Raw genomic sequence first — 57,671 nt, 5'->3', positions numbered from 1 at the left:
TCGCGGAACGCCTCGATGCCGACCGCGGTCGACATGACCGTGTGGTGCGCGGCACCGGCGGTCAGCCAGGCGGCGGCACTGGTGGTGAAGTCCGGTGCCGGCTTCCACACCGCGCGTCCCACCGGGAGGTTCGGCAGGGCGGCGCGCGGCTCGACGTTCTCGACGACGTTCGCGGTGAGACGGAAGCGGTCGCGCATGTCGCTCAGCGCGACGACCACGGCGGGGCCGGGGTCGGCCGTGAAGACCAGGCGCACCGGGTCGTCCTTACCGCCGATCCCGAGCGGGTGGATCTCGAGCGTCGGCTTCGCGGTGGTCAGCGAGGGCGAGACCTCGAGCATGTGCGCGCCGAGGATCAGCTCGTCTCCGGGCGTCATGTCGTAGGTGTAGTCCTCCATGAGGCTGGCACCGCCGGGCAGACCGGCGCCCATCACGTTCGCCACGCGCACGAGGATCGCGGTCTTCCAGTCGCCCTCGGCGCCGAACCCGTAGCCCTCGGCCATCAGGCGCTGCACGGCGAGGCCGGGCAGCTGCTTCAGCTCGCCGAGGTCTTCGAACGAGGTGGTGAAGGCGCCGAAGCCGCCCTCCTCGAGGAACGAGCGCAGCCCGATCTCGATGGCGGCCCCGTCGCGCAGCGACTGGTGACGCTCGCCGCCGCGACGCAGCTCGGGCGCGACTTCGTACAGCTCCTCGTACTCCGCGACCAGGGCGTCGACGTCGCTCGGCGAGGCGGCGGCCACGGCGTCCGCCAGGTCGTTCACGCCCCACGTGTTCACCTGCACACCGAAGCGCAGCTCGGCCTCGGTCTTGTCGCCCTCGGTGACGGCGACGAAGCGCATGTTGTCGCCGAACCGGGCGAGCTTCAGCGAGCGGGCGGCGGCGAGACCGGCGGCCGCACGCTGCCAGGTCGCGAGCTCCTGACGCAGGCGCGGGTCGGAGGCGTGCCCGACGATCGTCTTGCGCGGCACGCCCAGGCGGGTCTGGATGTACCCGAACTCGCGGTCGCCGTGCGCGGCCTGGTTGAGGTTCATGAAGTCGAAGTCGATATCGGCCCACGGCAGCTCGACGTTCGCCTGCGTGTGCAGGTGCGCGAGCGGCTTCTGCAGCGCGTCGAGACCGGCGATCCACATCTTGGCGGGGCTGAACGTGTGCATCCAGGCCACCAGGCCGATCACCCGGTCATCGGCGTTGGCTTCGAGCGCGATGCGGCGGATCGACGCCGAGTCGGTGAGCACCGGCTTCCAGACGAGCTTCACGGGCACCTCGGCGGACTCGTCGAGCGTGCGGGCGATCTGCTGCGACTGCTCGGCGACCTGCGCGAGTGTCTCGGGGCCGTAGAGGTGCTGGCTGCCGGTCAGGAACCAGACCTCGTACTCGTCGAGGGTGGTGGTGAGCGGGGTGCGGGTCATGGGAGTTCCTTGCGTGTCGGCCCGGTCGGGCGGTTCAGGCTGATCGTGGGTTCAGAGGGCGGCGACCGCAGCGGCTTCGACGGCGAGGCCGGCCCGGTAGCGGTCGAGGTACGCGGCGTACCCGGCGACGTCGTCGGGCAGCGGCTCGGCGATGCGGACGCCGGCGTCGGCGAAGACCCGGTCGGCGAGGTGGTCGGCCAGCGATCGGTCGGCTGTGAGGAAGGCCGCGAGCACGGCGATGCCCCAGGCGCCGCCTTCGGAGGCGGTGTCTCCGACGGCGACCGGCGCGTTCAGCGCTCCGGCGAGGAAGCGCTGCGCGACCCCGGCGGTGCGGAAGATGCCGCCGTGCGCGAACATCCGCTCGATCGTCACGCCCTCGTCCGCGAGCACCTGCATGCCGAGGGCGAGCGTGCCGAACACGCCATAGAGCTGGGCGCGCATGACGTTGGCGAGCGTGAACCGGCTGTCGGGCGTGCGCACGAACAGCGGCCGGCCTTCGTCGGTGCCGGCGATCGGCTCGCCGGCGAGATGGTTGTACGCGAGCAGGCCCCCGGCGTCGGGTTCGCCGTCGAGCGCCTCCCGGAACAGCGTCTCGAAGACGGCGTCCGCCGATCGAGGCATGCCGGATGCCTCGGCGAACCGGGCGAACATGCCCACCCAGGCCGCCAGCTCGCTGGCGCCGTTGTTGCAGTGCACCATCGCGACCGCGTCGCCCGCCGGGGTGGTCACCAGGTCGAGTTCGTGGTGCACCTCGGCGAGCGGGCGCTCGAGAACCACCATCGCGAAGATGGAGGTGCCGGCGCTCACATTGCCCGTGCGCGGCGACACGGCGTTCGTCGCGACCATGCCCGTGCCGGCGTCGCCTTCCGGCGGGCAGAACGGGATGCCAGGCTGCAGCACCCCCGTGGGATCGAGCAGAGCCGCGCCCGCGGCCGTCAGCGACCCGGCCTCATGACCGGCCACGAGCGCCTCGGGCAGCATCGCGCGCAGGTCACCGCCGGTGTGCGCGTCGTAGCGCTCGATGAGCGCCTGGTCGTAGTCGCGCGTGGTCGAGTCGATCGGGAACATTCCCGACGCATCGCCCACGCCCAGCACGCGTCGGCCGGTGAGCTGCCAGTGCACGTATCCGGCGAGCGTGGTGAAGAAGCGCACGTCGCCGACGTGCGGCTCGGCGTCGAGCTGCGCCTGGCGAAGGTGGGCGATCGACCAGCGCAGCGGGATGTTCACGCCGAGCAGGTCGGTCAGCTCCTGCGCCGCGACGCCCGTGTTCGTGTTGCGCCACGTGCGGAACGGCACGAGCAGCTCGCCGGAGCGGTCGAACGGCAGATACCCGTGCATCATGGCCGAGACGCCGATCGCGCCGAAGGTGTCCGGCCGGATGCCGTAGCGGTCGTGCGCGTCGGCGACGAGGCCCGCATAGGCCTCCTGCAGCCCCGTCCACACGGCGTCGAGCGAGTAGGTCCACAGCCGGTCCTCGAACCTGTTCTCCCAGTCGTGGAATCCGGTGGCGAGCACCTCGTGGGTGTCGGCGTCGATGAGGCACGCCTTGATGCGCGTCGATCCGAGCTCGATGCCCAGAGCCGTGCGGCCGGAGCGGATGGTCTCTGCCGTGGCGCTCATCGACGTGCGTCCGAGTTCTGGCCGTACACGTTCTGGTATCGGTCGAAGAGGGCGTCGATCGCCTCCTGCGGGATGGGGATCAGCGGTCCCGCCTCGCGTGCGTGGTGCACCGTGCGGGCCACGTCCTCGACCATGACGGCCGCCTTCACGGCATCCTTCGCGTCGACACCGATCGTGAACGGCCCGTGGTTCTGCATCAGCACGGCGCGCGAGCGGTGACCGGTGAGGGTGTCGACGATGCCGCGGCCGATCGAGTCGTCGCCGATGATCGCGAACGGGCCGACCGGGATCGGACCGCCGAACTCGTCGGCCATGGCCGTGATCACGCAGGGGATCTCCTCGCCGCGCGCGGCCCAGGCGACGGCATAGGTCGAGTGCGTGTGCACCACACCGCCCACCTCGGGCATGTTCCGGTACACGTAGGCGTGCGCGGCGGTGTCGCTCGACGGCGACCGGTCGCTGCCCTCGCTGCCGGGGATGACGTTGCCGTCGAGGTCGCAGAGGATCATGTTCTCGGGGGCCAGGTCGTCGTACGAGACGCCGCTCGGCTTGATCACGAACAGGTCGGCACCGGGCACCCGGCCCGAGACGTTGCCGCCGGTCCACACCACGAGACCGTAGCGGACGAGTTCTGCATGCAGTCGCGCGACGTCGGCGCGCACCAGCTGGATGGCGGCTTTCACCTCGGGGGTGAAGGGGGCTTCGTTGCTCACGGGTACCTCGGTGGGTCGACGGGGAGTACCGGCCACTGTGACCGGTCACGGAAAGTCTGTCACGGCCGTGCCGCTTCGGTCAACAGCACCGAAGGCCACCCGACGGTCAGTGCGGACGCCCGGCCCGGACGGGCGCGATCGACGCTCTCGCGCACAGCACGGGCCGCACGGGGTCGCGCGGCGCGGCCGCCTCGCCGATCACCGCGGCCACCGCACGACGAGCGAGTTCGTCGAAGTCCTGCCGCACGGTGGTCAGCGGCGGCCAGTAGTGCTCTGCATCCGGCACGTCGTCGAAGCCCACCACGCTCACGTCGCGCGGCACGTCGAGCCCGGCTTCTCGCAGGCCGGTGATCAGGCCGAGGGCCATCTGGTCGTTCGCGCTGAAGACGGCCGTCACGCCGAGATCGCGCACCGCCGCTGCGGCCGCGCGCCCGGAGGCGGCGGACCAGTCCCCCACGATCACCGGCCCGTCCGGCATTCCGCGGGCGGCGAGCTCCTGCGCGTAGCCCTCGGCCCGCGACTCGGCCTCGAGCCAGTCCGCAGGACCGGCCAGGTGCGCGATGCGCGTGTGGCCCGCATCGGCGAGTGCGGCGACGGCGAGACGCGCGCCGGCCGCCTGGTCGACCGAGAGCCCTCGCATGCCTCGCCCCGAGGCGTGCAGCGTGACGATCGGCACGCCGATCTGCAGGGCATCCAGCGCGTCCAGCGTCCGCGCGTGCGGGGCGACGACGACGATGCCCTCGACGCCCTGCGACACGAGGTGCTGCACCGCGGCGACCACCGCGGCCGCGTCACCGGCATCCGCGAAGGCCGCACTGACCCAGTACCCGGCACCGCGAGCCCTCGCCTCGATCGCCGCAAGGCTGCGTGACGGGCCGTACTGCAGCGCGTCGGATGCCAGCACGCCGAGTGTGCGCGAGCGCCGGGTGCCGAGTGCCCTGGCCGCATTGTTGACGCGATAGCCGAGCTCGGCCATCGCGGCGAGCACGCGCTCGCGGGTGTCTGCGGCGACCTCCGGATGCTCGTTGAGCACCCGCGACACCGTCTGGCGGGAGACACCGGCACGAGCCGCGACCTCGCGGACGCCGACCGGCCGCCTGCCCATCGCATCCACGTCGCTCACCGTCCTGAGTGTACGGCTGGGCCGGCGAACTCCTCCCCCGAACGGATGTCGGCACGGTGGACGGATGCCGGCGCGCATCTCCCGATTCTGCCGACAACCGTCCGTTGCGCCGACATCCGCCCCAGGGGGCGGCCCTCGCGGCTCAGATCTCTCATTCCTTCTTGCGGATCACCGCGCGCTGCAGCAGGACGAAGACGAGCAGGATGCCGCCGGTGATGATCGTGGTCATCTCGGGCGGGATGCCGCCGTCGCGGGTGATCAGCACGGTCATCAGTCCGAGCACGAGCGCACCGACCACCGAGCCGAGCACGTATCCGTACGCGCCGGTGAGCACCGTGCCGCCGATGACGGCTGCGGCGATCGCGTCGAGCTCCCACCCGATGCCGGTGATGTTCTGAGCCGTGCCCAGGCGCGCCGTGTAGAGCACGGCGGCGACGCCGGCGAGCGTGCCGCTGATCACGTACACCAGAACCTTGCTGCGGTGCACGGGCAGGCCCATCAGCAGCGCGGAGCTCTCGGATCCTCCGATCGCGTACACGGTGCGACCGGTCCGGGTGCGGTGCAGCACGAAGAACGCGGCGGCGACCACGACGACGGCGACGATCACCGCGGGCGTGATGGTGAGGTCGTTGACCTTCGGTCCGTCGATGACCTTGATCTTCTCGCCCATCCAGCGGATCGGGGAGTCCTCGGCGAGGCGCTGAGGCTTCGTGCTCAGCAGGGATGCCAGGCCGCGGCCGAGGAACATCATCGCGAGCGTCGCGATGAACGGCTGCACGTTGAAGTACCTGATGAGCAGCCCCGAGCACAGCCCGAAGGCCGCGCCCATGGCGATCATCGCGACCACCACGAGCAGCGGAGGCCATCCCGCACCCGCGAGCATGACGCCGGCGACCGACGAGAACGCGATGATCGACCCGACCGACAGGTCGATGCCGCCGGTGAGGATCACGAAGGTCAGCGCGACGGCCAGCACGATCAGGTGCGCGTTGTTGATGAGCAGGTTCGACAGGGTGCTCGCCTGCACGATGCGCCCGTAGGCGATCTCGCCGTAGACGATCATGGCGACGAAGATGACGACCGAGGCGATGGTCGGCAGGATCGACGGGTTCGCGGTGATCGTGCGTCCCACGCGCGCGGCGAGGCTCGCGCGGGCGGGCGCGGCGGGTGTCGCGGTCATGGTGCTCATGCCGCCACCTCCTTCATCTCGGACGTCTCGGCGCTCGGAGGGGAGGCCGGGGTGCGACGGCGCCGGAACCAGGCGCGCACGCGCTCGGACTGCAGCAGGCAGATGACGATGATCACCGTCGCCTTGAAGGCGGGGGTCGCCGACGACGAGACGCCGAGGAAGAGCACCGTCTTGTCGAGCGTGGCGATGAGCAGGGCGCCCACGAACGCCCCTGACAGCGAGAACTTCCCGCCCATCAGGGAGGCGCCGCCGATGACGACGGCGAGGATGGCGTCGAGCTCGAGCTGGTAGCCGGTCCGCGAGATGTCGACGGTCATCACGCTTCCCACCGACATCACGCCGGCGATGCCGGCGAGGACGCCGCTGAGGATGTACGCGGTCAGCAGCAGGCCCTTCGGCTTGATGCCCGCCATGCGGCTGGCTCGCGGGTTGATGCCGATCGCCTCGATCATCAGTCCCAGGGCGCTGCGGCGCACCACCCAGGCGACGGCGATCACGATCGCGACGGCGAGCAGGAACACGACGGGGATGCCGACGACGTAGCCGTTGGCGATCCAGCGGTAGGTGTCGTTGCTGGCCGCGGTGTTCTGGCCGCCGGTGATGACCTTCGCGATTCCGCGCCCGGCGAGCATCAGCACGAGTGTGGCGATGAACGGCTGCAGCCCGACGTAGGCGACGAGCACGCCGTTCACGGCACCCAGCAGCGCGGTGATCGCCAGCGACAGCCCGACCGCCGCCAGGGCGGAGCCGGCCGAGGTGCCGTCGGTGCTGCGCAGGAACTCCATCGACACGGCCCCGGCGACCGCCATGAGCGAGCCGACCGACAGGTCGATGCCCGCCGTGGCGATCACGAGCGACATGCCGATGGCGATCATCATGATCGGCGCGGCCTGGCGCAGGATGTCGATCACGTTGCCCACGAGGTGGCCGTTGTTCGGGTTGACGGTCAGGGCGAGATAGCCGGGATCCTTCAGCACGTTCAGCAGCAGCAGCGCGACGATCGCGATGATGCCCCAGAAGAACGGCTTGTGGATCAGGTCTCGCCAGACGGTGGTCGCGTTCTTCATCGCGCCCCCTCCTCTGCGGTCGATGCGGGGATGCTGTCGGGCAGGGCGCCCTCGGCCTCGTCGAGTGTGGCAGCCGCGACGTCGGTTCCGTGCGCGGCGATGACGTCCACGATCTGCTGGGCGTTGACCTCGGGGCCGTTCTGGATCTCCCCGATCTTCTCGTGGTCCTTCAGCACGACGATGCGCTCGGAGAGGCGGACGACCTCCTCCAGCTCCGACGAGACGAACACGACCGCCACCCCGTCCTCCGCGAGAGCGGCGACGGCCTCCTGGATCTCGGCTTTCGCGCCCACGTCGATTCCGCGGGTCGGCTCGTCGAGGATCAGCAGCTCTGGCTTGGTGGCGAGCCACCGCCCGAGCAGCACCTTCTGCTGGTTGCCGCCGGAGAGGTTCTTGATCATGCGGTTCGGATCTGCGGGACGCACGTTCAGCTCGGCGATGTACTTCTCGACGATGGCATCCTGCTCCTTCCGCGGCAGCGGTCGAGCCCACCCGCGCTCGGCCTGCACGGCCAGGATGATGTTCTCGCGCACGGTGAGGTCGCCGATGATTCCCTCGTCGCGCCGGTTCTCGGTCGAGAACGCGATGCGCGCGTCGAGTCCGTCCGCGGGCGAGCGGAGCTCGATGTCGCGACCGTGCAGCTGGATGGCGCCCTGGTCGGCCCGGTCGGCGCCGTAGAGCAGGCGGGCGAGTTCGGTGCGACCCGAGCCGAGCAGGCCGGCGAAGCCGACCACCTCACCGGGGCGGATGTCGAGGTCGGTCGGCTCGACGGAGCCGCGGCGGGCGATGCCGGATGCCGACAGCAGCGGCTTCTCGTCGGCATGGCGCGCTTCGGTGCGGCGGTTGCCGCCGAGCGATGTGAGCGCGTCGAGGTCCTTGCCGATCATCTTCGAGATCAGCGCGTGGCGGTTCAGGTCGCGCGTGAGGTACTCGCCCTCGTACCGTCCGTTGCGCAGCACCGTGAGGCGGTCGCTGATGGCGTAGATCTGGTCGAGGAAGTGCGACACGAAGAGGATCGCGACTCCCTGATCGCGCAGCGTGCGCATCACGGTGAACAGGCCCTCGACCTCGGCCGCGTCGAGGCTGGAGGTCGGCTCGTCGAGGATGAGCACCTTGGCCTTGACCGCCATCGCACGACTGATCGCGACGAGCTGCTGCACGGCGATCGAGAGGGTGGAGAGCGGCTTGTGGGTGTCGAGGTGCGACAGTCCCAGCCTGCCGAGCGCCTCGGTGGCCGCGCGATGCGTCGCGCGCCAGTCCACTCCGAACGGCCCGCGGATCTCGTGACCGAGCATGACGTTCTCGCCGATGCTGAGGTTGGGCGCCAGGTTCACCTCCTGGTACACCGTCGAGATCCCCGCGCTCTGCGCGTCGCCGGTGCCGCTGAACTGCCGTTCCTGGCCTGCGACCACGATCGAGCCGGAGTCGATCCGGTAGACGCCGGTGAGCGCCTTGATGAGGGTGGACTTGCCGGCGCCGTTCTCGCCCATCAGGGCGTGCACCTCGCCGGGGAAGAGCCGGAACTCGACGTCGTCCAGGGCTTTCACACCCGGGAACTCGATCGAGATGCCGCGCATCTGCACGATGGGCAGTTCTTCGGTCATCGCTGTCTCTCAGTCTGTGGTGACGGATGCCGGGTGGCGCGCAGCGCGCCACCCGGCTCTCCGATCAGTACTTGCGGTCGGCGAGCACGGCCTTGGCCGCGTCGGCCGAGTCGAAGGCCTCGCTGGGGACGATGATGTACGAGTCCACGTCCTCGCCGTCGAGTGCCTTCTTCACGACGTCCAGAGCGGTCTCGCCGAAGAGCGGGTTGTACTCGTGCACGTAGCTGAGCTTTCCGTCTGCGAGCGCCTGGATGGCGTTCTTGGTGCCGTCGATCGTGGCGATCTTGATGTCCTGGCCGACGACGAGGCCCGCCTCTTCCGCGGCCTGCGCGGCGCCGAGGCCCATCTCGTCGTTCTGCGCGAAGACGAACTGGATGTCGTTGCCGTTGGCCTTGAGCATCGTCTCGAGCACGCTCTTGCCCTCTTCGGTCGACCAGTTCGCGGTCTGCGCGTCGACCTTGTTCAGCGCGGAGTCGCCGAGGCCCGCTTCGAAGCCCTCGTTGCGCTCGTTGACCACACCGACACCGGCCGGACCCTCGAGCACGACGTAGTTGCCGCCGTCGGGGAACGCCGAGGCAGCCCACTCGCCTACCTCCTTGGCGACCTCGATGTTGTCGGGCGCGATGCGCGTGACGTAGAGGCTGTCGTCCTCGGGCTCGATGCCGCGGTCGAGCAGGATGACCGGGATCTCGGCCTCCTGCGCGAGCTTCAGGGAGTCCTCCCAGCCCGTGGCCTCGGTGGCCGAGAGCAGGATGACGTCGACGCCCTGGTCGACGAACGCCGTGAAGCTGTCGATCTGCGACTTCTGGTCGAGGTTGGCGGCGGGCGCGTAGCTGAGCTTGTAGCCCGCATCCTCGGTGAACGTGTCCTTGATGTTCTGCTCGTTCGCCTGACGCCAGCCGCCCTCGGGGCCGACCGCCACGAAGCCGACCTCGACGAGCTCGCCGGAGGCGCCGCCGTCCGACGAGCCCTTGTCGTCGCCGCCGCTGCAGGCGGTCAGGCCGAGCGCGAGCGCACCGACGGCCGCAAAGCCGAGTACCGCGCGGATGTGCTTCTTTGCAGACATAGTTCTCCTCCTTGAGAGACCGGGGCGCTGCCCGGAGGGTGGGCCGTGCGGCCCTCGGGTGATTGCAGGATGCGTTGCGTCCTGCGTCTGATGTTACCGGGAACATCCCGCAGTGTACAAGCGTGTTGCATAACGTTCGCGACTCGGCGACGGATTCTCGACGCCGCGCGCGTGCGCCATCGTGAGGCGCGCGTCTGCGCGAGCCGCGGCGGCTCAGTCGGCGTCGCCGGCGGATTCCGCGGCGATCATCTCCACGATCGTGTCGACGGTGACCCCGGGCCCGTTGCTGAGCTCGCCGATCTTCTCGCGGTCCTTCAGCACGACGATCCTGTCGCTGAGCCGCACGACCTCCTGCAGCTCGGACGAGATGAAGATCACGGCGACGCCCTGCCCGGCCAGAGCGCTGATGCTGCGCTGGATCTGGAGTTTCGCGGCGATGTCGATGCCGCGCGTGGGCTCGTCGAGGATGAGCACGTGCGGACGAACAGCCAGCGCCCTGGCGAGCAGCACCTTCTGCTGCGTCCCGCCGGACAGCTGCTCGACCGGGCAGGCGAGATCGGCGGGGCTGAGATTGAGCGCTTCGACGTAGATGTCCAGCAGCACGCGCTGTTCCAGCCGCGGGATCGGGCGGATCCAACCGCGCAGCGCCTGCAGCGAGAGCAGGATGTTCTCGCGGGCGGTGAGCCCGGCGACGATCCCGTCGACGCGGCGGCTCTCGCTCGATGCGGCGATCCGACGCCGCAGCGCAGTCGACGGGCTGTGCAGCCGCACCCGCTCGCCGTCGACCCACAGCTCACCCGAGTCCGAGCGCAGCGCACCCGACATGAGCGCGCCGAGCTCGGTGCGGCCGGCACCACGCAGACCGGCGAACCCCACGATCTCGCCGCGATGCACCTCGATGTCCGTCGGACGGAGCTCGCCCCTGCGCCCGAGTGCGTCTGCGCGGAAGGTCGGTTCCCCCTCTGACACGTAGTGATGCGCCTTCCGCTCTGACCCCAGTGCGCGCAGCCCCTCGATGTCCTTGCCGAGCATCTGCGAGATGACCTCGGCGCGCTCGAGCTCCCGTGTGGGAGTCTCGGCCACCTTGCGACCGCCTCGCAGCACGGTCATGCGGTCGCTGATCGCGAAGGCCTGCTCGAGGAAATGAGAGACGAAGAGTATGGCGACGCCCCGGTCGCGCAATCCGCGGATCACCCTCATCAGCGCCGCCACCTCGGCGCGGTCGAGGCTGGAGGTCGGCTCGTCGAGCACGAGCACGCGCGGCTCGTCGACCACCGCGCGCGCCAGTGCGACGAGCTGCTTCTGAGCGGGCGAGAGGAACGCGAGCGGTGTGCGGGGGTCGAGGTCATCGAGCCCGAGCCGAGCCAGCGCATGCGCGGCATCCGCTCTGTTGCGCCGCCAGTCGATCCCCCACCGGCCGCGGCGCTCGCGCCCGAGCATGACCGCCTCGGTGACGGTGAGATTGGGACTCAGCTGCATGTCCTGGAACACCGTGGCGATACCGGCCGCTCTGCTGTCGCCGACGCCGCCGAACGTGCGCTCCTCGCCGTCGACGACGACCGCCCCCGACGTCGGCCGGCGGGTTCCGGTGATCACGCCGATGAGCGTCGATTTGCCCGCGCCGTTCTCACCCATCACCGCGTGCACCTCGCCGGGGAAGAGACGGAAGTCCACGGCATCCAGCGCCCGCACGCCCGGCAGCTCGACGGTGATGCCTCGTAACTCGATCACGGGAGCGGGGGCCGGGCCGCTCATCGCGCCCCCCGCGGCTTGGCCGTCGAATCGCGCACCACGAGCTCGGTCGGGATGCGGGTGTACGGCGGCAGCTCGCGCTGCTCGATCGCCGCGCGCAGCATCTCGACCACGGCCCCTCCGAGGGCCTGGAAATCCTGCCGCACGGTCGTGAGCGGGGGAAGGAAGTGCCGCGCGAGCGGCACGTCGTCGAATCCGACGACGCTGATCTCGCCGGGCACGTCGAATCCGCGGTCGTGCAGCCCGTGGATGAGGCCGATCGCGGTGTCGTCGTTGGCGGCGAAGATGGCGGTCGCCTCGGGAAGACGCTGCAGCCCGATCGCGAAGTCGTAGGCGAAGTCGGCGCTCCAGTCGCCGACCACGATCGGCCGCTCCCGGATGCCCCACGATTTCGCTCTGGTGTGGAAGGCCCGCTCTCGCGCCCTGGCGTCGAGCCAGTCGAGCGGACCGGAGATGTGCAGGATGTCGCGGTGACCGAGGGCGACGAGGTGATCGACCACGAGGGTCGCACCGGCGTGCTGGTCGATCGAGACCGTGAGGAAGGTCGGATCGGGGTCGGCCTTCACCACCAGCAGCGGCACGCTCATCGGCACGCGGCGCAGCGCCGCCACCGACGATGACCGGGGCGCGACGACACAGATCGCATCGACGCCCTGCGTGGTGAGACTGTCGACCGCGTCATGAGGGGTCATCGCGTCGCCCTCGTACAGCGCGATCGGCGTGACCGAGTAGTCGGCCTCGCGCGCCGCGAGTTCGACCGCACGCAGGATGCTGGTCGGTCCGTGCGCCACGGGACTCTCGACGATCACCCCGATGCGCCGGCTGCGCTGCGTGGCGAGCGCGCGGGCGACCAGATTCGGCCGGTAGTCGAGCTCTTCGATCGCCTCGAGCACGCGGCGCCGGGTCTCGGGCTTGATGTTCGGATAGTCGTTGAGCACCCGCGAGACGGTCATGTGCGAGACACCGGCGATCGCCGCGACCTGCCTGATGTTCGGTTTGTCGGAGCCGACGTTGGCCATGCGTCTCCTCCGTCGGCTTGCCTGTCGAGATGTTACCGAGCACAGCACGGCCATCGCAACGCACCGGCGCCGGCAGACGCGCGATCAGCCCGGCCGCGCCCTCTTTCGGAGGCACGACCGGGCCGATGGCATCAGCGCGGAGTCCGACGACTCAGGGTCATCCCGCGAGCTCGCTCACGCCGGACCGGCGGCGCCGCAGCATCCACAGACCGGAGCCCGCAGCCAGCAGCAGCGCCGCGATCGCTGCGGCGAGGGCGCTGCCCGAGCCGTCCGCACCGGTCGTGGCGAGTGCGCCGCCGTCCGAGCCGGCCGACGCCGTGCCGCCGGTGGTGGATCCACCGGTGCCGACACCGCCGTCGCTCGAACCGTCACCGCCCGGGTCGCCATCGCCCGGTGCGGCGGCGGCCGTCACCGTGAGAGGCAGCCGCGTCAGTTCTGCACCGTCGGCGCGCAGCACGATCTCATGGGCACCCAGTTCGATGTCGGCCGGGATCACGACGGTGGCCGACAGCGCGCCGCCTGCCACCCGCGCCGTGCCGAGCTTGCGGTAGGTGCTCTCGATGCCGATCTCGACCTCCGCGGCGTCGACGCCGGCTGCGGTGATCGTCACCGAGCCACCGGCCTCGACCTGCGTGCTCGAGAGCTTCGCCGTGAGCTCCTGCTCACCGGGTCCCGAATCCTGCGATCCGGTGAACGCCCAGTTGTCGATCTCCACGAGGTCGACGCCTGCCTCCGCGCCTTCGCCGCCGGCGAACACGAAGAACACGTCGTGCTCCCCGGTCGCGCCGTCGACGTCGGCCTGCACGGTCGTCCATTCGCCGACCGCGCCGTCCACCGGCAGGGTCGCCACGACCGGCCCGTCGGGCTGGTCGAGACGGACCTGGATGCTGCTGCCCTCGGTCAGCGGCTTCACCCGCGCCGACACGGTCTTCGCGCCGGCTCCGAAGTCGACCCCGGAGACGCCGGTGAAGTCACCGTCGTCGACCGATGCCACGACGAGGTTGCCCCCGCCGTTGTGCTCGGGGAACTCGACGGATGCTGCCTCCGTCTTGGCCGTGGTGATGCCCAGCTGCCATGCGAGGGTTTCGGCCTCGAACGTGCGATACGGGTCGAACGCCTCGACCTGCTCGACGCCCGCGCGGGTCCCCTGCACCGGCTTGATGGTGCCGTCGGCGTTGAACTCCAGCTTGTCGATGTGCACCGAGCGGTAGCCCTGCGTGGCGCCCGGGCTGCCGAACGCGGCGGCCCAGGCGGCTCCGCGTGTCTGCGCGTGGTAGGTGAAGTAGGTCCCACCCTTGTAGGTGAACATGTCGGAGTGGTTGTTGCCCCCGTTGCCCGCGCCGAAGAACGTCGCCTGGTTCAGGAAGGCTTCACCCGCGTACTTTGAGGCCGTGAGATCCATCGGATCGTCCGTCATCATGTAGGCGATGGCCCCGGTTTTCGGGTACTTGCCTGCCTCTTCCTTCACCTGGAAGTTGGACGAGTAGGAGTAGTAGTACTTGCCGTCGCGCTTGAACATGCTGGACGCCTCGAACATGCCGGGAGCGTCGATCTCGACCGGGTCGCCGTCGAGGGTCACCAGGTCGTCCTTCAGCTTCACGACTCGGGTCGACTTGGGGTTCTGCGGGCCCTGCACGTTCGGCGCGGTGCCGATCTGCGAGTTGCCGCCGAAGTAGAGGTAGGCCTGACCGTCGTCGTCGATGAAGATCTCGGGGTCGAACAGCCACATGCCCGCGGGGAAACCGCCCGAGGCGATGTAGTCGCGGTCGACGGTGTCGGGGATGATCTTCTTTTCGAGCGGGTCGGTCCACGGCCCGAGCGGCGAGCCTCCGACGACGACGGCAGTCCCGGTGCCGCTGTCGCAGAAGTACAAGTAGACCTTGCCGTCCTTCTCGATCGCCGCGGGAGCCCACGAGTTGCGCGCCCAGGGAGCGGCGCCACCCTCGCGAGCGATCGGGACCGCACCGTGATCGACCCAGTTCACCATGTCGCTGGTCGACATCACGTTGAGACGCGTGATGGCACCGTAGCCGTTCGACTGCGTGGGCAGGCCGTTGGCGTCCTTGCTGTTCGCCTCGTACTGCTGCGTGTCGTCGGTGGAGTAGATGTAGAGCCGACCGTTGTACACGAGGTGGTGCGGGTCGGCGCCGAACTTGTGGCCGACGAGCGGGTTGTGGTCGCCGATCGGCTTGGTCTGCACGTCCTCGAGCCCCTGATAGGCCGGCTGCTCGGGAGCGTCCGCGATCTTGATCAGCGAGATCTCGTCGACGGCGAAGTCCTGCAGGGCGTTCGAGCCCCACGGCGTCTCGATGAAGAACCAGTTCGCGTCGGCGTGCTTCGCCTCAGCAGTGAACTCCTGCGAGAACGATCCCCACTCCCCCTTGGTGAAGGTGTGACCGTAGTCGGCGCAGCCGTTGAAGTTCGACGGGCAGAAGGTGAAGTTGAAGCGCTGCGTCGCCTCACCTTCGGTGTACTTCAGCTTTCCGCTCATGCGATAGGTGGCGCCGGTCTCGAGCTTGCCCGAGACGTCGGCGAAGGGCCCTGACTGCGTGTTCTCCCGCTTCGTCGCGGCGAGTGCGTGCGAGCCGCTGGCGGCGTCGGCGGTGAGCGCCAGTTCGCCGCCGCGGGTGTTCGTCCATCCGGTCGTGCTGCCTGCGAACCGCCCGTCGGGCAGCAGGTTGCCCGGCACGGCCGGCGGCTCGGTCACGGCCGGCGCGCCGTCGTCTGTGCGCAGCGAGACGTCGTCGATCACGAACGACTGGATGTCGGTGTTCCACGGCGTCTCCAGGAACAGAACGTCGTAGTCCGCGGTATTCGGGGTGAAGGTGGTGGTCAGCGTGGCCCATTCGCCCTTCTTCGCCGCGACCGACCCGACGACATCGCACTGACTGCGAGACGTCGTGCAGAGCACCGCGTTGAAGTTCTGCGTCTCACGGTTGTTCTGCGCCTCTGTGAACTTCAGGGAGACGCTGAGGTCGAACGACTTGTTGGTCGCGAGCTTGCCGGTGACGGTGGCAGCGGGGCCCGACTGGAATGCGGAGCGGCCACTGATCGCCAGCGCCTTGCTGCCGCTCTTGGCGTCGTCACTCGAGGCCAGAGTGCCGCCGAAGGGCGCGGTCCAGCCCGAGATCCCGGTCTCGAACGTGCCGTCGGCGACGAGGTCGACCGGAGCCGCGAAGGCGGCCTGGCCGACGGCGGTCGCCGAGGAGGCGACCAGCGCGGTGACTCCGATCACCGCGGCCACGCGCCGGGCTGATCGGCGCCGACGGCGCGGAGGATTGTCGTGTGTTCTCACGTGTACGAACTCCTTCTAGTGCATCGGCCGTCTCAGCGCTCGCCGAAGAGCGGGCGCGCTCGAGCAGCGGCATGAGGGGATGCCGCTCATGCGCGCCCTGAGACGGCAGGTGGGGAAGATCGGCCCGGTCGGGCCGGCGGCCGGAGCCGCGATCAGCTGGGGCCGCGCCACCGGGTTCGGTGGGGTGGGGTGTCTCCTCCTCGAGATACGACAGATGCCACGGCGTTGGGGCCAGCTGATTCGGATGTTACCGGTATCACGAGCGGAACACAAGAGGCTGATCACCGCGTGACGCTGCCGCGTCGCGCCCGTCAGAGTCCGAGCAGCTCCAGGCGCCGGTTCACGAGTCGTCGCTCCGGGTCGTACGACGCGGCGAGCGCCGCGAAGTCGGCCCAGCGCGGGAAGCGCGCGCGCACCTCAGCGGCATCCAGGGTCGAGATCTTGCCCCAGTGCGGTCGCGTCGAATCCGGCAGCGCCGCCTCGATCTCCGGCAGCAGCGCCCGCACCGCGGACTCGTCGGGTCGCCACGTGAAGTGGATGCCGACGGCATCCGTCCCGAACGACGAGCTCAACCACAACTCGTCGGCTCGCACCGTGCGGATCTCGTTCACGAGCAGCAGCGGCGCGATGCGTGAGGCCAGCCCGCGAACCGCCTCGATCGCATCGATCGCATCGCGACGCGGCACGAGGTACTCGCTCTGCAGCTCGACGCCGGCTGACGGGGTGAACGCGAGCCGGAAGTGCGGCAGCCGCTCGAACCACTCCCCCGCAACACCGCCCTGCTCGCTGCACGCCCGCGGATCGGCGCCGAGGATCGGGTGACGCTTGCCCGCGGCAGGCACCGCCCCGAGCGATGCGGCGACGGCCGCGCGCTGGTCGACGCGGTCGTCGGGCTGACGCTGCTTCACCCACAGCTGATCGGCGGCGTCGGTGCGCTGCCAGGTCGAGAAGATGCTCACGCTGGTGCCGGCGCCCGTGACCGCGTCGAGGTCGGCGAGGATCGCGTCCCAGCTCGGTCCCTCGTAGACGTGCTGCGCGACGGCGTACGTGGGCTCCACGTCGAGCGTGAGGTCGATCACGGCGCCGAGCGCACCGAGCGAGACGACTGCGCCGTCGAAGTCGGGGTCGCCGCGGCGCAGTTCGTGCACCTCGCCGTCGGCGCTCACGATCGTGAGCGCCCGCACCGCGGTCGCGAGCGAACCGGAGCGGTCGCCCGATCCGTGCGTGCCCGTGGCCACAGCGCCGGCGATCGAGATGTGCGGCAGCGAGGCGAGGTTGGCGAGCGCGAGACCGGAGGCTTCGAGCTGAGGTGCGACGTCGCCGTAGCGCAGTGCGCCGCTGACGCGCACAGCGTCACGCGCGTCGCTGACCTCGACGACACGCGGCATCCGATCGAGCGCGATGAGCACTCCGTCGGTGTCGGCGATGTCGTTGAACGAGTGCCTGGTGCCCAGCGTCCGCACCCGCTCGCTCGAGGCGAGCGCCGTGCGCACCTCGTCGATCGATCCGGGATGAACGAGCCCAGCCGCCCCGTAGACGACGTTCCCTGCCCAATTGCGCTCGGTGTTCATTCCGTCATGATCCCACGGTGAGGGCATCGGGCCGGCCGAGGCGTGACGCCCGGCCGTCCATCGCGCTCACCAGCTCGCCCTCGGCCAGCCGTCCTGCCACTGCAGGGGCAGCAGGCCGAGCGTGGGGACGCCGTCGGCCGCACCGTCGTAGTAGTGGAACGCCAGCGTGTCGCCGAACACCGACTGTCCGCCCGGCCCGATGCGATCGGCGCCGTCGCCGGAGAGCACGACCGTGCCGCCGTCATCGAGCAGTGAGGTCCCGTCGGCATCCAGGTAGGGGCCGGCGACGTCCTTCGACCGCCCGACGACGATCTCGTACGTGCTGTCCACTCCCCGGCAGCAGAATCCGCGCGAGACGACCAGGTAGAACCAGCCGTCGCGCGCGACGATGTACGGCGCCTCGATCGCGTTCTCGACGAGACCGCGATCGGCGAGGCGAAGCGGCGCGGCGGAGTCCGCGCGCAGGCCGCTGGGCCACTCGAGTTCGACCATCCGGATGCCCGATGAGAACGACCCGAACGACATCCACGGTGTGCCGTCCGCGTCTTCGACGATGCCGGCGTCGATCGCGTTGAAGTCGGTTCCCTCCGACGCGATGACCTCACCGCGGTCGACCCACTCGAAGTCGGGATCGTCGGGGTCGAGGGTCGTGTTCGTCGCCAGGGCGATGACCGAGTCGCCGCTGCCGAACGTCGACACCGAGTAGTAGAGGTACCAGGTGCCGTCGTGCTGGTAGAGCTCGGGCGCCCAGAGGTTGTCGACACCGGGCACCGCGTCGTCGAGCCACGCCGGCTTCTCGTCCCACACCTCGCCCGCATACTCCCAGTCGACGCCGTCGTCGGAACGGCGGATCTGGATGTTCCCGTCGGCGATCTGACCGTTGCCCGTCGAGTAGACGAAGCGATCGTCGCCGACCTGCACGTAGGCCGGGTCGTGCACGAACACGTCGCCGGTCAGCACGGGTGCGACGGCGCTCGCCGGCGCGCACCCGGCGAGCGCCGCCGCTGCGATCAGAGCAGCGGTGGCGCCGACCGGGCGCAGGTTCCGGGTCACGACAGCGACAGCGCCGACCACGAGACCGGCGGCAGGGTGACGGTGAGCACGCCGTCGCGGATCACCGCGCCCTCGAGGGCCTTCAGCCCGACCCGGTCCTGCTCGGCGAGCGTGTTCTTCGCGTACACGTCGTCGTCCCACAGCGTCACGGCCTCGTCGATGGTCGTGATGCCCAGCCCGTCCACGGCGATGCTCACCTCGATCGACTCGGTCTGGCTGCGGTTGACGAGGAACACGGCCGCGGAGCCCTCATCGACGGTGACCACCGAGTCGACCAGGGGCGCCTGACCGTAGACGGCGGTGTCGTAGGTCCCGACCTCGATGCGAGGCGCGATCACCTCGCCCTTCGCCAGACGCGACGTGATCGAGAAGGGGAAGAAGGTGGTCTGCCGCCACGCGTCGCCGCCCGGCTCGGTCATGATCGGGGCGATCACGTTCACGAGCTGCGCGAGCGAGGCCGACGCGACGCGGTCGTGGTTCTTCAGAAGCGTGATCAGCAGGTTGCCGAGCACCACGGCATCCGCCACCGAGTAGACGTCCTCCAGCTGGCGCGGCGCGTAGCGCCACTCGTCGTTCACCTCGTCCGACTCCCGGTGCTCATCGAGGTACCAGATGTTCCACTCGTCGAACGAGAGCTTGATCTTCTTGCTCGACTTCAGCTTGTGCCCCACGTGATCGGCGGTGGCGACGACCGTCTCGATGAAGTACTGCATGTCGATGGACGACGCGAGGTACGAGGCGAGGTCACCGCCGCGCTCCTGGTAGTACGCGTGGCACGAGATGAAGTCGACGTGCTCGTAGGTGTGCTCGAGCACCGTGCGCTCCCAGTCGCCGAAGGTCGGCATGCCGGAACCCGATGACCCGCACACCACCAGCTCGAGCGTGCGGTCGGCCGCCTTCATCGCCTGGGCGGTGCGGGCCGCGATCTTGCCGTAGTCGTCGGCCGTCATGTAACCGGTCTGCCAGGGGCCGTCCATCTCGTTGCCCAGGCACCACATGCGGATGTCGTGCGGTTCGACGGTGCCGTTGGCGATGCGCTGATCGCTGAGCGCCGTGCCCGACGGGTGGTTGCAGTACTCCAGCAGGTCGAGCGCCGCCTCGATGCCGCGCGTGCCCAGGTTGACGGCCATCATCAGCTCGGAGCCGGTGAGCTTGAGCCAGCGCGAGAACTCGTCGACGCCGACCTGGTTGGTCTCGAGCGAGTGCCAGGCGAGATCACGACGCACCGGGCGCTTGTCGCGCGGTCCGACCGAGTCCTCCCACCGGAAGCCGGAGACGAAGTTGCCGCCGGGGTAGCGGATGGTGGTCGAGCCGAGCTCGCGCACCAGGTCGACGACGTCGAGACGGAAGCCGTCCTCGTTCGCGGTGGGGTGGCCGGGCTCGTAGATGCCGTCGTAGACGCAGCGGCCGAGGTGCTCGACGAACGAGCCGAAGATGCGCCGATCGATCGGAGCGACGACCGCGGTCCGGTCGATGGAGATGCGTGCCTTGGTCACAGGATGTCCTTGTCTGGGTTGGGGGTGGCGGAGTCGAGGGTCGGTTGCGCGGGGCCGATCGGAAGCCGGGCGAGACGGCGGTCGATCAGGCGCACGGCGACAGCGAGAGGAAGGGAGATGCCGACCAGCGGGATCGTCACGGGGAACACCCCGGCGATGACGGCCATGGCGAGCAGAGCGATGAGCACGCCCAGGCCCGTCGCGGGGGCGGAGAGCGCGACGGCGACGGCGGCGCGCAGCACCGCGGAGGGCCGGTCGCCGTGCCGGGCGAGCAGGGTCAGCGTGACCGCGAGGGTCACCACGACCACGAGAGCGACGATCGCCGTGAGGCCGGAGAGCACCGCGGCGGCCGGTCCGGCGAGCCGGGCCAGCGCCGCCGCATCCGCAGCCAGCAGCAGACCCGCGATCAGGAACGGGATGCCGGTGAGGTTCGCCCGGCGGAACGCGGCACGGTAGTGCCGCACGAACGCGCGCACGATGCCGTCATCGGCGGGGCGGCCGCCGGGAAGCAGGACGGATGCCGCGGCGACGCCGGCCGGCATGACCCCGGCCACCACGCCGCCCGCGAGCACGCCGCCGATGAACAGCAGGTTGACGAGCACCAGGGTCCACACGGCGTCGAGCATCTGCATGACCCGGCCCGTCCACCCTGCAGCGGCGTACGTCTCGGCGCTCATGAGCGCACCGTCTTCGAGCCGCTCCAGACCACCCCGTCGGCATCGATGCCGCTGAACGAGAGCACCGGGCATCCCGCGACGGGATCCCATGCGCCGAAGACCACGGCATCCAGCCCGGCGGCTTCCGATCCGGCCGAGCCGGACGACGCGTCCGGGATCACCGTCAGATGGGTCGTGGCCGGCTCTCCTGCGCTCATCAGATCCGACTCGATGCGCACGCGCTCGGCGTCGACGACGCCGGCGGTCTCCGGCGCGAAGCGCACGGCATCCCACTCCCCTGCGACGGGCTCGGCAGCGGCGAGGCGCTCGGTGCCGTCGCCCGCATACGGGTGCGGCGACACGACGGGCCAGCCCGTGGCGGTCCAGTGCACGCGACGGATCTGCGCCTCGTGCTCGGTCGGGGCGTCCGCGAAGCGCACGTGGTGCACCATGAAGGTGTCGGTGCCGTCGTGGAAGATCGAGTTGTGCCCCGGAGCGATCAGCCCCGGGCCGCCGGGAAAGCGCAGACCGCCGAGCACCTTGGTGCCGGTCGAGACGGCGTGCTCGTCGGTCGGCGAGGTGAGGTCGCGCCCCTGGTGGTCGAGGTACGGCCCCGTGATCGAGTCCGAGATGCCCACCCGCACGCTGTACGTGTCGACCAGCGAGTCGTACGACACGAAGAGCACGTGGCGACCGTCGCGCTGCACGACGTAGGCGCCCTCGATCGCGCCGTCGACGCCGGCGGGTCGTCGGGCGATCAGCGTGCCCGGTTCGTCACGTCGGCGCCGGCCGGTCTCGAGCGCGAGCTCTACCGCGTGGATGCCGCCGAAGAACGATCCGTACAGCATCCACGGTGTGCCGTCGCGGTCGTACCCGACTGCCGCGTCGATCGCGTTGATCGTGTCGCGCGCGTGGTCCGTCGCGATCACGATGCCCTCGTCGCGCCAGGGACCGGCGGGCTCGGCCGCCGTGGCCAGTCCGATCGCCGAGGTGCGCGAGCCGAACGTCGACGCGGAGTAGTACATGTGCCACCGCGTCTCCCGCAGCCCGTCGCCGTCGGCATCGGCGGCCGGCCAGCGCACCACCTCCGGCGCCCACAGTCCCACCGCCCCCGACCACGAGCCGGCGGGAGTCGGCACCCCCTTCAGCGCGGTGCCGCGGTAGGTCCACGTGACCAGGTCCGGCGAGGTGCGCACGTGCACGCCGGCCGGCACCCGGTCGAGCCCCGATGCGGCGTCGGTCGAGAACATGTACCAGAGTCCGTCGTCGCCGTGCACGACGGTCGGGTCGTGCGCGTTGCGCGCACCCCAGGTCGCGGTGTCTGCGGTGTCGACGGTGTCTGCGGTGTCTGCGGTATCGATCATGCTCAGCCCTTGGCCCCGGTCAGCGCGACGGATTCGATGATCTGCCGCTGGAAGATCACGAACACCACGAGCACGGGGATGAGCGCGATGAACGATGCGGCCATGATCAGCGGGTAGTCCGTCTGGCTCGCGTAGGTGGCGTTGAAGCTCGCGATCACGAGCTGCAGCGTCTGCCTCTCCGGCGAGTTCAGGTAGATGATCGGCGCCAGGTAGTCGTTCCACACCGCCATGAACCACAGGATGAACTGCGCAGCCACCGCGGGGCGGATGGCGGGGAAGATCAGCGTCCAGAAGATGCGCAGATACCCGGCGCCGTCGAGTTTGGCGGCCTCGATGATCGAGTCGGGCACCGAGTCCAGGAACTGACGCAGGAAGAAGATCATCACGATGTTCCCGAACAGGCCGGGCAGGATGAGCGGCCACAGGGTGTCGACCATGCCCAGATCGCCGAACATCTTGAACTGCGGGATCATGATCGTCGGGAACGGGATCATGATCGCCACGAGCAGGGTGAGGAAGACGACGTTCTTGAAGGGCAGCCGCATCTTCGCGAACGCGAAGGCGGCGAGCGCGCTCGTCGCGGTGCCCACCACCGTCACGCTCACCGAGACGACGATGCTGTTCCAGATGCCGCTGGCCAGCGGACCCGCTGACCACACGCGCAGATAGTTCTCCCACTGCACGGGGTCGGGGATCCACTGCGGCGGCAGCGCGAACACCGCCTCACGGGTCTTCAGCGACGTCGTGAAGGTCCACAGCAGCGGCGCGATCATGATGATCCCGCCGACGGCGAGCACGATCGTGACGATGACGTTCATCGAGCGGTAGGAGCGCGAGCGCATGCCGACCGGGGTCGACGAGTCGCCGATCGGGGCGCGTCGACGGCGGCGGCCGCCGGGGTCCTGAGGGAGCACTGCCACGGCGGTCGCGGGGGCGGGCGACGGCGAGGTCGAGGTCGTGAAAGTCATGGCTGCCTCACTCGATCGAGAACTGGGAGCGTCGGTTCATCTGGAACTGGATCGCGGTGATGACGAAGACCAGCAGCCCGAGAACCACGGACATCGAGGTGGCGTAGCCCATCTGGAGGTAGTTGAAGGCTTTCTGCCAGATGTACCAGACGATGGACGCCGTCGAGAACTCGGGCCCCCCGGTGGGGGTCATGATGTTGATCTCGATGAAGATCTGCGCGCCGCCGATGATGCTCGTCACGACGAGGAAGAAGGTGACCGGCCGCAGCATGGGAATCGTGATGTGGCGGAACTGCTGCAGGGCGTTCGCACCGTCGATCGCCGCCGCCTCGTACAGGTGCCTCGGCACCGACTGCAGGGCGGCCAGATACAGCAGCATCGAGAAGCCGACGCCCTTCCACACCGCCATGATGATGATCGCGGGCTTCGCGGTGGACGCGTCCTGCAGCCAGTTCGGGCCGTCGATGCCGAGCATCGCGAGCACCTGGTTGATGAGGCCGAAGTCGCCGTTGTAGGCCCACTGCCACAGGATCGCCACGGCCGCGAGCGACGAGATGACCGGCACGTAGTAGACGGTGCGGAAGAACGTCGTGCCGCGCATGCGCCGGTTCAGCGCGAGGGCCAGCAGGAGCGAGATGATCAGGCCGATGGGGATGCCGATCATCATGAAGACGGTGTTGCCCATCGCCTTCCAGAAGTACGGGTCGCCGATCATCTCGACGTAGTTGTCGAGACCGTTGAACGTCGGCTCGCTCAGGCCGTTCCACTTGGTGAACGAGGCGTACACCGCGTACAGCATGGGATAGCCGATGAAGATGAGGAAGCCGATGACCGGAGCCGCGATGAAGGCGGCTGCGGCGAGGTGCTCTCGGCGGTGGAGTCGGGAACGTCGGATGGTGGTCGGAGAGCCCATCACGGCTCACCTCCTTTCGGGTACCGGATGCGGGTGCCGGGGGCGCGCGTGCGCCCCCGGCGGACGATCAGCCGATGCCGGCGTCGGCGTTGGCCTTGTCGAGCAGCTCCTGCATGCGCGGCTGCACCTCATCGAGGTAGTCCTTCGCGCTCTGCTTGCCGTCGAGCACGGGCTGGATGTTCTTCCACAGCTCGTCGTACCACTCGGCGCTGTAGGTGGTGTTGGCGGGCAGTGCGCGGCCGTAGTCCTGCACGATGTCGAGGAACTCCTGCTTGTTCGCCGGCGGCGTGGTGGAGTCGGCGACCCACGTGTCGGCCATGTCGATGAGGTTCGGGATCTGCACGCCGTCGTCGACGAGCGACTGCTGCGCGGTCTCGTTCGTCGAGAGGTAGATCGCGAGCTTCGTGGCGAGGTCGGCGTTCTTCGTGCTCTCGCTGACGGCGATGCCGAGGGTTCCGGTCCAGGTGGCCGTCTCACCGGTCTTGCCGACCGGGTACGGGATGAGGTCCCACTCGAAGTCGAGCTTCTGGTACGTGGGCACATCCCACGGGCCGACCGGGAAGAACCCGATCTCGCCCTGCATCCAGCGCTGGTAGGTGTCGAGCGTCTGCGAGTCGGAGCTCGAGGGGGTGACGGCGTCCTTCGTGCTCATGTCGGCGAAGAACTGCAGCGCCTCGACGAACTCGGGGCTGTCGACAGTAACCCGGGTGCGGTCGTCGTTGAGCCAGTCCCCGCCGTTCGACCACACGAACGACTGCAGGTTCCACTGCACGTTCAGCCCGGTGCCCCACTGGTCGAGCTTGCCGTCGCCGTCGTTGTCCTTCGTCAGCTTCTTGGCGACATCGATGAACTCCGCCCAGGTGTAGGGCTGATCGACGTCGGGCAGCGGGATGCCGGCCTCTTCGAACATCGTCTTGTTGTAGCCGAACGAGAACGGGCCGACGTCCTTCGGCATGGCGTAGATGTCGCCCTTGCCCATGAGCGCGCCGTCGAAGCGGTAGCTGTCGATCCCGTACGCCCACACGTTGTCGAGGTCGACCTCCTTCTCGACGGCCGCGGTGATGTCCTTGATGATCCCGGAGCGCACGTACGCCTGCACGCTGCCAGGGTCGACGTAGAAGACGTCGGGGACCTTCTTGCCGGCGATGGCCGCCTTGAGCTTGGTGCTGTACTCGTCGGCCGTGGTCATGATGATCTTCACGTCGACGTCGTTGGCCTTCTCGAACTCCTCGATCGCCTTGGTGTAGGCGGCCTTCTCGGCGTCGCTGCCTCGGAACATGAAGGTGAGCGTGCCGTCGTCGCTCGCCGCTCCGGATGCGGAGCAGCCGGTTGCGGTGATGCCGGCGAGCGTGATCACGCCGGCGATGGCCAGGATCCGTGACTTCATTGTGCGGGTCTTCCTCTCAGAGCTGACTTCGATGTCATCGCCCAGCGCCATGCCGCCCAGCGATCCTCACAGAATTTACAACGTTGTAGTAAACGTTGTAGAAACATTGTGACCCCACCGGCCGCCGCTGTCAACTGGAAGCGGACGACTCGCGTTCGAGGATGCGGTAGTCGGCGAAGAGGGTCTGCGGCGCAGCATCCGCCTTGCCGCCGATGCGGGCCAGCAGCGTCGAAACGGCCGTCTTCGCGATCCAGCCGCGGCCGGGATCGACCGTCGTGAGCGACGGGATCGAGTACGCCGCCTCGTCGAGACCGTCGAAGCCGATCACCGACACGTCGTGCGGCACCCGCAGACCCGCCTCCTGCAGTACCCGCATGGCGCCCAGCGCGAGGGTGTCGTTCAACCCGAAGACGGCATCGAACTCCGCTCCCCTGGCGAGGATGTCGCGCATCGAATCGGCGCCGTTCGCCCGATGCCACAGCGTCGTGTACCCGACGATGGAGTCGTCGTACTCGATGCCGGCCGCGTCCAGCGCCTCGCGGTACCCCTGCAGGCGCAGCGCCGCGGATCCGACGATCTCGCCCTCGTGGGCGCCGACGACGGCGATGCGGCGTCGCCCCTGTGCGATCAGGTGCTCGGTGGCCGCGCGCGCCGCGTCGACGTTGCGCATGGTCACGTGGTCGGTCGGGCCGTCGAAGATGCGCTCGCCGAGCAGCACGAGCGGATAGGGCACGTCCAGAGCCGCCACGTCATCGGGCCCCATGCCGAGCGGGCTGAAGATCAGCCCGTCGGTGAGCTTGAGTCGCGAGCTGCGCAGCAGGTCGAGCTCGCGCTCGCGATCCGCGCCGGTCTGCTCGACGAGAACGACGACGCCGGCGGCTTCGGCCTCGTGGATGACCTGCGCGGCCAGCTCGGCGAAGTACGCCAGGCTCAGGTCGGGCAGGGCGAGAGCGATCGCGCCCGTGCGCCCCGACCGCAGGTTCCGTGCGGTGAGATTGGGCGTGTACCCGAGCTCGCCGATCGCCTTCTCCACCTTCGCGCGCGTGGCCGGGCGGATGTGCTCGTAGTCGTTGATGACGTTCGACACGGTCTTGATCGAGACCCCCGCCAGCCTCGCCACGTCGTGCAGCGTCGCCGCCATTCGTTCTCCCTCGTCTGTCGTAGAGCCGCGGTCGACGGCAGATGCGAACCATACAACGTTGTACTGCATCTCCGAACAAGATGCAATCACGTCAACCGCATCACGATGAGACGAGACCCCGGGCGCAGACTCGATCTGCGCCCGGGGCCGTCATCGGGATCGACTCAGCTGCGCGCCGCGATGTCGCGGGCGACAGCCATCAGGGTCGGGTACGAGCCTCCGCCTCCCACGGCCACGTATCCACGGTGCTCGTAGGAGTGCGCGGGCCGTTCCGACTGCCCGACCGCCAGGGGCACGTAGGTCCCCCCGGCCTGCCGCACGATGAGCTCGGCGGCGCTGACATCCCACGGGTTCACGCTGAAGCCCGCCGCGGCATCCGCCCAGCCCGCCGCCACGTGCGCCAGCGTCAGCGCTGCGCTCCCCGGCCGGCGCAGCGCGCGGAACGCGAGCACCAGCTCGGCGAAGTCGGTGAGCGCGACTCCGCCGTGCGCCGAGAGCTGCCGGGCGTTGGGGTACCCGGTGATCAGCGTCGCCTCCGCCTCCGCCTTCGCGGCGTTCGAGCGCATCGCCGAGCCGTTCAGCCAGGCGCCGTCGAGGTCGGCGGCGAACAGGTCGTCCGCCATCGGATCGAGGATGACTGCCGCGACGACCTCGCCGTCCACGGCGGCGGCGATGGAGATGCACCAGAACGCGATCCCGTCGACGAAGTTGCTCGTCCCGTCGATGGGATCGACGAACCACGACACGCTGCCGTCGCCGACGGCACCGCCCTCCTCGCCGAGCAGCCGCGAATCGGGCTCGTGCTCGAAGATGTACGCCGCGATGGCCTTCTCCGCGTTCTTGTCGTGCACTGTGACCACATCGCGGGCATCCCGCTTGTGATCGACGGTCATCCGACCGCGGAAGGCCTCGCGCAGCTGCTCCTGCACCGACCGCGCTGCGCCCTCGGCGATCTCACGCAGTCGACGCGATCGCGCGTGCGGCTCCTCGGTCACGCAACACGCTCCAGCGATGCCGACATGATCTCCAGCAGCCCCCACGGGTCGGCGACGACGGCATCCGCGGTCACCGACAGCTGATACGGCAGGTCGTAGGTGCTGCGCGCCTCCATCAGGATGTTGCCGCCGACGCCGGCGCGCACGCCGCAGAGCACATCGCGGTCGAAGTTGTCGCCCACGTACCAGCACGTGGCTGCTGTCTCGTCGATCGAGCGGGCGCCGAGGTGGATCATCTCGGGGTTGGGCTTGCGCACGCGGACCTCGTCGCTGTAGATCTGCTCCACGAAGCGGTCGGTCAGTCCGTGCCGGGTGAGGTAGTCGCGATGCACCTGGCCCATCAGGGTGTTGCTGACGATGGCAACGGGGATGGATGCCTCGTCCGCCAGATCCAGGACCTCGATGAAGCCGTCGCGGGTGACGCGCTCCTGCTTTCTCTCCCCCATCTCGCGGCACAGCTCGCGAGCGTGCTCGCGGACGTACTCCCGGGCGGCTGTCGGCCAGTCGGCCGCAACGAACCCCTCCCAGAACTCCCGATAGGTCAGCTCGGCGGGAGCGAACGGGCGCGACATGGCGTCCTTCCAGCGCGAGTCGGCCTTGGCCCCCTCTCGAAGGTCGTCCTCGATGGCCTCCTTCGTCAGGCTCGGGAACTCGATCCCCGCTTCGGTGAGCCGGTCGTGCACGAGCTCTGCCAGTTCGCCGCGCCAGCCGGCGCGACTCGCCGTCTCGACGATGACGCCGCCGAAGTCCACCAGCAGACCGCGGGGCCTGATGAGTTTCGTCATTCTTCTTCTTCTCCTCGTGTGGGTGGTGTGTCAGCGTCGCGGAGGCGGGCTGGTCGCGTCGTAGCGCGATGACCAGGTCCGCATGACGTCGGCGAGGGTGGGGTAGTCGCCGCCCTCGCCGACCGCGTAGTAGTCGGGTGATGTGTGGAACGTCTCGCGGTGCTCTCCGCCGGCCAGGCCCTGGATGCTGCCGCCGGCCTGCTGCAGGATGAACCCGCCTGCCGAGATGTCCCACGAGTTCGTGTAGAAGCCCATCGTCGCGTCGGCCCAGCCGGCCGCGACGTGCGCGAGGTTGAGCGCGCCGCTGCCGAAATTGCGCACGGCCTGGAACGCGTCGACCAGGCGGGCCTGCGCTTCGTAGGCGGTCTCGCCGAAGAGCCAGGTGTCCTTCGGGTTCGGGAAGCTCGAGACCACGGTGGCGTCGATCTCGGCCGCGGCGGCGCGTGACGTCAGCGGGTCGTCGCCGAGCCAGGCTCCGGTCAGGTCGGCGCTGAACACGTTGCCGGCCATCGGATCGAACACCACCCCCGCGACGACCCGCTCTTCGATGACGGCCGCGATGGAGACGCACCAGTACGCCAGACCGCGGGCGAAGTTGGAGGTGCCATCGATCGGATCGATGTGCCATTGCACTCGACCGGAACCGCTGACGCCCCCTTCCTCGCCCACGATCATGGAGTCGGGGTGTCCCGAGAGCAGCACCGTCGTGATGCTCTTCTCGGCCGCCTTGTCGTGCACGGTGACGATGTCGTGCGCGTCTCTCTTGAAATCTCGCTGCATGGGCGCCCGGAAGGCGGCCCGCAGCTGGTCGCCGACTCCGAGGGCGGCGCCGACGGCCGTCCGCCTCAGGGTGCGGGATTCGAGGGTCACATCAGTCATCGATCATCCTTGCTTCGTTCGGTGCCGGCAGTTGTCAGGAGTGGTTGGCCTGGATCCAGAAGTCGCTCCAGCGGGGCAGCTCGTCGAAGTTGCTGTCGAGCATCGCCCGGTCGGGCATGGAGACCTCGTCCCAGACGTCGAGGATGCCGGACGGCTCGTCCTCGGCGGGCGGCACCTCGCTGTTGGTGGAGAACTTGCCGTCCTCGTTCTGCGGGGCGAAGCCCTCTGCGGTCATCACGTAGTGCATGAAGAGCTTGGCGGCGTTCGGGCTCTTGGTGCCCTTGGCGATCAGGCCCACCTTGCTGTAGCCGAACGCGGAGTATGGCGCCACGCCCGTGCAGAGCCCGAGCTTGTACCCGCTGTCCTCGTTCTCGCGGAACTTCGCCGTGCTCATCAGGCCCATGAACCCCTCGGTCTGGCCCGGCGCTCCAGCGGACTCCGCGGAGTCGCCGCCGCTCTTCACCAGCAGCGGGTCGTTCTGCGCCAGGCGCTTCAGCCACTCGGCGGAAGCGGTCTCCTCATCACCGGAGAAGTTCTCTCCGAAGTAGTCCTCATATGCCTTCTTCATCTTGTCGTCGTGGTTGGTCGCCATCTCGTTGATCCAGTACACGATCGGCGCCATCAGCGTCGGGTCCTGCATGACCACGTGGCCCTTCCACTCCTCGTCGGTGAGAGCCCACACGTTGTCGATCGGGCAGCCGTCCGGGTAGAGCTCGGTGTTGTATCCCCAGACCTGCACGTCGGTGGCGACCGTCAGCGGGTCCTTGTACTCCTTGTCGATCAGGTCGGCGAGGTCCGGCGGAGTCCACGAGATGGCGATGTCGCGGTCGACGAGCTCGCGCTTGCCGGCCGGCGCGTCGCTGAGGATGAAGACGTCCGTCTGCACGTTGCTGGCAGCGGCCTCCCGGATCGCGATCTCGGTGGCCTCGCCGGCCTTCTGCTTCACCCCCGTGGTCTTGATGCCGTACTTCTCGGTGAACGCGTCCGCCATGTCGGTGATCTTGCCGGTGCTGTCGGAGACGACCAGCGGGCCCTCCTTCTTGGCTGCTTCGACGAGCTTGTCGAGCGTGTAGCCGTCGTCGCTGATGCCCAGCTCGACAGCCGGCTTCTTCGTCTTCTCCTCGGCTGCCGCGCCCCCGGATGAGGGGGCGCAGGCGAGGAGGCCGACGGAGAGCAGGGATACCGACGCCAGCGCTGTCACAACACGCGCGGACGATCTTGTCGTGAACGTCATCGTTCTCTTTCCTTCGTGTCGACCGGGTGCATCCCGGGTACGTTGATCACTTGCAGGGTTCCGCTGGCGGTCGGGTGCCTACACCGCCAGCAGGCGGCGCTCCGGCTGCAGCCGGGCCCCGTCGTGGTCGAAGAGGTTGAGGTCGCTCGGCTGCACCCACAGGTAGGCGTCCTGGTCGACCCGGCAGACCGGCGCGAGGCTCGTGACCGAGAACACCTTGCGGCCGGCGACATCCAGCTCGACGATCCAGCTGCCGCCTGTGGGGAGGATGCCGGTGACCCGGGCCCGGGCCTTGAACGCGCCGTCCGGCACGTTCTCGGGTGCGCCGGTGACCTGAACCGCCTCTGGCCGCACACCGACCGATCCGAGTCCGTGCAGCTCGCCGAAACGCGAGGTGACGTACTGCATGGCCCACAGCGCCAGCCCGCCGCTCTCCTCGCGCGCCAGTTCGATGATGTTGATCGGCGGGTTGCCGACGAACTCGGCGACGAACCGGTTCGCGGGCGTCTCGTAGATCTCGTCGGGAGTGCCCAGCTGCTGCAGCTCCCCCTCGCTCATCACGGCGATCTGCGTGGCGAGGGTCATCGCCTCCCACTGGTCGTGGGTCACGAAGACGATGGTGGTGTTGAACTCCTCGTGGATGCGCTTCAGCTCGGCTCGCATCTCGAGACGGAGCCGCGCGTCCAGGTTCGACAGCGGCTCGTCCAGCAGAAGCACCTCGGGGTTCACCGCGAGCATCCGCGCCAGCGCGACGCGCTGCTGCTGCCCGCCCGAGAGCTCGGACGGGTAGCGCTTGCGGTACTTCGCGATGCCGAGCTTGTCCATCACCTCGGCCCTGCGCTGCTCGCGCTCGGCGCGCGGCACCTTGCGCAGCCGGAGCCCGAAGTCCACGTTGTTCTCGATCGTCAGGTGCGGCCACAGCGCGTAGCTCTGGAACACGAGTCCGAGATCGCGCTTCTCCGGCGGCACGTAGATGCTGTCGGGGATGGAGTCGACGACCCGGTCGCCGATCCGGATGCGACCGCCGGTGGGGTGCTCGAGACCGCTGATCATGCGCAGCGTGGTGGTCTTCCCGCAGCCCGAGGGTCCGAGCAGGCACATGAACTCGCCGTCGCGGATCTCCAGGTCGAGGTTGGCGACCGCGTTGGCTGACCCTCCACCGTAGTTCTTCTGCACCCCTTCAAGAGTGATGTTAGGCATTTCAGCCACCCAGCCCTTCCGCCAAGTTGCTCCTGGTGAGCTTCTGTCCAAAGAGAGTCCCGAAGAAGGCGATCGCCGCCACCATCAGAACCACAGCGTTCGCCGCTTGGTTGTATCCGTAGTCGACGAGCTGCAGCGAGTAGGTCGTCAGGACGTGGGTTCCCGGCACGGCGAGGATGACGACAAGGCTCAGCCCCTTCACACCGGAGATGAACGGGAGCAGCACGCCGGTGGCGAGAGATCCCTTCTGGATCGGGATGACGATGCGCGTCATGCGCTTCCACCATCCGGCTCCGGCCACCTGGGCCGCCTCCTCGGGCTCCTTGCCGAGCTGCATCATCGCCGAGATGCCGGCGCGGGACGCGTAGGGCATCTGCTCAGCGATGAACGCCAGCACCAGGATCGCCGCAGTGCCGTACAGCGCGGGGACGGGACCTCGCGCCACCGCGAACAGCGAGAGATACGCCACAGCGAACGCGATGCCCGGCACCAGGTACGGGAAGAAGGTGATCTGCCTGAGCGCCGCTCCGACGAACTTCACCGGGGTGCGCACCACGACGTATCCGACGAGCAGGCCGAGGACGCCGGATGTCATCGCGGCGAGGCCGACGATCCACAGCGTGTTCCACGCGGCGGCCCAGAACTCCGGTGTCAGGAGGATGCCCTGCGGCAGAGCGACCGTCTTCAGCCCCTGACCGATCCAGAAGTCGAGCGTGAAGTTGCCCGGTGAGAAGTCGGCGGGCTTGCGCATCACCGTCGACAGGAACAGCGTCAGCAGCGGGATGGCCACGCTGATCGCGAAGACCAGGCTGGCGCCTGCGGTCGCCGCACCGCGCCACCTGCCGAGGTCCGACAGCCGATTCATCGAACCCTTGGATCCGACCGTGACGAAGCGCTTGCCCTCTCGCACCAGTCGCGCATCCACCAGCAGCGAGATGACCCCGATCAGGATGATCGCGCCGGCGAGGACCGCGGCGACGCCGGTCTGCCGCGACGAGATGTTGCGGTACAGCGATGTGGAGAGCACCTCGTACTGCACGGGCATGCCGAGCACGTAGGCGACGCCGAACTCGCCGAGGCACTTCGCGAAGATCAGGATGATGGCCGAGATGAGGGACGGCCGCATCAGGGGCAGGATCACGCGCATGGTGACGGTGAAGCGACGTGCGCCGAGGATTCGTGCGGAGTCCTCCAGCTGCGAGTCGAACCGGCGCAGCGCATTGCCGAAGAGCAGGATGACGAACGGTGTGTAGTGCAGCGCCAGGACGACCATGATCGGCACCTGACCGTACGACAGCCAGTCCGGCGGCTCGAAGCCGAGCGACTCCAGCCAGCCGGCCTGCCCGCCGATGCGACGGTTCTTGAACAGGCTCGTCCAGGCGAGCGCGAAGGTCCAGGCCGGGAGCATGTAGGGCACGATCAGCGCGGTGGCGAACCATTTGCGCCCCCACATGTTCGTGCGGCTGAGCAGCCAGGCCATCGTTCCGCCGATGAGCACGGCGAACGCGATCGCTCCGAACGCGATCGTCAGCGTGTTCCCCAGCGGGCGCCAGAAGATCGTCGCTGACAGCGGCGATGCGAAGACGCGCTGCAGGTAGTACGCCGTGAGCTCACCGAAGTTCTGCCCGCTCCGCGACTCGTCGCCGTACTGCACGAGTGCGGCGTCGCTGAGCATGCTGATGATCGGCACGACGATGAGGTAAGTGAAGAGCGCCAGCGCCAGAACCCCGACGATGGTCGTCGGCTCGCGCAGAGCGACCTTGAGGCGATAGAGGCCGCCTCCACGGGGCCGTGCCTGGGAAGATGAGGGCTCCGGCTCCACCGGGGGCAGTGCCTGCGGCCGTGGCGCGTCGAGAAGTGTTCTGCTCATCGCTGCACGCCTCGCGTTCGCGTGTGATCGGTTTCCATCGCACATCCTTATGCTCGGGAAGCGGGGTGTCCCGCCGACGCTGTCAACAACTGGCTTGCGTCATGTCCTGACAATAGCACAACTAGCGCCGAATGCCAGCCCGGGCTTCGCGATCACTGTTCCGCCCGCCCTCAGACCCTTGCCCCTCTTGAGTTCGCGCGGCTGGGAGCCTATTATGTGCAAATGTCCTTACATTCGGTCTTAAGTGAGATCTTCCCCCTGGGGGTGCCCAGCGAGCTCGAGGTCGGCATCCGCATCCTGTTCAGTCTCACCCTGGGTGCATGCGTCGGACTCGAGCGGCAGTGGCGCGCAGGCCGGGCGGGCCTGCGCACGAATGCGCTGGTGTCGGTCGGGGCAGCACTGTTCGTTGTGATGGGAGCCTACGGCTTCACCCCCGACGGCACCGCCGACCCGACGCGAGTCGCTGCTCAGGTCGTGTCCGGGATCGGGTTCCTCGGCGCAGGCGTGATGATCCGCGAGGGATTGAACATCCGCGGTCTGAACACCGCCGCCACGCTCTGGTGCTCCGCCGCCATCGGCTGCCTCGCCGGCACCGGGATGTACATCATCGCCGTGGTCGGCACCGGTCTCATCGTGCTGGCGAACATCTTCCTCCGCCCTCTGGGGCGGGTGGTCAACCGGCGAAGCGGTCGGCAGCTCACGCCCACCGCGAAGTCCGAGCTCACCCCTTCGCAGTTCGCCTTCGAGGTCATGACGAACGACAAGGCCGAGCCGCGCGTGCGCGCACTGCTGCTGCAGACCCTCAGCCGTCCGGAGTACCACCTCACGGCGGTCACCACCTCGCACACCAAGCAAGGCCGTGTCGCGCTCCTCGCCGAGCTCCGCTCGACGCAGCTGGACCCCGAGCCGCTGGAGCGCGCGGTCAGCCGGCTCACGCTCGACCCGAAGGTGACCTCTGCGCGCTGGTGGCTGGACGAGTCCGACAAGGAAGAGGACGATGACGAGTTCTGAGTCCCGGGCATCTCGCGAGAGCGTCGCCCCCGCCGACCATGCGGGGCCCGTCGATACGGGCATCCGCCGACCCATCGATCGACCGACCATCAACAAAGGAGAGCCATGCTCACTGCCACCCCGCCCCGCCCTCGCGCCAGAGGCACCGTGATCGTCCGAGGCGCTGCCAGAGTCGCCGTGACCGCCATGGGTGCCGCGCTCGTGCTGACGGGGTGCACCCCGTCGTCGGCACCACCGGCTCCCGATGCCGACGCGCCGGCGCTCGGCATCCCGGATGACGAATACTCTCTCAAGGCGCTGATCGCGGCCGCCGAGAAGGAGGACCCGATCGTCGTATACGACGTCTCCGGCAAGATCGTCGACATCGCCGCGGCCTTCACCGCCGAGTACGGCGTGAAGGCCACCGGCGTCAAGGCTAAGGCCAACGAGCAGCAGGAGATCATGACCAGGGAGGCCCAGAGCGGCAACGTGCAGGGCGACGTCTACCTGATGACGGACGAGCCCGCCGTGAGCGCCGAGCTGATCCCCTCGAAGGCGGCGACCAGCTGGTTCCCACCCTCCGGGTTCGACGAGGTCCCGGAGCAGTACCGGTCACCGCTGGCGATCACCACCGAGATCGATGCCTGGACCTACAACACCGAGACCTACGGCGACACCTGCCCTGTCGACAACATGTGGGCACTCACCGACGCGGAGTGGAAGGGACGGGTCGCGCTGTCGGACCCGCTGCTGCGGGCGGACTTCCTGTACTGGGTGAATCAGATGCAGACCCACGCGGACGACGAGGTCGCCGCCGCCTATCAGGAGCACTTCAGCAAGACCATCGACACCTCGGAGCAGAGCGCTACCGCACAGTGGCTGGCCGCGCTGGGCGCCAACGAGCCCATTCTCAAGCAGTCCGGAGGCGACGTCGCCGAGGCGATCGGCGCATCCGGCCAGGCAGCCCCGCCGGTGGGGATGGTCAGCACCGCGGAGTACCGGTCGAACGCCGACGCCGGCTACCACCTCGGTCTGTGCGAGGGGATCACGCCGTGGCTGGGCCGTTCGTACACGAAGGTGGCGGTGATCGCGACCGGCACGAGCAGCCCGAACGCATCGAAGCTGTTCGTGCAGTACCTGCTCACGGAGAAGGGCATCGGCCCGCAGCTGGTCGACGGCAAGTTCTCCACCAACGCGGCGATCGCCGCCTCGGATGCCGAGCCGTCGGGCATCGCGCAGTCGCGCGATCAGGTCTTCGATCCCGACCCTGCGACCGCGGCCGACGATCACAGCACCCTCGCCGAATGGCAGGACCTCTGGACCCTGCACGGTCGCTGAGGACGGCATCGAGCGGCGGCGGTCCCGGCGACCGCCGCCGCTCGAGGTCATTCAGCCGGATCGATCGAGACCACGCGGTGCTCGGTCGCCGAGCGCTGAGCCGCATCGGCCAGGACCAGCGCCGCACGCCCGTCCTCGAACGTCGGCGAAGTGGACTCCTCGCCGCGCACCAGCCTGACGAACTCGTGCAGCTCGTCGATGTACGCCTGCGCGTAGCGCTCCAGGAAGAAGTCCTGGTAGGGAGGCTTCGCCTCCACCGTCTGGGCAGTCGACAGACTGACCAGACTCGTCGCGGCGTTGGCGACGGACAGCGACCCGGTAGGCCCGAACGCTTCCAGCCGCTGGTCGTAGCCGACGGCGCTGTGCCGCGAGTTGATGATGGTGGCGATCGCTCCGGATCGATCGCGCAGCGTCACCACCGCGCTGTCGAAGTCGCCGTGCTCGCGGGCGCCCTCGTCGAACAGCGCCGAGCCGGCGGCGGAGACCTCGACGATCTCCGGCAGGAAGAACCGCACCATGTCGAAGTCGTGGATGGTCATGTCGCGGAAGATCCCGCCGGACTCGGCGATGTAGGCGGCGGGCGGCGGCGCGGGGTCGCGGCTGACGATCGTCAGCTGCTCCAGGGAGCCGATCTCACCCGCCGTCACCCGGGCGCGCACACTCGCGAACGCGGGATCGAATCGGCGGTTGAAGCCGAGCGCCACCGGAACACCGGCGGAGCGGACCGTCTCACGCAGCGCGTCGACGCGCGCGATGTCGAGGTCGATCGGCTTCTCGCACAGCACCGGGAGGCCCCGCTCGATCGACCTGGCGATGAGGTCGATGTGGGTGGGCGTGGGCGAGGCGACCAGGACAGCATCGACCTCGCCGGAAGCCAGCAGCTCCCCGGGGTCGGACGTGACCGCACCGCCGAACCGCTCCGACACGCGGCGGGCGCCGTCGACGAAGGGATCGGCGATCCAGCTCAGCGTCGCGTCGTCGCTGCGAGCGATGTTGGCCGCGTGGACCTGGCCGATGCGTCCCGTTCCGATCAGGCCGAAGCGAATGGTCATTGCGTTTTCCTGCTTTCTCGTCGGATTTCTCACAGCCACGGCAGCAGCGCGTCGCGGTTGACGCGCTGGTCGGCGGTGCGCTCGCGCAGGAACGCGTCGATCGCCACGTCGGGCCCGTTGAGCACGTCCTGCTCGACGACCACCCAGCCGTCGAACCCGGCTGCGACGAGCGGCTCCATCACCGAGGACAGATCGATGTCGCCGCGGCCGAAGGCGACGAACGCCCCGCCGGACCACACCTCCGCCATCCCGCCACCCGCGGCGAGGATGCCGGCGACCCGGGCGCGGTCGACATCCTTCAGATGCAGATGGTTGATGCGCCCGCCCCAGCTGCGCACGCCCTCGAGAGGGTCTCCCCCGGCGAGCACGAGGTGCCCGACGTCGAGGGTCAGACCCACATCGGTGTGCGCGAGGAAGGCGTCGATCTCATCGGGTGACTCGACGAATGTCCCCGCGTGGTGATGGAAGGTGGGCTCGAACCCCGCGGCGCGCACCGTCGCCGCCGCGCGGCCGACGTTGCGCTGCAGGCGTTCCGCACGCGCTCGGGTGAGCGGGTCGGCGCTCGCGCCCCTTCCCGGCGCCGCCGTCCTGGCAGCCGAGCCGCTGTCGGCGAGCGTGGGGAGGGGCAGCCTCTGCGGGGCCGCCTCCGCGGCATCCGAGAAGACCCGCAGGGCGTCATCGAGGTCCGGGAGGGATGCCGCGAACGCCTCGTCATCGCTGAACGGCAGCTGCACCCAGCCGCCGGCGAGTTCGAGCTCGAACCTGGCCAGCCTGGCGCGCAGCTCGCGGCCCCGGCCGAGGTACCCGAGCGGGCCGAGATCGATCCCGCGATAGCCGGTCGCCTGCAGCGACTCCCCCATGGCATCCGGCGACACCGTCTCCGCGCCTTCGGGAGTCAGCTCGAACACACCGTAGCTGACCGGCGCTCCCGCGACCGTGGCGTTCACGAGCCGGATCCGTCCGCCTGCGCGGATACCGGGGCGCTCGCCGGTGCCGCCCCGAGCAGCGGACGCTGAACGGCGACCTGCGCTTCGTACTGCGCCCTGGCCTCGCGTGTGGAGTCCATCTGCGCGACCTCGGCGACGGGCACGTCCCACCAGCCTTCTCCCTCCGGCGCGTAGCGCAGCGGGTCGCTGTTGATGTGGATGAAGGTCGCACGGTCGGCGGCCTTGGCCCGCGCGATCGCCGCACCGAGGTCGGAGATCGCATCCGGAGAGGGCGCGATCTCGATGACGTCGAGGCCGTAGCTGCGTGCGTTCATCGCCAGATCGACGGGCAGCACCGCATCGCCCTGGAAGTCGCCGGCCTGAGAGTCGTACATGCGGTGCTTCGTGCCGAACCGGGCGGAGCCGACGGTCTCGGAGAGGTGGCCGATGGACGCGAAGCCGTGGTTCTGCACGAGGATGACGATGATCTTGATGCCCTCCGCGACCACGGTAGCCAGCTCGGTGCTGAGCATCATGTAGGAGCCGTCGCCGACCATCACGATCACGTCCCGATCGTCGCCGTCGGCCAGCAGCCCGCGCTTGGCCCCCAGTCCCCCGGCGATCTCGTACCCCATGCAGGAGAACGCGTACTCCACGTGGTAGCCGAGCGGGTCGCGCACGCGCCAGAGCTTGTGCAGGTCGCCGGGCAGCGAGCCGGCGGCCTGCACGATGACGTCCTCGGGGGCGGCGGCGGCCTGCACGGCCCCGATGATCTCCGGCTGACCGGGCAGGGTCAGTCCGGACGGGGCGAACGCCTCATCGACGATCCCGTCCCACTCCGCCTTCTCGCGGGCTGCCGTCTCGGCATGATCCGCCTGCACCCGCCAGCCGGCGAGCGCTCCGCGCAGCGCGGCGATCGTCTCCCGCGCGTCGGCGATCACCGGCAGCTGCGTGCCGTGCTTGTAGGCGTCGAACGACGAGATGTTGATGTTCACGAAGACGACGTCCGGGTCGCGGAACGCCGTGCGCGACCCGGTCGTGAAGTCGCTGTACCGCGTGCCGATGCCCACCACCACATCCGCGTGGGCTGCCAGCCGGTTCGCGGCGGTGCTGCCGGTCGCTCCGACGCCGCCCAGGTACTGCGGGTGGTCCCAGCTGAGCGAGCCCCCGCCGGCTTGGGTGGTGGCTACCGGGATGCCGGTGTCGGCGACGAACTCGCGCAGCTCGTCCTCCGCCCCCGAGTAGAGCACCCCGCCACCTGCCACGATGAGCGGGCGGCGTGCCGCGCGGATCGCGGCCACGGCGCGCGCGAGCGGGCCCGCCTCCGGCAGCGGGCGCCGGACGTGCCACTCCCGCTCCTGGAGGAACTCCAGCGGCACGTCCATCGCCTCGGCCTGCACGTCCTCGGGGAGCGCGATCGTGACCGCCCCCGTCTCAGCAGGGTCGGTGAGCACCCGCATGGCGCCGAGCGCGATGGAGTACAGCTGCTCCGGCCGCTGCACGCGGTCGAAGAACCGCGACACCGGCCGGAAGGCGTCGGTGACCTGCACGCCCGGATCGTGCGGATGCTCGAGCTGCTGCAGCACCGGATCGGACACCCTCGTCGCGAAGGTGTCGCTGGGCAGCAGCAGCGCCGGAAGGCGGTTCGAGGTCGCCAGTGCGGCGCCGGTGATCATGTTCGCGGCTCCCGGCCCCACGGATGCCGTGCATGCCAGGGTGCCCCGGCGGCGGTGCATGCGCGCGTATCCCACCGCCTGATGCACCATCGCCTGCTCGTTGCGGGCCTGACGGTAGGGCAGCAGCGCGGGATCGGCGGCGTGCACCTGTGCCAGCGCCTGCCCGAGTCCGGCCACGTTGCCGTGCCCGAAGATGCCCAGGACTCCGGCGATCGTGCGCTCGCGGCGGTCTCCGTCGACCGTCCACTGGTGTGCGAGGAACTCGGCGAGCGCCTGGCCCGCAGTCATCCGTCTCGTCGCGGTCATTCCTGTCATCCTCCTGCTTCGTCGCGGTAGGGGAGCCTGCTATCCGGCTCCTGCGCATCCCAGGAGCCGCGCACCCACGCGTGCTCGGGATCGTCGGTGATGAGCCAGGCTCGGTCCGCGTCGGGGCCGGCCATGACGTTGAGGTAGTACAGGTCGTAGCCGGGTGCCGCGACCGCAGGGCCATGGTAGCCGTAGGGCACCAGGGCGATGTCGCCCGTGCGGACCATGGTGTTGACGTCGATCTCGCCGGCCGGTGAGGAGTATGCCGAGAAGAGTCCGAACGCGGCGCCCGGTTCGGGGCTGTCGGCGCGGCGCTCCGGAGCCGCCTCGAAGTAGTAGATCTCCTCGAGCCGCGATTCCTGTCCTGGCACGCTCTCGTCGTGCTTGTGCGGTGGGTACGACGACCAGTTGCCGGCGGGCGTGATGACCTCGCACACGATCAGCCTGTCGGCGTCCAGCGCCTCCGGGGTGCCGAAGTTGTGCACCTGCCGGCTGGAGCGCCCGGCGCCGCGCAGCTCGACCGCCGTGTCGGCGGCCGGCAGGTACCGCCATGAGCGCGTCTCCGCGTTCGGAGCCTCCGCCACGGCGACGCGTCCGTCGCCGCGGACCTCAGCCGTTGCGCCGCTCGGCAGGTACAGCGCGTCGGTCGGGCCGTGGAAGACCGACCTGCGGCCGTGCAGCAGCGTCTCGCCCCCGCCGGGATGGTTCGCGTGCGTCACGGTGAACGACCCGTGCAGTGGGACGATGATCCGCTCCACACCCTCCTCGTCGAGAGGGAGCACGTCGGTTCCGTGCAGCTCCGCGACACGGAGGCCGGTGTGCTGCCAGCCTGTCAGTCCGCTGTCCACGACGCTCTCCCAGCCGTCGCGGGCGAGAGCGCCCCGCCGATGAAACCAGCGCTGCTCTGTCATGCCGCTCCCTCAATCGTTCTGCGGGAAGCCGAGGTTGATGCCGGCGTGCTCGGAGGAGGCACGCCGGGACGGGTCGATCCACCGTGCGGTCACCGCCTTCTCGCGGGTGAAGAACTCGAACCCGTGCACGCCGTACGCCTTGGCGTCGCCGAACAGCGACTGCTTCCATCCGCCGAACGAGTGGTACGCCACGGGGACCGGGATGGGCACATTGATGCCGATCATGCCCACCTGCACCTCGTGCTGGAAGCGGCGGGCGGCGCCGCCGTCGTTCGTGAAGATGGCCGTGCCGTTGCCGAACCTGCCGGAGTTGATCAGCGCGACCCCCTCCTGGAAGCTGCCGATGCGGACGACCTGAAGCACCGGCCCAAAGATCTCGTCTGTGTACGCCTGAGAGTCCAGCGGAAGGTCGTCGATCAGGGTCGGTCCGAAGAAGAAGCCGCTCTCGCAGCCCTCGGCCTCGAACCGACGGCCGTCGACCACGATGCGGCCGCCGTCGGCTTCGGCGATGTCGACGTACGACGCGACCCGGTCCCGGTGCTCCTGCGTGATCAGGGGCCCCATGTCCGGTTCGACCCCGTCGGCTCCGGCGCCGTCGCCCACGCGGAGCCTGCTGATGCGCGTGGCGATCTTCTCGATCAGCTCGTCCGCGACCGGCTCGACGGCCAGCACCACCGAGACCGCCATGCAGCGCTCGCCGGCGGCGCCGTACCCGGCGTTGACCGCCTGATCCGCGACGAGGTCGAGGTCGGCATCCGGAAGCACGAGCATGTGGTTCTTCGCACCGCCCAGCGCCTGCACGCGCTTGCCGTTGCGGGAGGCCTGCTCGTAGATGTACTGCGCGATCGGGGTGGAGCCGACGAACGAGATGGACTGCACCCGCGGGTCGTTCAGCAGCCCGTCCACGGCCGCCTTGTCTCCCTGCAGCACCGTGAACACCCCCTCGGGCAGGCCGGCCTCGGCCCACAGCCGCGCGATCCACATCGCCGCGGAGGGGTCCTTCTCGCTGGGCTTGAGGATCACGGCGTTGCCTGCCGCGATCGCGACGGGGAAGAACCACATCGGCACCATGGCCGGGAAGTTGAACGGGCTGATGATCCCGACCACGCCGAGGGGCTGCTTGATCGAGTACACGTCCACGCCGGTGGAGGCGTTCTCGCTGAACTCACCCTTGGTCAGGTGCGGGAAGCCGCAGGCCAGCTCGACGACCTCCTGCCCGCGCATGATCTCCCCCATCGCGTCGGAGAGCACCTTGCCATGCTCGGAGGTGATGAGGGCGGCGAGTTCGTCACGACGCTCGTTCAGCAGCTCGCGGAACGCGAAGAGCACGGTCTGGCGCCTGGCGATGGAGTATGCGGACCACTGCTCGAAGCCCCGCTGCGCGGATTCGATCGCGCGGTCGATCACCGCGTCATCGGCGAGCGCGAGCCGGGTCGTCACCGTGCCGGTGGCGGGGTTGAACACGTCGGCGGTGCGAGAGCCGTCGGGTACGTGCTCCGCTGCGTCGATCCAGTGTCCGATCGTGCGGACTGCGGTGGCTGTGACCGTCATGCTCTCTCCTTCAGGGTGTGCACACCGAGATCCTCGGTGGATGTTTCGATCGAGAAGGCCGGGTGGACCAGTCGGGCCGCCGCATCGACGGCGCCCCAGACGTCCCCGTCCTCGGGGTACAGCAGCGTGCGTCCCACGGTGAGACCGCGGACGCCGGGAAGGCCGAGCGCATTCTCCCAGGAGGCGAACCGCTCGTCCGGATCGTCGCCGGCGTCGCCTCCCAGCAGCAGGGCCGGCATGGTGGTGGATGCCATCACCCGTTCCATCTCATCGACGACGGGCAGCTTCAGCCACGTGAACGCGCTGTCGGCGCCGAGCGCCGAGGCGATCGAGATGGAGCGGATGACCGCGTCCGGGGTCAGATCGTTCACGACCCGGCCGTCGCGTCGCCGGCTCATGAACGGCTCCAGCATGATGGGCGTCCCGGCCGCGGATGCGGCGGTCACCGCCTCGGCGGTCGCCGCCAGCGTGCCGGCGGTCGCCGGGTCGTCCAGGTCGATCCGCACCAGGGCTTTCCCGAAATCGATCCCGCGTTCGGTCATGGTCGGCACGTCGTAGGCGGTGTACCGGTCATCCAGCTCGAACCCGGAGCCCTGCAGGCCTCCCCTGTTCATCGACCCGACGACGATCTTGTCCTCCAGGGCGCCCAGGAGCGCGAGGTCGTCGATGATATCCGGGGTTCCGAGCACTCCGTCGACGCCCGGATGGCTCAACGCGATCACGAGTCGCTCGAGCAGGACGTAGCGGTCGGCCATCGCCATCCGGTCGCCTCCGACGGAGAGCGCCCCGCGCGCAGGGTGGTCGGCGGCGACGAAGAACAGCCGCTGGTCGCCGCGCAGCAGCGGGCGGCGCTTGCGTGCCGCGAGCGCTGCCGAGACCAGCTCCGGCTGCGTGGCCCTGATGTCGCGCAGCCGCGCGAACTCCCCCGATCCGATCACCGACATCTCATGCTCCCTGCAGCAGTGCGTTGACTTCGGATGCGTCGGGCATGGCCGTGGAGCACTCCCGACGTGAGGCGACGATGGCCCCGGCGACGTTGGCGAAGGCGATGATGCGCTCCAGGCTCCACCCCTCGAGGAGGCCGTGGCACAGCGCGCCGCCGAAGGCGTCCCCCGCACCGAGCCCGTTCACGACGTCGACGTGGTACACCGGCACCTCGACCGTCTCCTCGCGCGTCTTCGCGAGCACGCCCCTGGGCCCCTGCTTGACGACCGCCAGCTCCACGCCCCGTTCCAGCAGGGCGTCCGCGGCACGCTCCGGGTCGTCCTCGCCGACGGCGACGAGGCACTCCTCGCGGTTGCCGACGGCGACGGTGACCTGGCCGAGGACGCGCTCCAGCTGGGCGGTGGCCTGGGACGCGTCGTCCCAGAACATCGGCCGGTAGTCGAGGTCGAGGATGGTGTGGCGGATGCGGTCCCGGGCGGCGATCGCCGCATGATGGGCCTGGCGGCTGGGCTCATCACTGAGCCCGGTGGCCGTGACCCACAGGATCCTCGCCTCGCGGACCGCCTCGAGATCCAGCTGGGCGACGTCGACGTTCATGTCCGGAGCCTTGGGCTCCCGGTAGAAGTACAGCGGGAAGTCGTCGGGAGGGAAGAGCTCGCAGAACGTGATCGGGGTCTTCAGGCCGGGATCGGTCGCGACCAGCCTCTCCCCGACGCCGAGGCGTCGCAGCTCCGCGAGCAGATAGCGCCCGAAGGGGTCGTCGCCGACACGCGAGACGAGTTCGACCTCGTGCCCGTAGCGCGCGACCGCGACGGCGACGTTGGCGGCAGTGCCGCCGAGATATTTGCCGAAGGTGTTCACCTGCTCGAGCCCGACTCCGTTCTCGAGGGGATAGACATCCACACCGAGCCGGCCGATCGCCAGAACCTCAGGACTGCCACTCATCTTCACGCTCCATTGCCGCGTTCATTTGTCCTAACAATATCACATGCGGCGACGGCGGTGGAAGCCTCGGGCCTCGAGATCAGCGAATTCCCGCGCCGCCTCCCCGCCACCGCCCACCGGCGGTACTGTTGTCCTGACAATGGTGCGAGCCGTGGATCAGTGCCGAGGAGAGGGACGCCGCATGCCGAACGATGAACCGGTCTGGCCGGACGAGCTGTTCCACGACCTCGACCGCGCGGGTCCTGTGCCGCTGTACTTCCAGGTCTCGCGCCGCCTGGAGGCCGCGATCCAGTCGGGGCAGATCCCGCCAGGGGCACGGCTGGAGAACGAGATCGAGATCGGCCGGCGGCTGGGCGTGTCGCGCCCGACGATCCGCCGGGCCATCCAGGAGGTCGTGGACAAGGGGCTGCTGGTCAGGCGCCGCGGCATCGGCACTCAGGTCGTGCAGGGTCAGGTGACCCGGCAGGTCGAGCTGACCAGCCTGTTCGAGGACCTCGCCAGCACGCAGCACACCCCCGCCACCGAGGTGCTGCAGCACGATGTCCGCCCCGCCACCGACGAGGTGGCCGAGCATCTCGGTGTGGCTGCCGGGTCGCCGGTGCTGTACATGCGACGGCTGCGGAGCACCGACGGCGTCCCCGTCGCCGTGATGGAGAACTTCCTGCCGGCAGACCTCTCCGACATCACCCGCGCACAGCTGGAGGAGCAGGGCCTGTACCAGATCCTGCGCAGCCGCGGTGTGACCATCCGCGTGGCCAAGCAGCGCATCGGCGCGCGCGGCGAGCACGGCGACGAGGCGCAGCTGCTCGACATCGACGCGGGCAGCCCGCTTCTGACGATGCAGCGCACCGCCTACGACGCGGCCGGCAGAGCCGTCGAGTTCGGCACGCACTGCTACCGGCCCGACATGTACAGCTTCGAAGCGACGCTCGTCGCCAAGTGAGGGTGACGCACTCGGGGGCGGATGCCGAAGCATCCGCCCCCGAGTCGTTCGTCAGCGCTTGTCAGCCAGGCAGCTGGTGAGCTCGGCGGCCGTGTAGAACATGCTTCCCGGGCGCATGGGCTCACAGTCGTCGGGGAACGCGGTCTCCTGCTCGTTGTACAGCATCCGCACGATGGTGCGGCCGCGGGGACCCACGTACACGTCCCACTGCAGGTTGGCGGCCATGGGAGCCACCTGCGCACCCCGCCACGGGTTCACGTCGTAGTCGAACAGCTCTCCCTCGGGCTGCTGCACGGTGCTGCCTGGCAGCTCGAGCAGCGCGGCGAGAGGAATGATCTCCTCGGCGTGGGCGAAGCGGAACTCGGCCGCGGGAACCTCTTCGCCGGCCGCGACGGCCTCGACCGAGTCGAGCATGGCGTCGACCAGCACGTGCGCCATCCGGTAGGTGACATCCGAGCCGGCGAAGGCCGGGCCCTTCTCGTAGAAGTCGGCTGCGTCGGACAGGTAGGCGAACACCTCGGCGTCCTCGTCGCTCATGTAGGGCGACATGTCGACAGCGGCGTCCTGATCCATGCCGGGAGCGATGACGTACAGCTCGTAGACGAAGGAGGCGATGTCGACCACGGACTTCAGGTGCGTCTTGCCCTTGCCCTGATCGACGAGGTCGAACTCCCCGGCGTCGACGCGACCGATGAACTCCGCGGTGAACAGCCTGCTCACGACATCGCGCGCGGTCTCCGCGATGATCGGAAGCTGCTCGAGAGCATCGTCGATGGCCGCGAGCTGCTCCGATTCCTCGTACTCGAGGTAGTCGGGGTCGGTGTCGTGGAAGTACAGCAGGTCGCGATCCGTGACCTGGGGCTGGATGAGCGGGGCGAGCTCGGGGTAGGCCTCCTGCAGGCCGACGACGAAGTTCTCAGCGCTGTCGACGGCGCGATCCACGCCGGAGGAGACGATGCTGATGGGCGCGCCGTCCGCCACGGCCGCGTCGAAGACGCCGGGCACGCGGGCCACTGCGCGCTCGGCGATGCCCTGCTGCTCAGCAGCGCCACGCGCGCTCAGCGCGCCGTAGCCGACCTCCTCATGAATGGCCATGATCTCCTGCAGGTCGTCGCCGAGCTGCTCGCCGAGCCCGGTGAGCCCGCCGTCAGCGTGCGCGATCTGCCAGAGCTGCCAGAGCAGATCGTCGTACTTCCTGCTCGACAGCAGACGCGACCCGTGCCGTCCCACGTGCTCGACGAGGACCGGACGGTAGCTCGCCGGCGGACGGCGGTAGGTGCGCGCATCCTGGAACGGCTCGTACACGGCCTTGGTCCCGTACAAGTTGCCGGTGGTGCGGACGGTGACGCTGTGCGGACCGTGGGCCTGCTGGGCGGCGTTCGCCGAGCTCGGCAGCAGTGCTCCTCCGGCCAGCGCGACCGCGGCCAGGATCGCGGCCCCCGCCCGCGAATGCTCGGGTAATCGAGACATGACATTCCTCCTCCCCCGCCTGCAGCGGTGGATCAGTGCATCCGCCCCGGCACGCGGCACTGCGACACCGACCTCGAACGCATTTGTCCGGACATTAGAATGTATTTATATAGCTGTCAAGATAATCGGAGGTGGCGGACGCCAACGGTGGGTCAGCGTCACAAAGCGCCCGCCGACCCCCGGCGAGACCTATAGCGTTGCAGAACACCCTACGGACGGAAGGCCTCGATTCATGCGCATCGCACTCACCGGATCATCGGGCAAGCTCGGCACAGTCGTCGCCCGCGAACTGCGAGCGAACGGATGGGATGTGATCGGCATGGACATCTCGGGCACACGCGGCCCCGGCTTCGTGCAGGTCGACCTCACCGACTACGGTCAGGTCGTCGACGCGTTCACCGCGGTCGGCGACCAGCACGACGGCATCGACGCCGTCGTCCATCTCGGCGCCGTGCCCGCACCGGGCATCCGCACCGACGTCGCCACGTTCCACAACAACATGAACGCCACGTTCAACGTCTTCTGGGCAGCCGTCCGCCTGGGCATCCGGCGCATCGTCTACGCGTCCAGCGAGACGGTGCAGGGGCTCCCGTTCGACGTGCCGCCGCCATACATCCCCGTCGACGAGGAGTATCCGGCGCGGCCGGAGTCGGTCTACTCGCTGGTGAAGACCCTCGAAGAGCAGCTGGCACGCGAGCTGGTGCGCTGGCATCCGGATCTGTCAATCACGGCCCTGCGATTCTCGAACGTCATGGTGCCCGACGACTACGCCGAGTTCCCGTCCTTCGACGCCGACGCCACCCTGCGCAAGTGGAACCTGTGGGGCTACATCGATGCGCGCGACGGCGCGCAGGCAGTGGAGCGCGCACTGCAGGTGGCGAAGCCCGGATTCGACCGCTTCATCATCGCCGCGGCCGATACCGTCATGACGCGGCGCAATTCCGACCTGATCGCCGAGGTCTTCCCCGGCGTGCCAGTCACCAGGGAGGTCGGCGACAACGAGACGCTGCTGTCGATCGAGCACGCCCGCGAGTTGCTGGGGTTCGAGCCGCGGCACTCGTGGCGCGATCACGTCTGAGCCGCCGCTTCGCCGGCGCGTTCCGCCCGGATGCGCACCGTGCCAGGATGTCGGCATGCCCGCATCTCTCCCACTCAACGACGGCACCCGCCTGCCGTCGCTCGGATTCGGCCTCTACAAGGTGCCGATCGAGCAGACCGCCCAGGTCGTGACCGCCGGGATCGATGCGGGGTACCGGCTCGTGGACGGCGCGCAGTTCTACGGCAACGAGCGCGAGCTGGGCGAGGCGATCCGCTCGTCGCGCCGTCGCGACGAGCTGCTCGTCGCCTCGAAGTTCTGGGGCGACCCGGCGCAGAGCGCCGGGCAGGCTCTCGCCGACTTCGCGCGGTCCGAGCGCGACCTCGGCATCGGTCCGCTCGATCTGTACCTGATCCACTGGCCGCGCTCGGCACGGGGCGCGTTCGTCGACGTCTGGCGGGCGCTCATCGACCTCCGGCACGATGGGCGCGTGCGCACGATCGGCGTGGCGAACTTCGAGATCGAAGACCTCCGCCGCCTCATCGACGAGACCGGCGTCGCACCCGCCCTCAACCAGGTCGAGTCCCATCCGTGGCTGCCGCAGCACGAGCTGCGGGCGTTCCACGCCGAGCACGGCATCGTCACGCAGGCGTGGAGTCCGCTCGGTCGCGGCCGCCTGCTCGACGACCCGACTCTCGCCGACATCGCGGCGAAGCATTCGGTGGCGGTCGCCCAGGTCATCCTCCGCTGGCACATGGAGCTCGGCGGTGCCGCGGTGGTCAAGTCCGTGCATCCGGAGCGCCTGCGCCAGAATCTCGATCTCGACGGCTTCGTGCTCGACGCCGCCGATCTGTCGGCGATCGCCGCCCTCGAGACCGGCGAGCGCACCGGCACCCACCCGCGCGATCGCCAGTAGCCCCGCCCCCAGCCGTGCTTCGCTGAGGGGCCAGGCGAGGGCGGATGCCGTCAGCCGGCGGCTTCCTCCGGACGCTCCTGCACCTCGATCGCGGCGGTGTCGGGCTCGTACTGCTCGATGTGCCGCTCGTCGACGCCGTTGTACGCCGACAGCGGGCGGATCAGGGCGTTCGAGGCCTGCTGCTCGAGAATGTGGGCGGTCCAGCCCACGATCCGCGCGGCGATGAACAGTGGCGTGAACGTCAGCGTGTCGTACCCGATCAGGTTGTACGCCGGACCGGAGGGGTAGTCGAGGTTCGGGTAGATGCCCTTGCGCTCGACGAACTCGGTCTCGAGCTTCTCGTACAGCTCGGCGACGTCGGGCCTGTCGTAGTGCTCGACGAGGGTGTCGAGCGCGGCCTTCATCGTGGGCACGCGCGAGTCGCCGCGCTTGTAGACCCGGTGCCCGAAGCCCATGATCTTGCGCTTCTCGGCGAGCGCGGCGTCGAGCCATTCCTCGACACGGTCGGCCGAGCCGATCTCGTCGAAGATGTGCATGACGGCCTCGTTGGCACCGCCGTGCAGCGGTCCCTTGAGCGCGCCGATCGCGCCCACGACCGCCGAGTACAGGTCGCTGAGCGTCGAGGTGATCACCCGGGCGGTGAACGTGGAGGCGTTGAACGAGTGCTCGGCGTACAGGATCATCGAGCGGTTGAACGCGTCGACGACCGCCTGGTGGGGCTCTTCGCCGAAGGTCAGCCACAGGAAGTTCGCGGCGTAGTCGAGGTCGTCGCGCGACTCGATCAGCTCCTGCCCGCGGCGTCGGCGCTGACCGTACGAGACGACGGCCGGCAGCACCGCGAACAGCTGCAGGCTGCGCTGCAGGTTCTGCTCGGGTGTGCCGACCGCGTCGAGCACGCTGCCGGTGCCCGCGGTCTCGAACGCGCCGATCACGCTGACGGCCGTGCGCACCTCGTCCATCGGGTGCGAGTCGAGCGGCAGCGCGTCGACAGCGGCCTTCACCTCGGGGGTCAGAGCGCGGTGCCTGCGCTCGGTGGTGCGGAACTCGGCCAGCTGCGCTGCGGTCGGCAGCTCACCGTGCCACAGCAGGTACGCGACGGCCTCGAACGGCTGCGTCGCCGCGAGCTCCTGCACGGGGTACCCGCGATAGAGCAGGCTGTTGGTCTCGGGGTTGACCTTGCTGATCGCCGTCACATCGGCGACCACGCCCGCGAGGCCCTTCCTGATCTCGGATTCGCTCATTCGGTCACTCCTCGCTCGATGGTGAAGTTGAAGACTCCCGAGTCGAAGTGGTTGTACGACTCGTAGTCGATCAGATCATAGAGATCGGCGCGGTGCTGCATCTCGCCCAGCTTCGAGGTCAGGTGCCCCTCGTCGTTCAGCGTGTCGAGCGCGCGGCCCGCGGCGCCCATGGCGATGCGCAGCAGCGACACCGGCCAGATCACGATGTTCACGCCCACGTCCTGCAGCTGCGCCACCGAGAACAGGTCGGACTTGCCGAACTCGGTCATGTTCGCCAGGATCGGCACGTCGACGGCATCCCGGATCGCGGCGAACTCGTCCAGCGACCGCATCGCCTCGGGGAAGATCGCGTCGGCACCGGCATCCACCAGCGCCTTGGCGCGGTCCTTCGCCGCCTGCAGCCCGTCGACGGCGGCGATATCGGTGCGCGCCATGATGAGGAAGTTCTCGTCACGACGCGCGTCGACCGCGGACCGGATGCGTTTGATCGCCGTATCCGCGTCGACCACCGCCTTGCCGTCGAGGTGACCGCAGCGCTTCGGGTTGATCTGGTCTTCGATGTGGGCGCCGGCGAGGCCGGCGTCTTCGAGGGTCTGGATCGTGCGGGCGACGTTCATCGGCTCGCCGAATCCGGTGTCGGCGTCGATGATGGCGGGCAGCTCGGTCATGCGCGCGATCTGCTGCCCGCGACCGGCGACCTCGGTGAGCGTCGTCAGACCGATGTCGGGCAGCCCGAGATCGGCCGACAGCACCGCGCCGGAGATGTAGACGCCCTCGAAGCCCTTCTGCTCGATGAGGCGGGCGCTGAGCGGATTGAACGCGCCGGGGAAGCGCAGCAGCTCACCGCCGGCGAGCCGCTCCCGGAACGCGCGGCGCTTCTCGTGCGCGGGGGTGGTGGCGTACAGCATCAGGATCCTCCTTCAGCTTTCGAATCGCCCAACTGGCATCTGAACCAGCTGAACGCCGGCCAGTTGAGCGATTCGAAAGCGGGTCAGCACGGTCAGAACAGCCCCTTCGGGGCGTCGGCGGATGCCAGGACACCCTTCTTCGCGACGATCGAGAGCTCCTGCACCTCGTCTGCGGTGAGCTCGGGAAGGCGCTGCACGAGCTCGAGGAACCGCTCGATCTCGGCCGCGTCGAGCACGGGCTGCGCGAGGACGCGGAACTTGCGGATGTAGTTCTCCCGCGCGAACGGACGAGCACCGAGCGGGTGCGCGTCGGCGACGGCGATCTCGTCGACGACGGTGCTTCCGTCGGTCAGGGTGATCTCGACGCGACCGCCGAACGCCTTCTCGGTGATGTCGGTGGAGTGGTAGCGGCGGGTCCACTCGGGATCCTCGACCGTGGTGATCTTGTGCCACAGCTCAACGGTGTCGGGGCGCTGCGCGCGCTCGGGTGTGTACGAGTCGACGTGGTGCCAGGTGCCGTCCTGCAGGGCGACGGCGAAGATGTACGGCACGGAGTGATCGAGCGTCTCGCGCGATGCGGTGGGGTCGTACTTCTGCGGGTCGCCCGCACCCGAGCCGATCACGTTGTGGGTGTGGTGGCTGGTGTGCAGCACGATCGACGCGATGTTGGCGGGGTCGCGCAGCGCGGGGTTGTCGGTGCCGAGGCGGCGGGCGAGGTCGATGATCGCCTGGGCCTGGTACTCGGCCGAGTGCTCCTTGGTGTACGTGTCGAGGATTGCGCGCTTGGGCTCACCGGGCGCGGGCAGCGGCACGTCGTACGAGGCGTCCTTGCCGTCGAGCATCCAGGCGATCACCCCGTCCTCGCCTTCGTATATCGGCGACGGAGAGGTCTGACCGCGCATCGCCCGGTCGACCGCCTCGACGGCCATCTTCCCGGCGAAGGCCGGCGCGTGCGCCTTCCAGGTCGAGATCTCGCCCTTGCGGCTCTGGCGGGTGGCGGTGGTGGTGTGCAGCGCCTGGCCGATGGCCTGGTAGATCGTCTCGGCGTCGAGCCCGAGCAGCGTGCCGATGCCGGCGGCGGCCGACGGGCCGAGGTGCGCGACGTGGTCGATCTTGTGCTTGTGCAGCGAGATCGCCTTGACGAGGTCGACCTGGATCTCGTAGCCGGTGGCGAGCGCACGCACCAGGGCGTGCCCGTCGGATCCGACATGCTGGGCGACGGCGACGATCGGCGGGATGTTGTCGCCGGGGTGCGAGTACTCGGCTGCGAGGAAGGTGTCGTGGTAGTCGAGCTCGCGCACGGCGACGCCGTTCGCCCACGCCGCCCACTCGGGGCTGGTGCGCTGGTCGAGCGGGCATCCGAAGACGGTGGCGCCCTTGCCGCCGGTCGAGACCGGGTGGCTGAACGCCTGCGCGCGCGCCGCGTTGATCGGGGCGCGGGTGAGGGATGCCGCGGCGACGGCCGCATTGTCGATCACGCGGTTGATGATCATGTCGACGACCTCTGGCTCGACCTCGACGGGGTCGACGGCGACCTGGGCGATCTTCCACGCAAGCTGCTCGTCGCGGGGCAGCTCCTCTTCGGAGCGGTAGACGCGGACGTGGTGGTTGACGGTCATGGGGTTCCTTCCCTGAGGGACTGCAGGATGCTCTCGAGAGCGTTGTGGAGGTGGATGTGGGTCGCGTGCGCGGCGAGGTCGGCGTCGCGGGATGCCAGGGCGCGGGCGATCAGCAGATGCTCGCGCGCTGAGGCGGCGAGCCGGTCGGGCTTGTCGCGGGCCATGCGCCGCACCCGCACGAGGTGCGTGCGGACGGTGCGCAGCGCAGAGCTGAGATAGTCGTTGGCGACGGCCGCGTCGAGCCCGGCGTCGAGACGTGCGATGAGGGCGTAATAGGCATCCCGACCCTCGACCTCGGCGAGATCGACGCGACTGAACTCGTCCGCCAGGGCGCCGAAGACCTGGGCATCCCCCCGCTGCGCGGCGAGGCGGGCGGAGGTCTCCTCGAGGGCGCGGCGGATCTCGAACAGGGAGCGGATGTCGTCGGCGTCCAGGCCCGCGACCACGGTGACGCGCGGCGACTGCTGCACGACCAGACCGTCGGCGGCGAGGCGGCGAAGCGCCTCGCGCATCGGCGTACGACTGACACCGAGTCGCGCGGCCTGCTCGACCTCGGCGAGCACGGTGCCGGCGGCGAGGGCACCCGACTGGATCTCCTCGAGCAGCGTGGCGTAGGCGCGGTCGCTCGCGCGGAGGCGATCGACGACAGTGCTCATGACGCCAGCGTATACACAACGACGACCGGATGCCAGCTTCTGGCGCCGCGGATGCTGCGTGCGTATACAAACAGCACCCTTGGCGTGCTGTCCTCAGCGCGCCGATTCGGGAAGCGGCTCCACGAGCTCAGCCGCGGCGGCGGGCTCGCCGAGCTTGACGATCACCACGCCGGCCAGCACCAGCACACCGCCGACGAGCTGCACCGGAGCGGGCAGCTGGCCCAGCAGCAGCCATCCGAACAGCAGCGCCGCGACCACCTCGGCGAGCGCGATGAACGAGGCCAGGCGCGAGCCCAGCATGCGCGTCGAGGCGATGCCCAGCACATACGCGAGGGCGGTGGCGAGCACCCCGATCGCGAGCACGGGGACGAACCACGGCAGGGTGCCGAATCGGTACCCGACGTCGGCGAAGCTCCACGCCATGGGCAGCACGCCCACGATGCCGGCGAGCGTCAGCCCGACGCCGCCGAGCAGCAGACCGGCGGCGGCGAGCACGATCGGCGGCAGCCCGGTGTCTTCGCGTGCGGAGAGCACGAAATACGTCGCCGCCCCGACCATCGCGGCGAGCGCCCAGAAGATGCCGCCGACATCCACCCGCGCCCCGGTGAGCACATCGAGCATCAGCACCAGGCCGAGGAAGGCGACGACCGCGCCCAGGATGCTGCGCCGTGTGGGCTGCTCTCCGCGGCGCAGCCACAGCCAGAGCACCACCGCGACCGGTGCGGTGTACTCGATCAGCAGGGCGATGCCGACGTCCATCACCGCGACGGCCTGGAAGTAGCACAGCTGCGTGGCGGTGACGGCGAGCAGGCCGTACGCGACGATCATGCCGGCGTTGCGGCGCAGCAGACCCCACCGCCCGCGCAGCGCCAGCACGGCGGGCACCAGCAGCACCAGCGCGGCCACCCAGATGCGGGCGGTGACGGCCGCGCCCGGCGTCCATCCCGCGTCGATCAGGCCGCGCGCCCACGCCCCCGACATGCCGAACGACAGCGCCGCCCCGAGCGCGACGGCGAGCCCCGCGCCGGTGCGCGATGTGTGGTGCGTCGCTGATCCCATGACCCCCGAGGCTACCGCCGCCTCGACCCGCGCCCCGCCTCTCGCTCGGGTATGAGTTCGTGCCGCATCAATCGCGCTGGAGCGGCACGAACTCATACCGGAAGCAGTAGCGGAGGGGTCAGGTCGTGCCCTCGTAGAGGCCGATGTGGTTGCCGTCGGGGTCGACGATCACGGCCCAGGAGCTGGTGTCGGTGATCGGGCTCTTGTCCAGCGCCACCGTCGCACCCGCCTGCGTCGCCGCGGCGATCGTGTCGTCGATCGAGTCGACCTCGACGTACGAGCGGGGTTGCGTGAAGCCCTCCGAGCGCGGCGCCAGCCCGCCGCCGGAGATCCCGTTCGGGGCCTGCCACATCGGGTAGCCCTCGAAACCGGGCATCTCGGCGATGCTCCAGCCGAACAGGGTTCCGTAGAAGTCGCTCGCGCGTCGCATGTCGGTCACCGGGATGTCGATGTGCGTGATGTCTCCGTGCGCCATTGCCTCGTCCTCTCATCCGTCGACGGGGCCATTGTGCGCCCGAGTGGCCGTCGGTTCAAGGGCTTGCCCGAGTCAGGCGCACCAAGCGCCTCTCGGGATGCTGCGGCTCAATAGGGGACGGCGAAGATCCGCTCCTGCGTGCCCGGTTCGGCCGCGGCAGGCAGCGGAACCAGCTTGAGGAACTCCTGGTCGTCGGTGTCGATGCACCACTGCAGCAGGCTCGCCCGCATCTGCTCGCGCACCGCGTCGAAGGTCGATTCGACGGCGAGATTGCGGCGTTCCCCCGGGTCGGCGACCACGTCGTGCAGCTGCTCGCGATGACGGCCCCAGCTGTACACCGTGTACTTGTACCGGCCGCGGTAGACCGCGCGGCCGCGGGTGAGTGGCGGGTCTGCGCGCTCGAACCGGGTCTCGACGCCGACAATGCGCCCGGAAGGCGGATGCCCGCTGCCGTCGATCGGATCGACGTCGGCCGCGCCGGCGTCTGCGGGGTCGGCGAACGGCAGCGCTCGCCCATGCAGCGCGGCGGGCACAGGCACACCGGCGGCCTCGAGCAACGTGGGCAGCACGTCCAGTCCCGCCGATACCGGGCTGGTTCGCGGTCCGGCCACCACGCCCGGCCCTGACACGATCAGCGGCACGCGCACGCACTCCTCGAACAGCGCCGTCTTCTGATTCCACCGGTGCGCGGCGTCGCCGTCGCCGTGATCGCTCGTGAAGACGACCAGCGTCGTGTCGGTGAGGCCCGCGTCGTCGAGCGCATCCAGGATCCGCCCCAGCTGCGCATCCGCCCGTTCGACGAGCCGCCGGTAGGCCGCGCGGTACAGTCGCCACTCCTCGGGTGTGTACTCGGCGGTGCCGTAGGTCTGCTGGGCGGCGTGCTTCTCGAAGCGCACCGCCTCGGGCTCGAACGGGGCGGGCTCGAAGTTCGCCGGCAGCGGCGGTGCGTCGCGCCCCGCGCCTGGATCGACATCGCCGTAGGGCATCGGCTGGCGACGCGCGTACTCGCACACGCTGTGCGGATCGTCGAACGAGGCGAACAGCAGGAAGGGTCGCGCGGCATCCGTCCGTCCCCGCAGCCACGCGACGGCCGCGTCGGCGAGACCGCGATCGCCGAACGGATGCAGCACCTCGAATCCGGCATCCGGCGGTGCGCTGGGCGAGATCGCGTGCCACTTCCCGGCGTAGGCGCAGGCGTAGCCGGCCGCGGTGAGCAGGTGCCCCATGCTGTCGGGCCGAGCCCCCGGCTCCGCGTCCGCCGCCCCGTGTCGGTTGCCGCCGACGCCGAGCTCGTGCGGCATCCGCCCCGTGAGAAGCGAGGCACGTGACGGCACGCACAGCGGGAAGGTCACCGCGGTGCGGGTGAACTCCGCCCCCGATCGGCGCAGCCGGTCGAGGTGCGGAGTGTCGACCCATCCCTCATCGCGGTCGATGACGTGCGCGCCGAGCTGGTCGGCCATCACCACGAGCAGGTTCGGGCGCCCCTCGGCCGTCATCACTTGCCCATGCCGAGGGTCAGTCCCTCCGTGAGGCGGCGGCCCAGCCACAGGTAGATGGCCAGCATCGGCAGCACGACGATGCAGAGTCCGGCGAACAGGCCGCCCCAGTCCGCACCCGAGTACGTCTGCTGCTGGATGAAGGAGATCAGCGCGACGGGCAGGGTGTACTTCTCGGTGGACTGCAGCAGCGTCAGAGCGAGGAGGGTCTCGTTCCAGTGCGAGATGACCTGCAGCACGAAGGCGGTGAGGATGCCTCCCTTCGCCAGCGGCAGCGTGATGCGCCAGAAGGTGCCGAAGGCGGTCGTGCCGTCCAGCGCCGCGGCCTCCTCCATCTCCAGCGGCAGCGAGCGGAAGAAGGCGGTGAGCAGGAACACGGTGAACGGCATCGAGACACCGATGTACACGAGGTTGAGCCCGATCAGGCTGTCGGTGAGGTACACCTCGTTCAGCATGACGAACAGCGGGATGACGATCACCTGGGCGGGGATGCCGAGCCCGAGCACGAAGTACATCGTCAGCGAGTTCGTGAGCCGGTTCTCGACACGACTCAGGTAGTACGCCGCGGGTGCGGCGAGCGCCACGGTCAGGAACGACGAGACGAGCGTGGTCACGACGCTGTTCATCGTCGCCGTCGCGAAGTCCCCGACCGTCCACGCGGTGACGAAGTTCACCGGGTCGAGCGAGGTGGGCAGTCCCCAGGGATCGGCGAGGATCGAGCGGGTGTCCCGGAAGGCCTGGATGACCATCCACACCATCCACGCCACGTTCAGCACGACGAAGGCCCACAGCAGCACGATGCCGATCGCGCGGATCACGCTGCGGTCGTTGCCGATCGCGGCTCCGCTCCGGCGGCGGGGGCGTCGGTGCTCGGGGGGCACCACGATGGTGCGGGTGGTGTCTTCGGTGAGTGTCGCAGTCACGATGTCTCCTAGAATTCGATCGCTTCGCGCTTCATCACGCGACGCAGCAGCAGCACCAGCACCGACACGAGGGCGAGCGACAGCACGGCCGAGGCGGATGCCGCGCCGTACGCGGGCACGGATTCGCCGGAGAAGGCGGTGACGTAGGTGTACACCGCCGTGGTCCAGGTCTGCGTCGGCGGCATGCCCGCCCCGGTCGAGCCGCCGAAGATCCAGATGATCTCGAAGATCTTGACGGACGAGATCGTCCACAGCACGGCGCACGTGCCGAACACGTCCCAGGTCAGCGGCAGGATGACGTGGCGCAGACGCTGCCAGGCGTTCGCCCCGGCGAGGGCGCAGTCCTCGTAGTAGTACGGCGGGATGCGGTCGACGCCCGCCATCAGGATCGTCGTGAAGTATCCCGTGGTGATCCACGTCATCATGACCATGATCAGCGGGAACAGGTTGTCCTGCGAGAGCCAGGCGGGCGGATCGGTGACGCCGAAGGCGCCGAGCAGCGTGTTGACCAGGCCGCCCGGGTTGAAGATGAACCCGGCGAGGACGCCGAAGATCATCGCGTTGACCAGATGGGGGAAGAAGATCACCGAGCGCGCGATCTTCTTGCCCGCCATGTCGCGAAGCACGAGGGTGAGCGCGAAGGCGATCACGAAGATCGCGAGTCCGACGACGAACAGCAGCAGCAGCGTGTTGCCGAACGAGCGCAGGAAGAGCTTGTCGTTGAACAGCCGCACGTAGTTGCCGAGGCCGACGAACTCCATGGGACCGGCACCGGCCCACTTGTTGAAGCTGATCCAGATCGCGTACACCGAGGGCACGACGAACAGGATCGAATACAGCAGGAAGGCGGGTCCGACGAACGGCACGAACAGGCGGCGGCGGGCCTGGTCGATCGTGCTGCCCCCTCCCCGGGGCCGCCGCGC

Annotated in this window: 48 protein-coding genes (1 of these 48 running past the window's edge); 5 read left to right on the top strand and 43 right to left on the bottom strand. The window is 69.2% G+C overall.

What is annotated here, in order from left to right; translation table 11 throughout:
• The 26 genes from araA to H9633_RS07115 all read right to left on the bottom strand — a co-directional run.
• Positions 1–1,406 carry the 5' portion of an L-arabinose isomerase gene (gene araA / locus H9633_RS07240; RefSeq protein WP_191712617.1) on the bottom strand. 118 nt of this gene lie to the left of the window's left edge, so only the first 1,406 of its 1,524 coding nucleotides appear in the window; its start codon is at positions 1,404–1,406; its stop codon lies beyond the left edge, outside the window.
• Positions 1,407–1,457: 51 nt separating this feature from the next.
• Positions 1,458–3,026 (bottom strand): xylulokinase, encoded by a 1,569-nt coding sequence (locus tag H9633_RS07235; RefSeq protein ID WP_191712616.1) that lies wholly within the window; start codon positions 3,024–3,026, stop codon positions 1,458–1,460.
• Positions 3,023–3,739 (bottom strand): L-ribulose-5-phosphate 4-epimerase, encoded by a 717-nt coding sequence (locus tag H9633_RS07230; protein ID WP_191712615.1) that lies wholly within the window; start codon positions 3,737–3,739, stop codon positions 3,023–3,025. The genes H9633_RS07235 and H9633_RS07230 overlap by 4 nt, the downstream gene beginning before the upstream one ends.
• Before the next feature lie 106 nt (positions 3,740–3,845).
• Positions 3,846–4,844 (bottom strand): LacI family DNA-binding transcriptional regulator, encoded by a 999-nt coding sequence (locus H9633_RS07225; RefSeq protein WP_191712966.1) that lies wholly within the window; start codon positions 4,842–4,844, stop codon positions 3,846–3,848.
• A 169-nt stretch (positions 4,845–5,013) separates the two neighbouring features.
• Complete coding sequence (locus H9633_RS07220; protein ID WP_191712614.1) at positions 5,014–6,051, bottom strand: ABC transporter permease; 1,038 nt, start codon at positions 6,049–6,051, stop codon at positions 5,014–5,016.
• Positions 6,048–7,118 carry an ABC transporter permease gene (locus H9633_RS07215; RefSeq protein WP_191712613.1) on the bottom strand — a complete coding sequence of 357 codons (1,071 nt, stop codon included), beginning with the start codon at positions 7,116–7,118 and terminating at the stop codon, positions 6,048–6,050. The genes H9633_RS07220 and H9633_RS07215 overlap by 4 nt, the downstream gene beginning before the upstream one ends.
• Positions 7,115–8,722: a sugar ABC transporter ATP-binding protein gene (locus tag H9633_RS07210; protein ID WP_071644655.1), complete on the bottom strand. Its 1,608-nt coding sequence runs from the start codon at positions 8,720–8,722 to the stop codon at positions 7,115–7,117. The genes H9633_RS07215 and H9633_RS07210 overlap by 4 nt, the downstream gene beginning before the upstream one ends.
• Before the next feature lie 64 nt (positions 8,723–8,786).
• On the bottom strand, positions 8,787–9,788 hold the full coding sequence (locus tag H9633_RS07205) for a substrate-binding domain-containing protein (RefSeq protein ID WP_191712612.1): 1,002 nt from the start codon (positions 9,786–9,788) through the stop codon (positions 8,787–8,789).
• Positions 9,789–10,001: 213 nt separating this feature from the next.
• Positions 10,002–11,543: a sugar ABC transporter ATP-binding protein gene (locus H9633_RS07200; protein WP_191712611.1), complete on the bottom strand. Its 1,542-nt coding sequence runs from the start codon at positions 11,541–11,543 to the stop codon at positions 10,002–10,004.
• A complete protein-coding gene (locus tag H9633_RS07195) occupies positions 11,540–12,559 on the bottom strand; it encodes a LacI family DNA-binding transcriptional regulator (protein WP_191712610.1) in 1,020 nt (339 codons plus the stop codon). Before H9633_RS07195 ends, H9633_RS07200 begins: the two co-directional genes overlap by 4 nt.
• A 157-nt stretch (positions 12,560–12,716) precedes the next feature.
• Entirely contained in the window at positions 12,717–15,803 is a 3,087-nt protein-coding gene (locus H9633_RS07190; protein ID WP_318247220.1) for a family 43 glycosylhydrolase, read from the bottom strand.
• Between the two features lie 362 nt (positions 15,804–16,165).
• Complete coding sequence (locus H9633_RS07185) at positions 16,166–17,425, bottom strand: FAD-binding protein (protein WP_191712609.1); 1,260 nt, start codon at positions 17,423–17,425, stop codon at positions 16,166–16,168.
• Positions 17,426–17,491: 66 nt separating this feature from the next.
• Positions 17,492–18,478: an arabinan endo-1,5-alpha-L-arabinosidase gene (locus tag H9633_RS07180; protein WP_318247219.1), complete on the bottom strand. Its 987-nt coding sequence runs from the start codon at positions 18,476–18,478 to the stop codon at positions 17,492–17,494.
• On the bottom strand, positions 18,475–19,974 hold the full coding sequence (arfA, locus tag H9633_RS07175) for an arabinosylfuranosidase ArfA (protein WP_071644660.1): 1,500 nt from the start codon (positions 19,972–19,974) through the stop codon (positions 18,475–18,477). Before arfA ends, H9633_RS07180 begins: the two co-directional genes overlap by 4 nt.
• Complete coding sequence (locus H9633_RS07170) at positions 19,971–20,651, bottom strand: DUF624 domain-containing protein (protein WP_191712608.1); 681 nt, start codon at positions 20,649–20,651, stop codon at positions 19,971–19,973. Before H9633_RS07170 ends, arfA begins: the two co-directional genes overlap by 4 nt.
• Positions 20,648–21,994 carry an arabinan endo-1,5-alpha-L-arabinosidase gene (locus H9633_RS07165; protein WP_191712607.1) on the bottom strand — a complete coding sequence of 449 codons (1,347 nt, stop codon included), beginning with the start codon at positions 21,992–21,994 and terminating at the stop codon, positions 20,648–20,650. The genes H9633_RS07170 and H9633_RS07165 overlap by 4 nt, the downstream gene beginning before the upstream one ends.
• 2 nt (positions 21,995–21,996) lie before the next feature.
• Positions 21,997–22,962, bottom strand: coding sequence for a carbohydrate ABC transporter permease (locus H9633_RS07160; protein ID WP_313479616.1), 966 nt, complete (start codon positions 22,960–22,962; stop codon positions 21,997–21,999).
• 7 nt (positions 22,963–22,969) lie between these two features.
• Positions 22,970–23,875, bottom strand: a complete 906-nt coding sequence (locus H9633_RS07155; RefSeq protein ID WP_191712606.1) for a carbohydrate ABC transporter permease — start codon at positions 23,873–23,875, stop codon at positions 22,970–22,972.
• 67 nt (positions 23,876–23,942) lie between these two features.
• Entirely contained in the window at positions 23,943–25,262 is a 1,320-nt protein-coding gene (locus H9633_RS07150) for an ABC transporter substrate-binding protein (RefSeq protein ID WP_191712605.1), read from the bottom strand.
• 130 nt (positions 25,263–25,392) lie between these two features.
• Complete coding sequence (locus tag H9633_RS07145; protein WP_191712604.1) at positions 25,393–26,403, bottom strand: LacI family DNA-binding transcriptional regulator; 1,011 nt, start codon at positions 26,401–26,403, stop codon at positions 25,393–25,395.
• 164 nt (positions 26,404–26,567) lie between these two features.
• Positions 26,568–27,398: an inositol monophosphatase family protein gene (locus tag H9633_RS07140; protein WP_318247218.1), complete on the bottom strand. Its 831-nt coding sequence runs from the start codon at positions 27,396–27,398 to the stop codon at positions 26,568–26,570.
• Positions 27,395–28,183, bottom strand: a complete 789-nt coding sequence (locus H9633_RS07135) for an HAD family hydrolase (RefSeq protein WP_191712603.1) — start codon at positions 28,181–28,183, stop codon at positions 27,395–27,397. Before H9633_RS07135 ends, H9633_RS07140 begins: the two co-directional genes overlap by 4 nt.
• 30 nt (positions 28,184–28,213) lie before the next feature.
• On the bottom strand, positions 28,214–29,062 hold the full coding sequence (locus tag H9633_RS07130) for an inositol monophosphatase family protein (protein WP_191712602.1): 849 nt from the start codon (positions 29,060–29,062) through the stop codon (positions 28,214–28,216).
• A 34-nt stretch (positions 29,063–29,096) separates the two neighbouring features.
• Positions 29,097–30,296, bottom strand: a complete 1,200-nt coding sequence (locus H9633_RS07125; RefSeq protein WP_191712601.1) for an ABC transporter substrate-binding protein — start codon at positions 30,294–30,296, stop codon at positions 29,097–29,099.
• A 78-nt stretch (positions 30,297–30,374) separates the two neighbouring features.
• Positions 30,375–31,496: an ABC transporter ATP-binding protein gene (locus H9633_RS07120; RefSeq protein ID WP_191712600.1), complete on the bottom strand. Its 1,122-nt coding sequence runs from the start codon at positions 31,494–31,496 to the stop codon at positions 30,375–30,377.
• 1 nt (position 31,497) lies between these two features.
• Positions 31,498–33,366: an ABC transporter permease gene (locus tag H9633_RS07115; protein ID WP_191712599.1), complete on the bottom strand. Its 1,869-nt coding sequence runs from the start codon at positions 33,364–33,366 to the stop codon at positions 31,498–31,500.
• Positions 33,367–33,588: 222 nt separating this feature from the next.
• Here H9633_RS07115 and H9633_RS07110 point away from each other — a divergent pair, with 222 nt between their 5' ends.
• Both H9633_RS07110 and H9633_RS07105 read left to right on the top strand, forming a co-directional pair.
• Positions 33,589–34,377, top strand: a complete 789-nt coding sequence (locus H9633_RS07110; protein WP_191712598.1) for an MgtC/SapB family protein — start codon at positions 33,589–33,591, stop codon at positions 34,375–34,377.
• Positions 34,378–34,482: 105 nt separating this feature from the next.
• On the top strand, positions 34,483–35,694 hold the full coding sequence (locus tag H9633_RS07105; RefSeq protein ID WP_191712597.1) for an ABC transporter substrate-binding protein: 1,212 nt from the start codon (positions 34,483–34,485) through the stop codon (positions 35,692–35,694).
• A gap of 47 nt (positions 35,695–35,741) precedes the next feature.
• Here the strand turns inward: H9633_RS07105 and iolG are convergent, their stop codons facing one another.
• The 7 genes from iolG to iolC are packed head-to-tail and all read right to left on the bottom strand — an operon-like array spanning position 35,742 to position 44,006.
• Entirely contained in the window at positions 35,742–36,746 is a 1,005-nt protein-coding gene (gene iolG / locus H9633_RS07100) for an inositol 2-dehydrogenase (protein ID WP_191712596.1), read from the bottom strand.
• Positions 36,747–36,775: 29 nt separating this feature from the next.
• Positions 36,776–37,693: a sugar phosphate isomerase/epimerase family protein gene (locus H9633_RS07095; RefSeq protein WP_191712595.1), complete on the bottom strand. Its 918-nt coding sequence runs from the start codon at positions 37,691–37,693 to the stop codon at positions 36,776–36,778.
• Positions 37,690–39,654: a 3D-(3,5/4)-trihydroxycyclohexane-1,2-dione acylhydrolase (decyclizing) gene (gene iolD / locus H9633_RS07090; RefSeq protein WP_191712594.1), complete on the bottom strand. Its 1,965-nt coding sequence runs from the start codon at positions 39,652–39,654 to the stop codon at positions 37,690–37,692. The genes H9633_RS07095 and iolD overlap by 4 nt, the downstream gene beginning before the upstream one ends.
• A 5-nt stretch (positions 39,655–39,659) precedes the next feature.
• On the bottom strand, positions 39,660–40,565 hold the full coding sequence (gene iolB, locus H9633_RS07085) for a 5-deoxy-glucuronate isomerase (RefSeq protein ID WP_191712593.1): 906 nt from the start codon (positions 40,563–40,565) through the stop codon (positions 39,660–39,662).
• 9 nt (positions 40,566–40,574) lie between these two features.
• Positions 40,575–42,116 carry a CoA-acylating methylmalonate-semialdehyde dehydrogenase gene (locus H9633_RS07080; protein WP_191712592.1) on the bottom strand — a complete coding sequence of 514 codons (1,542 nt, stop codon included), beginning with the start codon at positions 42,114–42,116 and terminating at the stop codon, positions 40,575–40,577.
• Positions 42,113–43,060: a Cgl0159 family (beta/alpha)8-fold protein gene (locus H9633_RS07075; RefSeq protein ID WP_191712591.1), complete on the bottom strand. Its 948-nt coding sequence runs from the start codon at positions 43,058–43,060 to the stop codon at positions 42,113–42,115. The genes H9633_RS07080 and H9633_RS07075 overlap by 4 nt, the downstream gene beginning before the upstream one ends.
• Before the next feature lies 1 nt (position 43,061).
• On the bottom strand, positions 43,062–44,006 hold the full coding sequence (gene iolC, locus H9633_RS07070) for a 5-dehydro-2-deoxygluconokinase (protein WP_191712590.1): 945 nt from the start codon (positions 44,004–44,006) through the stop codon (positions 43,062–43,064).
• 181 nt (positions 44,007–44,187) lie between these two features.
• Between iolC and H9633_RS07065 the strand changes: the two genes are divergently transcribed.
• A complete protein-coding gene (locus H9633_RS07065; RefSeq protein ID WP_191712589.1) occupies positions 44,188–44,949 on the top strand; it encodes a GntR family transcriptional regulator in 762 nt (253 codons plus the stop codon).
• Positions 44,950–45,000: 51 nt separating this feature from the next.
• Here the strand turns inward: H9633_RS07065 and H9633_RS07060 are convergent, their stop codons facing one another.
• Positions 45,001–46,419 carry a histidine-type phosphatase gene (locus tag H9633_RS07060; RefSeq protein ID WP_191712588.1) on the bottom strand — a complete coding sequence of 473 codons (1,419 nt, stop codon included), beginning with the start codon at positions 46,417–46,419 and terminating at the stop codon, positions 45,001–45,003.
• Between the two features lie 232 nt (positions 46,420–46,651).
• On the opposite strand from H9633_RS07060, the gene H9633_RS07055 reads away from it, so the two are divergent.
• Positions 46,652–47,497 carry an NAD-dependent epimerase/dehydratase family protein gene (locus tag H9633_RS07055; RefSeq protein WP_191712587.1) on the top strand — a complete coding sequence of 282 codons (846 nt, stop codon included), beginning with the start codon at positions 46,652–46,654 and terminating at the stop codon, positions 47,495–47,497.
• A 55-nt stretch (positions 47,498–47,552) separates the two neighbouring features.
• Entirely contained in the window at positions 47,553–48,371 is an 819-nt protein-coding gene (locus H9633_RS07050) for an aldo/keto reductase (protein WP_191712586.1), read from the top strand.
• 50 nt (positions 48,372–48,421) lie between these two features.
• Here the strand turns inward: H9633_RS07050 and H9633_RS07045 are convergent, their stop codons facing one another.
• From H9633_RS07045 to H9633_RS07005, 9 genes are all read right to left on the bottom strand, one after another.
• Positions 48,422–49,612 (bottom strand): bifunctional 2-methylcitrate synthase/citrate synthase, encoded by a 1,191-nt coding sequence (locus tag H9633_RS07045; RefSeq protein ID WP_191712585.1) that lies wholly within the window; start codon positions 49,610–49,612, stop codon positions 48,422–48,424.
• Complete coding sequence (gene prpB, locus H9633_RS07040) at positions 49,609–50,520, bottom strand: methylisocitrate lyase (protein WP_071642177.1); 912 nt, start codon at positions 50,518–50,520, stop codon at positions 49,609–49,611. Before prpB ends, H9633_RS07045 begins: the two co-directional genes overlap by 4 nt.
• A 92-nt stretch (positions 50,521–50,612) precedes the next feature.
• Positions 50,613–52,139 (bottom strand): MmgE/PrpD family protein, encoded by a 1,527-nt coding sequence (locus tag H9633_RS07035; RefSeq protein ID WP_191712584.1) that lies wholly within the window; start codon positions 52,137–52,139, stop codon positions 50,613–50,615.
• Positions 52,136–52,795 carry a GntR family transcriptional regulator gene (locus H9633_RS07030; RefSeq protein WP_191712583.1) on the bottom strand — a complete coding sequence of 220 codons (660 nt, stop codon included), beginning with the start codon at positions 52,793–52,795 and terminating at the stop codon, positions 52,136–52,138. The genes H9633_RS07035 and H9633_RS07030 overlap by 4 nt, the downstream gene beginning before the upstream one ends.
• A gap of 93 nt (positions 52,796–52,888) precedes the next feature.
• Positions 52,889–53,854 (bottom strand): EamA family transporter, encoded by a 966-nt coding sequence (locus H9633_RS07025; RefSeq protein ID WP_191712582.1) that lies wholly within the window; start codon positions 53,852–53,854, stop codon positions 52,889–52,891.
• Between the two features lie 118 nt (positions 53,855–53,972).
• Positions 53,973–54,329 (bottom strand): VOC family protein, encoded by a 357-nt coding sequence (locus H9633_RS07020; RefSeq protein ID WP_071642173.1) that lies wholly within the window; start codon positions 54,327–54,329, stop codon positions 53,973–53,975.
• A 107-nt stretch (positions 54,330–54,436) separates the two neighbouring features.
• Positions 54,437–55,825 (bottom strand): sulfatase family protein, encoded by a 1,389-nt coding sequence (locus H9633_RS07015; protein ID WP_071642172.1) that lies wholly within the window; start codon positions 55,823–55,825, stop codon positions 54,437–54,439.
• The gene (locus H9633_RS07010; protein ID WP_083428651.1) at positions 55,825–56,748 is read right to left on the bottom strand and encodes a carbohydrate ABC transporter permease; all 924 of its coding nucleotides are present in this window, start codon (positions 56,746–56,748) and stop codon (positions 55,825–55,827) included. The genes H9633_RS07015 and H9633_RS07010 overlap by 1 nt, the downstream gene beginning before the upstream one ends.
• An 8-nt stretch (positions 56,749–56,756) precedes the next feature.
• Positions 56,757–57,671: carbohydrate ABC transporter permease (locus H9633_RS07005; protein WP_191712962.1), on the bottom strand; the 915-nt coding region annotated here is incomplete at its 5' end.

The organism is Microbacterium commune (assembly GCF_014836945.1).
Classification (GTDB): Bacteria; Actinomycetota; Actinomycetes; order Actinomycetales; family Microbacteriaceae; genus Microbacterium; species Microbacterium commune.
The sequence above is the reverse complement of the archived record's forward strand: the minus strand, read 5'-3'. Positions and strand labels throughout refer to the sequence as shown.

What these genes read in the sequence shown, in the direction of transcription:
- H9633_RS07235 (WP_191712616.1), bottom strand. Translation starts at nt 3,026, where the DNA reads ATGAGCGCCACGGCAGAGACCATCCGCTCCGGCCGCACGGCTCTGGGC.
- H9633_RS07225 (WP_191712966.1), bottom strand. Translation starts at nt 4,844, where the DNA reads ATGGGCAGGCGGCCGGTCGGCGTCCGCGAGGTCGCGGCTCGTGCCGGT.
- H9633_RS07220 (WP_191712614.1), bottom strand. Translation starts at nt 6,051, where the DNA reads ATGAGCACCATGACCGCGACACCCGCCGCGCCCGCCCGCGCGAGCCTC.
- H9633_RS07215 (WP_191712613.1), bottom strand. Translation starts at nt 7,118, where the DNA reads ATGAAGAACGCGACCACCGTCTGGCGAGACCTGATCCACAAGCCGTTC.
- H9633_RS07210 (WP_071644655.1), bottom strand. Translation starts at nt 8,722, where the DNA reads ATGACCGAAGAACTGCCCATCGTGCAGATGCGCGGCATCTCGATCGAG.
- H9633_RS07205 (WP_191712612.1), bottom strand. Translation starts at nt 9,788, where the DNA reads ATGTCTGCAAAGAAGCACATCCGCGCGGTACTCGGCTTTGCGGCCGTC.
- H9633_RS07200 (WP_191712611.1), bottom strand. Translation starts at nt 11,543, where the DNA reads ATGAGCGGCCCGGCCCCCGCTCCCGTGATCGAGTTACGAGGCATCACC.
- H9633_RS07195 (WP_191712610.1), bottom strand. Translation starts at nt 12,559, where the DNA reads ATGGCCAACGTCGGCTCCGACAAACCGAACATCAGGCAGGTCGCGGCG.
- H9633_RS07185 (WP_191712609.1), bottom strand. Translation starts at nt 17,425, where the DNA reads ATGAACACCGAGCGCAATTGGGCAGGGAACGTCGTCTACGGGGCGGCT.
- H9633_RS07170 (WP_191712608.1), bottom strand. Translation starts at nt 20,651, where the DNA reads ATGAGCGCCGAGACGTACGCCGCTGCAGGGTGGACGGGCCGGGTCATG.
- H9633_RS07165 (WP_191712607.1), bottom strand. Translation starts at nt 21,994, where the DNA reads ATGATCGATACCGCAGACACCGCAGACACCGTCGACACCGCAGACACC.
- H9633_RS07160 (WP_313479616.1), bottom strand. Translation starts at nt 22,962, where the DNA reads ATGACTTTCACGACCTCGACCTCGCCGTCGCCCGCCCCCGCGACCGCC.
- H9633_RS07155 (WP_191712606.1), bottom strand. Translation starts at nt 23,875, where the DNA reads ATGGGCTCTCCGACCACCATCCGACGTTCCCGACTCCACCGCCGAGAG.
- H9633_RS07150 (WP_191712605.1), bottom strand. Translation starts at nt 25,262, where the DNA reads ATGAAGTCACGGATCCTGGCCATCGCCGGCGTGATCACGCTCGCCGGC.
- H9633_RS07145 (WP_191712604.1), bottom strand. Translation starts at nt 26,403, where the DNA reads ATGGCGGCGACGCTGCACGACGTGGCGAGGCTGGCGGGGGTCTCGATC.
- H9633_RS07135 (WP_191712603.1), bottom strand. Translation starts at nt 28,183, where the DNA reads ATGACGAAACTCATCAGGCCCCGCGGTCTGCTGGTGGACTTCGGCGGC.
- H9633_RS07130 (WP_191712602.1), bottom strand. Translation starts at nt 29,062, where the DNA reads ATGACTGATGTGACCCTCGAATCCCGCACCCTGAGGCGGACGGCCGTC.
- H9633_RS07125 (WP_191712601.1), bottom strand. Translation starts at nt 30,296, where the DNA reads ATGACGTTCACGACAAGATCGTCCGCGCGTGTTGTGACAGCGCTGGCG.
- H9633_RS07120 (WP_191712600.1), bottom strand. Translation starts at nt 31,496, where the DNA reads ATGCCTAACATCACTCTTGAAGGGGTGCAGAAGAACTACGGTGGAGGG.
- H9633_RS07115 (WP_191712599.1), bottom strand. Translation starts at nt 33,366, where the DNA reads ATGAGCAGAACACTTCTCGACGCGCCACGGCCGCAGGCACTGCCCCCG.
- H9633_RS07110 (WP_191712598.1), top strand. Translation starts at nt 33,589, where the DNA reads ATGTCCTTACATTCGGTCTTAAGTGAGATCTTCCCCCTGGGGGTGCCC.
- H9633_RS07105 (WP_191712597.1), top strand. Translation starts at nt 34,483, where the DNA reads ATGCTCACTGCCACCCCGCCCCGCCCTCGCGCCAGAGGCACCGTGATC.
- iolG (WP_191712596.1), bottom strand. Translation starts at nt 36,746, where the DNA reads ATGACCATTCGCTTCGGCCTGATCGGAACGGGACGCATCGGCCAGGTC.
- iolD (WP_191712594.1), bottom strand. Translation starts at nt 39,654, where the DNA reads ATGACCGCGACGAGACGGATGACTGCGGGCCAGGCGCTCGCCGAGTTC.
- iolB (WP_191712593.1), bottom strand. Translation starts at nt 40,565, where the DNA reads ATGACAGAGCAGCGCTGGTTTCATCGGCGGGGCGCTCTCGCCCGCGAC.
- H9633_RS07080 (WP_191712592.1), bottom strand. Translation starts at nt 42,116, where the DNA reads ATGACGGTCACAGCCACCGCAGTCCGCACGATCGGACACTGGATCGAC.
- H9633_RS07075 (WP_191712591.1), bottom strand. Translation starts at nt 43,060, where the DNA reads ATGTCGGTGATCGGATCGGGGGAGTTCGCGCGGCTGCGCGACATCAGG.
- iolC (WP_191712590.1), bottom strand. Translation starts at nt 44,006, where the DNA reads ATGAGTGGCAGTCCTGAGGTTCTGGCGATCGGCCGGCTCGGTGTGGAT.
- H9633_RS07065 (WP_191712589.1), top strand. Translation starts at nt 44,188, where the DNA reads ATGCCGAACGATGAACCGGTCTGGCCGGACGAGCTGTTCCACGACCTC.
- H9633_RS07060 (WP_191712588.1), bottom strand. Translation starts at nt 46,419, where the DNA reads ATGTCTCGATTACCCGAGCATTCGCGGGCGGGGGCCGCGATCCTGGCC.
- H9633_RS07055 (WP_191712587.1), top strand. Translation starts at nt 46,652, where the DNA reads ATGCGCATCGCACTCACCGGATCATCGGGCAAGCTCGGCACAGTCGTC.
- H9633_RS07050 (WP_191712586.1), top strand. Translation starts at nt 47,553, where the DNA reads ATGCCCGCATCTCTCCCACTCAACGACGGCACCCGCCTGCCGTCGCTC.
- H9633_RS07045 (WP_191712585.1), bottom strand. Translation starts at nt 49,612, where the DNA reads ATGAGCGAATCCGAGATCAGGAAGGGCCTCGCGGGCGTGGTCGCCGAT.
- prpB (WP_071642177.1), bottom strand. Translation starts at nt 50,520, where the DNA reads ATGCTGTACGCCACCACCCCCGCGCACGAGAAGCGCCGCGCGTTCCGG.
- H9633_RS07035 (WP_191712584.1), bottom strand. Translation starts at nt 52,139, where the DNA reads ATGACCGTCAACCACCACGTCCGCGTCTACCGCTCCGAAGAGGAGCTG.
- H9633_RS07030 (WP_191712583.1), bottom strand. Translation starts at nt 52,795, where the DNA reads ATGAGCACTGTCGTCGATCGCCTCCGCGCGAGCGACCGCGCCTACGCC.
- H9633_RS07025 (WP_191712582.1), bottom strand. Translation starts at nt 53,854, where the DNA reads ATGGGATCAGCGACGCACCACACATCGCGCACCGGCGCGGGGCTCGCC.
- H9633_RS07020 (WP_071642173.1), bottom strand. Translation starts at nt 54,329, where the DNA reads ATGGCGCACGGAGACATCACGCACATCGACATCCCGGTGACCGACATG.
- H9633_RS07015 (WP_071642172.1), bottom strand. Translation starts at nt 55,825, where the DNA reads ATGACGGCCGAGGGGCGCCCGAACCTGCTCGTGGTGATGGCCGACCAG.